Here is a 57,671-nt window from a genome sequence, read left to right on the forward strand (position 1 = left end):
GGCCGCCGGCTGACGCCGCTCCCCGGACCGGCGCGGTACCGCGCCGGTCCGGGGAGCCGCCGCCGGGTCAGCCGCCGGCCCGGTCGGCGCGGCTCTCGATCAGCCGCTCGACACCGTCGAGCAGCCGCTGGAGCCCGAAGTCGAACTGGTCGCCCGCGTACGGCCTGGCGCCCTGCGACAGAGCCCGCTGAAGAGCCGGATAGCGGTCGAAGTCGACCAGCCGGCCGAGGGCGCTGTCGCGCCGGCGGGTCTCCTCGGCCCCCGCCTCACCGGCGCCCCCGGGCGGCGCACCGCTGTCCAGCCGCAGCCGCGCGAGCCCCCGCACATAGGCGTCCACCGACTCCACGGCGGCCAGCTTCTCCGGTTCGCTCAGCCCCGTCCCGTCGAAGACCCGCAGCGCCGAGTCGAGCCAGCGCAGCATATTGGGGCCGGGCACCTGCTCGGACGCGCGCAGCCGCAGCACCCAGGGGCGGAGCTGGATCGCCCGCCAGTCGGCGTGCGCCCAGGACTCCAGCTTGGCGCGCCAGTCCCCCGGCCATTCGTGCGGCAGTACGGGCCCGGTGGCGACGGCGTCGAGCATCAGCGCCTCCAGTTCCGCCTTGCCCGGCAGATACGTGTAGAGGGAGGCGGTACCGATGCCGAGCCGGGCCGCCACCCGGCGCATCGACAGCGCGGCGGGCCCCTCGGCCTCCACCAGTTCGATCGCGATCTCGACGATCCGGGTCAGGGTGAGTCCCCGCTCGGGGCCGCGGGCCCCGCGCCGCCCGTCCCTCCAGAGCAGTTCCAGAGCGCGCTCCTGCGCGGTGGCCCCGGTGGGCGCCTGTGCCATGGATGTGCCCCTGCCCTGTCGCTCGGCCGTCTCTCCCGCGCGGCCGCTCCGGGGACGGCTCCTCGCACCGGCCTCCGGCATCGGCACTTTACCCGGCCGAATAACTCCGTATACCGTTCGGAGTAAGTCGAACGCCGTTCGGAGTTATGGGGTCTGCGCATGATCGGGGACATCCCGGTGCCGGTGACGAAGCGGGCGCGCGCCCGCCGCCGCGAGAAGAACACCCTCCTGGCCGCCACCCTGGCCAACGGGCCCACCGAGCTGACCGATTTCCTGCTCCCCCTCTGGGCCGGGGCCGCCATCGGCCTCGGCGCCACCGAGGTCGGCCTGCTGCTCGCCGTCGGCATGGCCGTGTCGGTGGTCATGCGGCCCGTCGCCGGCGTCCTCGCCGACGCCTGCGAGCGCCGCCGTGTGGCCGCGGCCGGTGCCGCGCTCCACGCGCTCTCCGCCCTGGGCTACGCGCTCGCGGAGAGCGCGCCCCCCGCCTACGCGGCGGCGGCGGCCGGCGGCGCGGGCGGCGCGCTGCTCTGGGTCGCCGTCCGGGCGATCATCAGCGAGCGGCTCGCGGAGGACTCCGGCGTCTTCCCCCGGCTGCTCGCCGCGCAGGAGAACGGCTCGTGGATCGCGTTCCTCGCCGGCATGACCCTGATCAGCGCGATCGACTACCGGGGGGTCTTCCTGGCCTGCGCCGCCGCCTGTGCCGCCGCCTCGGTCCTGCTGCTGGCCTCCCCCCGCCGGGCGGCTCCCGGGAGACGCGCCGACGCGGGCGCGGCGGCGGCCGGACTGGGCGCCGTGGGCCGGAGGCTGCGGCCGATGCTCGTCGCCGTGGCCTTCACCATGACGGCCGAGGCGGCGATCTCCCTGCTCCTGGTGCTCCATCTCCAGCGCGGCTTCGGCCTGGAGGTCCTGGAGGTCGCCCTCGTGTTCCTGCCCGGCGCCATCGCGAAGACCTGGGCAGCCGAGCGGCTGCACACCTTCGTGGTGCGCTTCGGCCGGGCCCGGGTGCTGAGGTGCGCCTCGCTCGCCGGCGCGGCGTTCGCCGCCGGCCTGGTGTGGGCACCGCATCCGGTGGTGATCGCGGCGCTCTGGATTCTCTGCGGACTCGCCTCGGCGGCCGTGATGCCGATCCAGCAGGCCGTGATCGCCGAGGCGTCCGGCGCACGGACCGGCCGCGGCATGGGGGTGTACGAGTCGGCGAGTCTGCTGGGCGCGCTGGCCGGCTCCCTGGCGGCGGGCGCGCTCTACGACGGCGCGGAGTGGGCCGTCGCGTGTCTGGCCGGGGCGGCGGCACTGCTGGCCGGTGCCGTGATCATGCCCCGCGCCGTACGGAGCCTCGGCGTCGCCGACCTGCCGCCCCCGCCCCCGCCGAAGGCGCCCCTGGCCGGGACAACCGGGCATCCCGCGACAACCGGGCATCCCGCGCGAACCGCTCCGGAGCCGGTCCCCGGTGCGCGCCCGAGGACACCGCGCCGGCGGGTCCGGGAGCTGGGGGCCCGGCTGGCCGTGTTCGCCGCCGCCCAGCTGGTGCTGCTGCTCCTCGGGCTGTCCTGGATCGAGGACCTGTTCACCGAGGGGTTCACCACCGCGCCGGCCGGCGGTGGCGGCCACGGGCCCGGCTTCGAGGGGCTGCTCCACGGCGCCGGCAGGATCTGGACCTTCGTCGTGCTCGTGGACGTGTGCTGGTCCTGCGGCCGGCTGCTCGTGGCGCGGACACGCCGCCCGGCGCCCGGGAGCGCGCCCCGCCGGCGCCGGGGAGCCGGGTGATCCGCCCGGCGCGCGGGGGCGGCGGGACTCAGTCCGCGTGGACGACCACCGAGACACAGCGGACCTCGTCGCCCGTCATGTTCCGGTACTGGTGCGGGGTGGCGGGATCGAAGGCGAGTGAGTCCCCGGCCTCCAGGACATAGGTCTCGAAGCCGACATCGGCGTGGAGGGTCCCCTGGAGGACGAGCTGGTACTCGCGGCCGTCGTGCCGGATCGGACAGCGGGTGTCGGTGGAGCGGCCGAAGGGCGCGTAGACGACCTCCAGGAAGTCGACCCGGGCGTCCTGCTGCGGGGTGAGCCGCTCCCAGCGGACTCCGCTGGCGAGGTCGATGGTGCGGCGCCGGTCCCCGCGCTGGACGATGGTCTCCGCCGCCGGCGCCAGCCCCGGGCCGGGCGCGGGCGCGGCTCCGTTGGCGGACGGCTCGCCGTCCGGCTCGCCGATCGTGTTCTCCGCCGCGGCGACGCGGACCGCGCGCCCGGCGGGCGCTCCCGCCGTCGCGCCGGGGAACCCCGGCCCGCCGGCCCGCGGCGGCGGGGCGACCTGCGGAGCCCTCGGCCCGCCGGCCGGAGCGGGAACGGGTTCCGCCGTCTCGCCCACCCCGAAGAGATAGTCCAGGGAGATCTCCAGCGCGTTCGCTATCCCGTAGATCACCCCCGCCGAAGGGGCCGTCTGGCCGCGTTCGACCTGCGAGATGAGACTCGCCGAGCAGCCCGCGAGCCTGCCCAGCTCCCGCAGTGACAGCCCTCGCTCGGTACGGACCCTCCTGAGTCGTCCACCGAGACCAGGGCTCTCCCCCTCGGACTTCATCGGGCCTCCCGATCGCTGTAATCCGGCATGTGCGCGCACTGGACAACTGTATATGACTGCACAGTACTGCACATCAACGCACAGGATATTGAACATCAGCAGATCGTCGCGGGGGGTGGCCCTGTACAGCCGTACAGAAGAAATGGGCGGCTTGTCTGCCTCGCCCCCTCCGGCAGTCCACTTCGGAGGAGTTTTCCTGACTTCCTGAACAACCCTTGACAAGGATGCTGCACAGTCGTCCACTATAACGCACATCACCTCAGCCGATCGGCTCCTCGGACAGCACTGGCGGCTCAGGCAGCCGCGTGGAGGTTCTCGCTGTGACAGACAACGGATTGCCCAACCCCGGAGGCCGGGCCCGCGGACCCCGCTCCGCAGTGGCCCGGCGGGCGGGCGGGATACTCCTCACCACCGCTCTGACCGTCACCCTCGCCGCGTGCAGCGGCACCGACAGCACCTCGTCCGCCACCGGTTCGTCCGGGAAGGGGGCCGGGAACGGCCGGGGCGGAACCATGAAGGTGGGCACCAACCAGCAGTTCGAGGACTGGGAGACCGTCACCAAGCAGAACAGCACCTTCACCTCGCTGGTGTACGAGTCGCTGCTCAGCGTCGCCCCGGACGGCTTCACCCTCCAGCCGCAGCTGGCCACGGAGTGGAAGGAGACCCCGTCGCGGATCGACTTCACCCTCCGCGAGGGCGTCCTCTTCCACGACGGCACCCGCTTCGACGCCGCCGCCGTGGTCAAGAACCTGGAGCGGATACGGAACACCCCGAGCCAGTACCGGAGCCAGCTGGCCGCCATCGACAAGATCACCGCGGTCGACGCCGCACACGTCCGGATCGACCTCAAGGAGCCGGCCCCCAGCCTGGTCACCAATCTCGCCCGGCTCGGGATGTACATGGTCTCCCCCAGAGCCCTGGACACCGGGAACTGGAAGACCACCGGGGTCGGCACCGGCCCCTGGAAGTACGACCCCAAGGCCTCCACCAAGGGACTGCGCACGGTCGTCACCGCCTTCGACCGGTACTACGACAAGAAGTCGGTCGGCCCGGACCGGGTCGAGATCACCCAGATCAACGACCCCGACAGCCTCTACAACGCGCTGCGCGCCGGCCAGCTCGACGTGGTGTGGTCCACTCCCCCGCTGGCGGAACGGGCGGAGAAGGAGGGGCTCAAGTCCACCTGGTTCCCCTCCGTCCTCTGGCACCTCCAGATGTACGACATCGAGGGCACCTTCAAGGACAAGAGGTTCCGGCAGGCCGTCTGCCACGCCATGAACCCGCAGGACTACATCGACGCGGCGCTCGGCGGCAAGGGCGAGGTGCCGCTCCAGCGCTTCCCCGAGGGCCAGCCCGGCCACAACCCGTCGCTGCGGGGCCACCCCTTCGACCTGGAGAAGGCCAGGGAGCTGATGAAGGAGGTGGGCGGCAAGCACCGGTTCACCCTCATCAGCTATGACACCCAGCGGACCATCGCCGAGCTGTTCCGCAGCCAGATGGCGGAGATCGGTGTGGACGTCACCCTCGAACTGCCCAACTTCCCGCAGTTCCTCAGCACCTACCAGAACGGTTCGTACCCGGCCGCGATCCTCTCCGACGGCTCACGCTCCGGCGCGCACGACTACTACAACCGGAAGTTCGCCCCCGACGCCCCGGGCAACCCGCTGAAGGTCGCGTATCCGGAGCTGGACGCCGCCGCCCGCGCGGGCCTGGCCGCCACAACGCCCGAGGCACGGGACGCGGCCTGGCAGAAGATGTCGAAGATCGTCAATGACGAGGCGCTGGACTGCGGCTACTTCGACTACAGCGGCTTCTGGGCCTACAACCCCAAGAAGGTCGACAACATCGTCTCGACCACCAACGACGTCGCGGTCTTCCGCTACAAGGACGCCAGGGTCAAGGGCTGATCGCCGGACCGGGCCCCCGCCCGCTTCCCGGCGCCCCGGCAGCCACCGGGGCCGGCGCCCGGCGCGCGCCCCTCGTCTTCCGTTCCGCACCCTCCGGATGGAGAACCCACCCATGAGCACTGTTCCGCCCCACCCCCCGGTCCCCGATCTGATCCTCCTCAACGGGCGTGTGACCACCATGGCCGCCCCCGGCCGCGACGCGGAGGTGGAAGCGGTCGCCATCACCGGCGAACGGATCGCCGCCACCGGCTCCAGCGGGGAGATACGGGACCTGGCCGGCCCCGGCACCACCGTGGTGGACCTGGCGGGGCGGCGGGTCGTCCCCGGCCTGATCGACTCCCATGTGCACATCGTGCGCGCCGGACGCACCTGGCGGGACGAGGTCCGCTGGGAGGACGAGCCGACCCTGGAGAGCGGGCTCACCGCCCTCACCCGCCGGGCCGCCGAGCGCCCGGCCGGGAGCTGGATCAGGGTGATCGGCGGCTGGCACCCCGCGCAGTTCCCGGAGAACCGCGGCCCGAGCCGTGCGGAGCTGGACCGCGCCGCCCCCGACAACCCCGTCTATGTGCAGTTCCTCTACGACTGGGCCGTGCTCAACAGCGCGGCGATGCGCGAACTGGGGGTCCATCACGCCCTGGTCCGCACGCTGGGCGAGGAGGGTTTCGACACCGCGTCCTTCGAGACCGACGCCCGGGGGGAGCTGACCGGCAAGGTCAACGGCACCGCGCTGATGGAGTGGTTCTACCGGCGGATGCCGGCGCCCACCCTGGAGGAGCAGATCGCCTCCACCGCCGAGATGTCCCGCGAGCTGAACCGGCTCGGCATCACCGGGGCCATCGACGGCGGCGGATTCAACAGCGGCCCCGACGCCTACCCGGCGATCCGGGAGACCTGGCGGCGCGGACAGCTCACCGTCCGCACCCGCCTCGCCGTCCACGCCGAACGCGCCGGGACCGAGCGGGAGGATCTCGCCGGGTACCAGCGCTACACGGCACTCGACGTCGGCGACACCATGCTGCGGGTGATCGGCGTCGGCGAGGTCATCCTCTACCGGACCGTCGACAAGATCGCCCATCCGGTCGAGATCGGCGACGAGATCCGCGACCAGTTCCGGGAGATCTTCGGCGAACTCGCCCGCAACCGCTGGACCGTGCACGCCCACGCGCATCAGCACGCCACCATCGACGCCGTCCTCACCGCCTGGGAGGAGGCGCACGCGGAGCACGGCGTCAGCGGACTCCGCTGGTCGCTGGTGCACGCCGAGCCGCTCACCCCGAGGGATGTGGACCGGATCGCCGCGCTCGGCGCGGGCGTGCTCGCCCAGGGGCTCTACCGCTTCCAGGGCGAGGAGGCCCTCGCCATCTGGGGCGCCGAGACCGTCGCCCAGGCGCCGCCGCTGCGCGAGCTGATCGAGCGCGGGATACCGCTCGGGCTCGGCTCGGACGCGATGCGTGTGGCCTCGTACAACCCCTTCGCCACCCTCGCCTGGTTCCTCAACGGGCGCACCGTGCAGGGCAACGAGACCCTCGCCGAGCGCCATCTGCTCTCCCGCGAGGAGGCGCTGCGCGGCTACACGGCCTCCGGTGCCTGGTTCAGCTTCGAGGAGAGCGAGCGCGGGAGGCTGGAGCCCGGGCTGCTCGCCGATCTCGCCGTCCTCAGCGAGGACTACTTCACCGTCGCCGAGGAGCGCGTCCCGCACATCGAGTCGGTGCTCACCCTCGTCGGCGGGCGGGTGGTCCACCGGGCCGGGCCGTTCGCCGCGCTGCCCCTCGCCGGCCCCAGGACCCAGGGAGTGACCCGTGTCTGAGACCCGCAAGCTGCTGATCAAGGGCGCCACCGTCCTCACCATGGACCCGGTGCTCGGCGATCTCACCCCCGGCGATGTGCTCATCGCCGGCGACCGGATAGCCGCGGTCGGCACCGGCCTCGACGACCCGGAGGCCGAGCTGATCGACGCCCGGGGCACGATCGCCATCCCGGGGCTGATCGACACCCATACGCACGCCTGGCAGACCCCGCTGAAGGGGCTGCACGCGGACGGCTGGACCTTCGACGACTACCAGTCCCGGGTCTTCCACCTGCGCGAGCACTTCGGGGTCGAGGACATCCACGACGCCACCCTGGCCGGCTCGGTGCAGATGCTCGACAGCGGGGTGACGGGAGTGCTGGACTTCTGCCACAACGTCATGTCGCCCGAGCACGCCGAGGCGGGGCTGCGGGCCCACCGCGGGACCGGTCAGCGGACCCTGTGGGCGTACGGCATGCTCGGCAGCTTCGACGCTCCGCCGGAGGACCATCTCTGGCGTCTCGAACACATCAGGGCGCTCGGCGAGCGGAGCGCGGACGACGCGCTGCTGCGGGTCGGCATGGCGCTCTCCTCCATCGAGTTCGGCAGCATGGAACGGACCGCGACCGAGATCGGTCTGGCGCGGGAGCTGGGGCTGCGGATGACCGTCCACCAGAATCCGGCCGGTCAGATCCGTGCCCTGCACGAGGCCGGGCTGCTCGGCGCCGACATCGTGCCGGCCCACGCCAACGCCGCCGACGACGGCGAGCTGGAGCTGCTCGCCGGCTGCGGGGGCGGTATCTCCTTCACTCCCGAGGGAGAGTTCGGCGGCGGCCGTTCCATGACCGTCCTCAACCGCGCCCACCGGGCCGGGGTCTCCTCCAGCCTCGGCATCGACACGGCGTCCCGGGTGCCCATCGACCTCTTCGCCGCGATGCGCCTCACCTTCCTGCTGATGCGCAACGTCGACGCCGCCGAGGAGCGCGAGGCCGGCCGCTATCCGCTGGAGCGCCGCCCGGGGACGCCGCTCGTCGCGCCGCGCCACATGCTGGAGTACGCCACGGTCAACGCCGCGCGCGCCATCGGGCTCGGCGACGACCTCGGCCGGCTCGCCCCCGGGCAGCTCGCCGACCTCGTGCTGATCGGCACCGAGCCGTACGGCATCTCGCTGGGCGACCCGGCGGCGCACGTGGTGCTCCAGGCGGGGCCGCGCGATGTGGACACCGTGGTGGTCGGCGGCACCGTCCGCAAGCGCCACGGGAAGCTCACGGATCTCGACCCCGCCGAGGCGGGGGCCGCCACCCGGCGGGTGCGCGAGCGGATCTTCGCGAGCGCCGGAGTGACACCGCAGGGCGCGGCGACATGACGAAGTTCGTCCTCCAGCGGCTCTTCTCGGCGCTGCCCACGCTGCTGCTGGTCTCGGTCTTCGTCTTCGCCCTGGTCCATCTGACGCCCACCGATCCGGTGGCCCAGATCCTCGGCGAGGGCGCGCCGGCCGCCGACAAGGACGCCCTGCGCGAGCAGTTGGGGCTCGGCCGGCCGGTGCTGGAGCAGTACACCGACTGGCTCGGCGGTGCCGTGACGGGGGATCTGGGCACCTCCCTCTACACGAGCGTGCCCGTCTCCGAGTCCATCTCCACCGGCATCGGCATCACCCTCTCGCTCGCCCTCGCCGGCATGGCGGTCGCCCTGCTGGCCGGGGTTCCGCTCGGAGTGCTGGGGGCGCTGCGCCCGGGCACGCCCGCCGACCGGCTGCTGACCGGCGTCGTCGCCCTCGGTCTCGCCGTCCCCAGCTTCTGGCTGGGACTGCTGCTGGTGCTGGTCTTCGCGGTCAACCTCGGCTGGCTGCCGGTGGTCGGCTACACCCCGTTCGCCGACGACCCGGGGGCCTGGGCGACCGGGATGATCCTCCCCGCGATCGCGCTGGGCTCCCACACGGCGGCGGTCATCGCCCGGCAGACCCGCAGCGCCATGATCGACGCGCTGGAGTCCCCGTACGTCCAGACGCTGCTGGCCCGGGGCATCCGCAGACGGCGGATCGTGCTGCGGTACGCCGTCAAGAACGCCATGGTCCCGGTGCTCGCGGTGATCGCCATTCAGATGTCGGTCCTGGTCGCCGCCAGCTTCGTCATCGAGCGGATCTTCGCGGTCCCGGGTCTCGGCACCCTGCTCATCGACAGCGTCGTACGCGCCGACTATCCGGTGCTCCAGGGCTCGATCGTCCTGGTGGCGGTGATCGTGCTGCTGGTCAATCTGGCCGCCGATCTGCTGTACGGCGTGATCAACCCCAAGGTGAGGCCCCAATGACCGACACTCCACGCGGTACGGCCGCCGCCCCGGGCGGCGCCCCCGCTTCCCCCGTGCTCGCCTCCGCCGCCGCCCTCACCGGACAGGCCGGTCCCGCCACCGGGGCCGAGGACAGCGGGGCGGGGCCCCGGGTCCGTGCCCGGACGCTGCGCCGGATGGTGCGGCAGCCCATCACCCTGATCTGTCTGGCCCTGCTGCTGCTCCAGATCGCCGTGGCGCTCGCCGCTCCGCTGATCGCCCCCTACGACCCCGCCGCCCCGGATGTCGCGAACAAGCTCCAGGGTCCGGGCGCCGAGCACTGGCTCGGCACCGACGACCTGGGCCGGGACACCCTCTCGCGGCTGCTGTACGGCACCCGGACGGCGCTGCTGGCCTCCGCCGAGAGCGTGGCGATCGGTCTGGTGCTGGGCGTCGGGCTCGGTGTCCTCGTCGGCTACCGGGGCGGCTGGTGGGACCGGATCGGGATGCGGATCGCCGATGTCATGCAGTCCATCCCGGCGCTGCTGCTGGCGCTCGCCCTGGTCGCGGTCCTCGGCAACGGTCTCGGCAACGCGATGCTCGCCGTCGGGCTGATCTTCGCCGTCAGCTTCATGCGGATCACCCGCGCCGTGGTGCTGGCGGAGCGCGAGAAGCTATACGTGGACGCGGCGCGGGTCCTCGGGCTGCGCTCGTCGGGCATCATGCTGCGGCAGGTGCTGCCCAATGTGTCGCCGCCGCTCATCGTCCAGGCGTCGATCGCGCTCGGTACGGCCCTGCTCATCGAGGCCACCCTGAGCTTCCTGGGCGTCGGGATCGACGCCAGTCAGGTGAGCTGGGGCGCCATGCTCGACGCCTCGCGCCAGCATGTCTCCGAGCATCCGCTGCTGGCGATCCTGCCGGGCGCGGCGATCACCCTGAGCGTGCTGGTCTTCAACCTCCTCGGGGACGGGCTGCGGGACGCGGGGTCGCCCCGCTCCAGCGGCGGGAAGCGGGCCCGCGGGGCGGTCGCCGCCGCGCCGGCGATGGTGCGGGCGGACCGCGCCCCGGCCCCGTCGGACGCGCTGCTGCGGGTCGACGGAGTGACCGTCACCGATGCCAACGGGGCCCAGCTGGTCTCCGGTGTCTCCTTCCACATCAACCCAGGAGAAACGTTTGGCCTGGTCGGTGAGTCCGGGTGCGGGAAGTCCATCACCGCCTCCGCGATCCTCGGACTGCTCCCCCGGGGCGTGGCCGTGGAGTCCGGCTCCATCCGGCTCGGGGAGACCGAACTCGCCGGGCTCGGCGGCGAGGCGCTGCGCCAGGTGCGCGGGCGGCGGATCGGCATGGTGTTCCAGGACCCGGGCTCCGCGCTCTCCCCGGTCCACACCGTGGGCCGGCAGCTCACCGACGCCGTCCGGGCGCACTCCGGGCTCTCCCGGGCAGCGGCCGGTGAACGCGCGGCCGAGCTGCTCGCGCTGGTCGGTGTGCCGAACCCGAGGGAGCGGCTGAAGGACTACCCCCACCAGTTCTCCGGCGGCATGGCCCAGCGGGTGGTGATCGCCGGGGCGCTGGCCTGCGACCCGGAGCTGCTGATCGCCGACGAGCCGACGACCGCGCTGGATGTCACCATCCAGGCCCAGGTGCTCGATCTGCTGGCCTCCCTGCGGGAGCGGCTCGGCATGTCGCTGCTGCTGATCACCCACGATCTGGGCGTGGTCGCCGACAGCTGCGACCGGATCGCGGTGATGTACGCGGGCCAGATCGTCGAGGAGCGCACCGTCGCGGACGCCTTCGCCGCCCCCCGGCACCCCTACACGGAGGCCCTGCTGGCCGCCGTTCCGCACGGCGGAACCGACGGTGAGCCGCTGGCCACCATCCCCGGCCGGGTGCCGCCGGCCTGGGCGTGGCCGCGGGGCTGCCGGTTCCATCCGCGCTGCCCGTACGCCACGGACGGCTGCCGCACCGGGACCGTACCGATGGACTCCGGCGGGGCGCGCTGTCTGCGGGCCTCCGAACTCGACCTGGCGGGTGCCCGATGAGCGAGCAGACCTCCACACCCCGGCCGGCGGTCACCGGGTCCGGGCCGCGGACCGCGCCGGCGCTGCTGTCGGTGGAGCATCTCACCGTCCGCTACCGGCTGGGACGCGGGATGACCGGACGGGCCAGAACGCTCACCGCCGTACGGGATGTCGGTTTCACCATCGGCGGCGGCCGGACCCTCGGCCTGGTCGGCGAGTCCGGCTCGGGCAAGAGCACCATCGGCCGGGCGATCCTGCGGCTGGCCCCCGTCTCCGAGGGCCGGATCGTCTTCGACGGGCAGGACACGGCGGCGTTCGGCCGCCGTACCCCGCTCTCCTTCAACCGGGATGTGCAGGTGGTCTTCCAGGACCCCATGTCCTCCCTCAACCCGCGCCAGACGATCGCGGCCACCATCGGTCAGGCGCTCACCCGGCACCGCCCGCTCTCCGGTCTCGAGCGGGACCGCGAGGTCACCCACGCGCTGGACCGGGTGGGGCTCTCCGGGTACCACTCCGACCGGTATCCGCACGAACTCTCCGGAGGCCAGCGCCAGCGCGTCGCGATCGCCCGCGCGCTGGCGCCCCGGCCCCGGCTGATCGTCTGCGACGAGCCCGTCAGCGCGCTCGATGTGAGCACCCAGAGCCAGGTGATCAATCTGCTGATGGAGCTCCAGCGCGAGCTGGGTGTCAGCTATCTGTTCATCGCGCACGACCTGGAGGTGGTGCGTCACATCAGTGACGAGATCGGGGTGCTCCACCACGGCCGGCTGGTCGAGTCGGGCCCGGCGGAGCGGGTGTACCGCACCCCCGAGCACCCCTACACCCAGACCCTGCTCGCCTCCACCCTGGTCGCCAATCCGGCCCGGCAGGCGGAGCGCACCGCCCGGCGGCGCCGGCTCGGCGCCGATGCCTAGGCCGTCTCCTCAGGGCCCGCGCACGCCCGTCCCACCCCTTCTTCCTCCCTCCACTCCCCAGCATCGGAGTTCCCCATGAGCGGTGTTCCTCCCACCCCCGCACTCCCCGTCGCCCCCGCCCACGGCCACGCGATGGTCGACTTCGAGGAGCGGGTCAACTTCGGCCGGCTCCGCTCCTACCGCCTCTCCCGCATCCAGCGGGCGCTGGAGGAGAGCGAGCTGGGCGCGGTCCTCGTCTTCGACAACAACAACATCCGCTATCTGACCGGTATCTCGATCGGCGAGTGGACCCGGGAGAAGCTCTCGCGGTACGCGGTCTACACCCGCACCGGTGAGCTGATCCTGTGGGACTTCGGCTCGGCGGCCGTGCACAACCGGATGTACGCGCCGTGGATGAAGCCCGAGAACTGTCTCTCCTCCTGGACCACCATGCGCGGCGCGGTCCCGCCGGACGCGGGGCTGATGGAGCGGGCGGTCACCGAGATCAAGGGACGGCTGGCCGACGCCGGGGTGGGCGGCATGCCCATCGGTGTGGACATCCTGGACCTCCCGCTGCACTCCGAGCTGACCCGCCAGGCCCTCGACGTGCGCGACGGCCAGCAGGTGATGCTGGACGCCCGGCAGATCAAGAACCGGGACGAGATCACCCTGCTGTCGATGGCCGCCGCCATGGTCGACGGTGTCTACCACGACATCACCGAGGCCCTGAAGCCGGGCGTCCGCGAGAACGAGATCGTGGCGCTGGCCAACAAGCGTCTGTACGAGATGGGTTCGGACGATGTCGAGTCCATCAACGCGGTGTCGGGCGAGCGGTGCAACCCGCATCCGCACAATTTCTCGGACCGTCTCATCCGCCCGGGTGACCAGGCGTTCTTCGACATCATGCACTCCTACAACGGCTACCGGACGTGCTACTACCGCACCTTCAACGTGGGCCGGGCCACCACCGCGCAACGCGATGCCTATGTCCGTGCCCGGGAGTGGATGGACACCGCGATCACGGCCATCAGGCCCGGGGTCTCCACCGCCGATGTGGCCCGGCTCTGGCCGACCGCCCAGGAGATCGGGGTCGAGGACGAGAAGACCGCCTTCGGTCTGCTCTTCGGCCACGGTCTGGGGCTCGCCCTGCACGAGCGGCCCATCATCAGCCGGCTGACCTCGCTGGAGAGCCCGATGCTCATCGAGGAGGGCATGGTCTTCGCGCTGGAGACCTACTGCCCGGCCGGCGACGGGGTCTCGGCCGCCCGGATCGAGGAGGAGGTCGTCGTCACCGCCACCGGGGTGGAGATCCTCACCCGCTTCCCGGCGGACGAACTGTTCATCGCCAACCAGTACTGACGGGGAGACACCCATGTCCGTCGAAGCGACCCTCCCCGGCGAGGTGTCCGAGCAGACCGCGCTCGGCCTCTACCGGACCATGAGCTGTGCCCGCAGGTTCGAGAAGCGGGCGTACGACCTCTTTCTGAAGAACCTGGTGAAGGGCACCACCCATCTCGGGATCGGACAGGAGGCCATCGCCGCCGGTGTGGCCGCCGCGATGCGCGAGGACGACTACTCCTACGTCACCTACCGGGGCCACAACCACCTGATCGCGCGCGGCACCCCGCTCGCCCCGCTGATGGCGGAGCTGCTCGGCCGGGACAACGGGCTGATGCACGGCAAGGGCGGCTCGATGCACCTCATCGACGCCGAGCGCGGCATTCTCGGCTCGTACGCGATCATCGGTGCCCAGCTCGTCATCGCCAACGGCGCCGCCTGGTCCGCGCAGTACCGGGGCAGCGGCCAGGTCACGGTCTGTTTCTTCGGGGACGGCGCGACCAACATCGGGGCGTTCCACGAGGCCCTGAACTTCGCCGTGATCTGGAATCTGCCGGTGGTGTTCGTCTGTGAGAACAACCTGTACATGGAGTACACCCGGATCGACAGTGTCACCGCCGTGGCGAACCCGGCCGCCGACCGGGCCGCGGCGTACGGGCTGCCGTCCCTCGTCATCGACGGCAACGACGCCGACGAGGTGTATCTCACCGCCGCCGGCGCGATCGCGCAGGCCCGCGCGGGCGGTGGGCCCTCGCTGATCGAGGCGGTCACCTACCGGCACGGGGGCCACTCCCGGGCCGATCCGGCGAAGTACCGCGACCCGGGCGAGGTCCGGGCCTGGCTGGAGAAGGACCCGCTGGTCACCTATCGGGCGCGGCTGCTCTCCCGGGGTGTCCCCGAGGCACTGCTGGACGGGATCGACGCCGAGATCGCGGTACGGATCGACGAGGCGACCGAGGAGGCCGTCGCGGGCGACTGGCCGGACGCGGCACGGCTCTACACCAATGTCTGGAGCGACGGTGGCCATGCCTGGCGCAACTGACACCGCCACCGGTGCCCCGCGCCCGGCCCCGTCCGGCGCCTCCGCCCGTCGCACCCTCCCCGGCGCCCCCGCGGGCGCCCTCATCGAACGGAAAGGGGGGCCCACCCCATGGGTGTGCTGACCTATCGCAGAGCAGTCGCGCACGGCATCGCCCAGGAGATGCGCCGCGATCCCCGGGTGGTCTTCCTCGGCGAGGACGTGGCCGCGGCCGGCGGGGTGTTCAAGACCACGGCCGGTCTGCTGGAGGAGTTCGGCCCCCGGCGGGTGCGGGACACCCCGATCAGTGAGCAGGCCATCCTCGGAGCGGCCATGGGGGCCGCCATGACCGGGCTGCGCCCGATCGCGGAGATCATGTACAGCGACTTCTTCGCGGTCTGCTGGGACCTGGTCGCCAACGAGATCTCCAAGAGCCGCTACATGTCCGACGGTCAGGTCTCCTTCCCGCTGGTCGTCCAGTGCGGCAACGGCGCGGGGCTGCGGTTCGGCGCCCAGCACTCCCAGTCGATCGAGAACTGGGCGATGGCGATCCCCGGACTGAAGGTGGTGGCCCCGGCGACGGCACGGGATGTCGTCGGGCTGATGGCGGCGGCGGTCCGCGACGACGACCCGGTGATCTTCTTCAACCACAAGGCGCTCTACTCCGCGAAGGAGGAGGTTCCCGATCTCGACGGGGAGATCGTGGAGGAGCTGGGCCGGGCCGTGGTGCGCCGGGAGGGCGAGGACGCCACCATCGTGGCGCTGGCGGCGATGGTGCCCCGGGCGCTCGCCGCCGCCGACCGGCTGAGCTTCGAGCGGGGCATCGAGTGCACGGTCGTCGATGTCCGCAGCCTGGTGCCGCTGGACACCGCGACGATCCTGGCGCACACCGCCCGTACCGGACGGCTCTTCACGGTCGAGGAGAATCCGCGGCTCTGCGGCTGGGGCGCGGAGATCGTCTCCATCGCCACCGAGGAGTGCTGGGGTGCGCTCACCGGCGCGCCGGTGCGGATCACCACGCCGCACATCCCGCTGCCGTCGGCGGACTCCCTGGAGGATCTGGCGATTCCCTCGGTGGACCGGATCACGGACACGATCCGCGTCGCGCTGGACTCCTGACCCGCACGGCCATGGAGTGGTCGCCCAGGGCGATTCCGGCCGTCAACGAAGAACGATCAACCACCGACGAGAGGTGCGTACGATGAGTGGAACCCACAGCGAGCGGCTCGGCTGGCTCGGTACCGGGCGGATGGGCACGGTCATGGCGCGGAGCCTGCTGGACGGCGGCGCCGAGGTGTCCGTGTGGAACCGCACGGCCGCCAAGACGGTGCCGCTGGTGGAGCAGGGCGCCAGAGCCGTCGGAACCATCGATGAACTGGCGGACGCGGACATCGTCTTCGTGATGGTCTCCGCCGGCGCGGATCTGATCGCCGTCACCACGGGCGAGGGCGGGCTGCTGCGCGCCGGGCGTCCCCCGCGGGTCGTCGTGGACTGCTCGACCGTCTCGGCCGAGGCGTCGGCGGAGGTCCGCGCGGCGGCCGAGGCCGCCGGGGTGGCCTTCCTGGCCGCTCCGATCAGCGGCAATCCGCAGATGGTCGCCGACGGAGCGGGGGCGATCGTGGCCTCGGGTCCGCGCGAGACCTACGATCTGGTGCTGCCGTATCTGCGTCTGATCGCGCCCACCGTGGTGCACGCGGGCCCGGGCGAGCAGAGCCGGCTGGTGAAGATCTGTCACAACCTGATGCTCGGCATGATCACTCAGGCGCTGGCGGAGGTCACCGCGCTGGCGGAGAAGGGCGGGGTGCCGCGCGCGGCCTTCGTCGACTTCATCAACGGCTCGGTGCTCGGCTCCACCTTCATCCGGCACAAGGGCCGGGCGCTGGTGGAGCGCGACTACACCCCCACCTTCAACAACAGGATGCTCCGCAAGGACTTCGATCTGGGGCTCGGCGCGTCACGGGCGCTGGAGGTGCCGATGCCGGTGAGCGCCCTGGTGCACCAGCTCATCCAGACGGCGATCGGCCATGGCTTCGCGGAGCAGGACTACGCGGCGCTGTACGAGGTGGAGGCCCGCGCGGCGGGTATGCGTCCCGAAGACTTCGCCGTCTGAGCCGTCTGAGGCGTCTGAGCCGTCCGCCCCCCGTGCGGCTGCCGCTGACCGCCGTGCGACAGCCGTACGACAGCCGTGCGGCCGATGCGCCATCGGCCGCCTCCCGAGACCCCGCCGTGTGTGTGCCACTGCTCCCCTGTCCTGCGATGGCGCGCGCACGGCGGTCCGCCCCGGGGCGGGCCCGTTCCCACCCGAACGGGCCCGCCCCGGGGTTCTGTTCACCAGTCCGTGGCGATGTACTTCGTCTCCGTGTACTCCAGGATGCCCTCGTGGCCGCCTTCCCGGCCGAGTCCGCTCTGCTTGACCCCGCCGAAGGGGGCGGCCGGGTCCGAGACGATGCCCCGGTTGAGGCCGACCATGCCGGTCTCCAGGGTGTCGGCGAGCGCGAGTCCGCGGCGCAGGTCGCGGGTGTAGAGATAGGAGACGAGGCCGTACTCGGTGGCGTTGGCGAGACGGACCGCCTCGGCCTCGTCCCGGAACCGGACCAGCGGCGCCACGGGTCCGAAGATCTCCTCGGCGAGGACGGCGGAGCCGGGGGCGACCCGGTCGAGCACGGTCGGCGGGTAGTAGTGGCCGGCCCGGTCCGGTATCCGGCCGCCGGTCAGCACCACCGCGCCGCGCGCCACGGCGTCCTGGACCAGCTCGTCCACCTTGGCCTGGGCGGCGGCGTTCACCAGGGGTCCGACCTCGGTGTCCTCGTCGAGTCCCGGTCCGACCCGCAGGGAGGCCATGGCCTCGGCGAGCCGGCCGGCGAACGCGTCGGCGACCGACTCGTGGACGTAGAAGCGGTTGGCGGCGGTGCACGCCTCGCCGCCGTTGCGCATCTTGGCGAGCATCGCGCCCCGGACGGCGGCGTCGAGGTCGGCGTCCTCCAGCACCAGGAAGGGGGCGTTCCCGCCGAGTTCCATGGAGGTGGACAGGACCCGGTCGGCGGCGCCGTGCAGCAGCCGGCGGCCGACCTCGGTGGAGCCGGTGAAGGAGAGCTTCCGCACGGCGGGCAGGCCGAGCATGGCGGTGACCACGGCTCCGGAGCGGTCGGCGGGGAGCACATTGACCACTCCGGCGGGTGCGCCCGCCTCCTCCATCAGCGCGCCGATGGCGAGGGCGGTGAGCGGGGTGTCGCTGGCGGGCTTGAGCACGACGGAGCAGCCCGCGGCGAGCGCGGGGCCGATCTTCCGGGTGGCCATGGCCGCGGGGTAGTTCCAGGGGGTGATCAGGACGGCGACCCCGATGGGCGCGTGATCCACCAGGATGCGGTAGCCGCCGGCGGGAGCGTGCTGGACGGTGCCGGACAGACGGACGGCCTCCTCGGAGTACCAGCGGAAGAACTCCGCCGCGTAGGCGACCTCGGCCCGTGCGTCGGGGAGTGCCTTGCCGTTCTCGGCGGTGATGAGGGTCGCGAGGAGATCGGCGCGCTCGGTCATCAGCTCGTACGCGCGGCGCAGGACGGCGGAGCGCTGCCGCGCGGGGGTGGCGGCCCAGCCGGGCAGGGCCCGCGAGGCGGCGGCCACCGCGTCGACGGCGTCGCGCTCGCTCGCGGACGCGACATCGGCGAGGTGGCCGGCGGTGGCGGGGTCGTGGACATCGATGCGGCGGCCATCGGAGGCCGGGCGCCAGGCGCCGTCGATGAGGAGTTCGGTGGGACAGCGGTCCAGGGCGTCGCGCAGCTTCATGGGTGCTCGCTTCTCGGTGATCTCGCTGAGGGTGGGTGAAATTGGCTTAGCCAATATGCCAATATACGGACGGGAGTCCCTCCGGTCCATGGTGGCGCCGGACCCGGCGAGGTGTGGCAAAGTGGCCTGGCCACTCGCTCGGGAGAAAAGAGGCGTGCCGATGACAGGAACCACGGGGCCGGGGCCGGAGCGCGGGAAGCCGCCCGTCCGCGCCGGGGGCCGGGACGCCGGGGCGGACCGCCCGCCGGCACCGGGGCGGCGGACGGCAGCTCCGGAGGTCGCCGGTCTCCGGCCCACCCGGCCGCTGGCCGTCAGCAGGCTCTCCGACCGGGTCGCCGACCGCATTCGTGAGTTCATCGTCGCCGAGGACCTCGCCGAGAACACCCGGCTGCCGGCCGAGCGCGAACTCGCCGTCCGTTTCGGCACCAGCCGCCCCACCGTCAGCCAGGCCCTGCGCACCCTCTCCCTCATGGGGCTGGTCGAGATCCGCCCCGGGTCGGGTGCCTATGTCGTCCACCGGCCGGACCGGGTGCTGACCGCCACCGTGGGGCTGATGCTGGATCTCGACAGGGATTCGGTGCGGCATCTGGCGCGGCTGCGGCTGTGGCTGGAGACCACGGGAGTCCAGGAGGCGGTGCGCGCGGTGGGGGCCGCCCCCCGGGACGAGGCCGCCGGCCTCCCCGATGTGCGCGCCGCGTTCGAGCGGCTGAGGGAGAGCGCGGGCAATGTCTCGGCGTGGATCGCCGCCGATACCGTCTTCCACGCCACGATCGTGCGCCGCTCCGGTAACCCCTTCCTCTCGTCGATCTACGAATCGGTGCACACGGCCGTCATCCGTTACGAGTACGAGCCCTGGATCAGGACCCAGAGCACGCCGCCGTGGCTGGCCCCGGGCGAGGCGGAGCGGCTGCTCGCCGTCCACGAGCCGATCCTGGAGGCGGTCGAGGCCGCCGATGAGACGGCGGCGCTGGAAGCGGTCCGCCGCCACCACGACACCGTGATGGCCAACCTGGGAACGCGCTGACCGGCGCGTCACCGGACACCGCGTACCGGATCGGGGGTCGCGGATCGGGGTCGCGTACGGGGCAGCGGCGCATATTCTTGCCGGATCGGCAATCTTGCCTTTCCGGCAAGTTCTGTGCACCATGGTCGCATGACCCAGGGAGACGAGGCCCCCGCCGGGCTGCGGGAGCGCAAGAAGCGGGAGACCCGCGTCGCGCTGAGCCGGGCCACGATCCGGCTCTGTGTCCAGCGGGGGTGGAGCAATGTCACGGTGGAGGACATCGCCGCCGAGGCGCATGTGTCCGTGCGGACCTTCCGCAACTACTTCTCCGGCAAGGCGGAGGCCATCGCCGCGAGCCATGTGGAGCGCATGCGCGGGATCGCCGGCGAACTGCGCTCCCGGCCGGCGGCCGAGCCCCTGTGGGACTCGATCGTCCACGCCGTGCTGACCCGCTTCGCACCGCCGGGCGGGACCGGCGCCCCTCACGACCGGCGCTGGACCGACGGGCTCCGGCTGATGCTGGCCGAGCCGGCGCTCCAGGGCGAGATCGTGAAGGCCAACGCCGTCGCGGAGGAGGAGCTGGCGCGGGCCGTCGCCGAGCGCACCGGCGCCGACGCCGCCCGCGACATCCACCCGCGGCTGGTCGCGGCGGTGGTCTGCTCCGGTACCGCCGTGGCCGTGGAGCACTGTCTGCGCGCGGAGCGGCCGGTGCCGCTCGAAGCGGTGCTGCGCGAGGTGTTCGACCGGGTCACCCGGGGCCTGCCCGCCCCGTAACGCACGAACCGATCCCGCCCCGGTCGCCGCCGGGGCGTTCCCGTCCACACACGAGGGGGAGACAATGCTGTCCACGGATGTCGTCATCGCCGGAGGCGGTCCGAACGGGCTGATGCTCGCGTGCGAACTCGCCCTGGCCGGGGTCCGGCCGGTCGTCCTGGAGAGCCTGCCCGCGCCCAGCGGGGAGCCGAAGGCGAACGGGCTCCTCGGCCAGGTCGTGCGCATGGTCGACCACCGGGGGCTGCACGAGCGGCTCGGCGGTGCGCCGGGGCCGCCGAGGCCGAACACCGCGTACTTCATGTTCGCCGCGCTGCCCCTGGACCTGAGCCTGCTGCGGGAGAGCCCGGTCCACACCCTGCCGGTGCCGCAGCAGCGCGTCGTCCGGGTTCTGGAGGAGCGCGCGGCGGAACTCGGTGTGGAGATCCGGCGCGGGCACCGGGTCACGGGGCTCGCGCAGGACGACCGGGCGGTCACCGTGGATGTGGCGGGGACGGAAGGCGTCCACCGGCTGCGGGCCCGCTACGTCGTCGGCGCCGACGGGGCGCACAGCACCATCCGCAAACAGTCCGGAATAGCCTTCCCCGGTGTCGGCTACGACCGCACGACCACCCGCACGGCGCATGTCACGGTGCCGGAGGAGTGGGTGGACGCGGCGACCGGCGCGCTGGACGTGCCCGGTCACGGCCCCGTCCTGCCGTTCCTGCCGCTGCGCACCGAGCACGGGGGCTTCTCCTGGGCACCGTTCCCCGGCCACCCGCCGCTCGTCAGCACCACCGAGTGGGACCAGGCCGGGTCCGGGGCGCCGGTGAGCCTCGACGAGATCCGGGCCAGCGTCCGCCGCGTGCTCGGCGCGGATCTGCCACTGGCCCCGCCCGCCGGGGAGGGGCCGCGTGTGCTGCGCCGGCTGACCGGCGGACACACCCGCGTGGCCGAGCGGTTCCGGGACCGCCGGGTGTTCCTCGTCGGGGACGCGGCCCATGTCTACGCCTCGGGCGGCGGCCCCGGGCTCAATCTCGGCCTCCAGGACGCGGTCAACCTCGGCTGGAAGCTCGCCGCCGAGATCCACGGCGGCGCCCCGCCCGGCCTGCTCGACAGTTACGGGACCGAGCGCCGGCAGGCCGCCGACCGCATGGTCGTCAACGCCCGGTCACAGAGCGCGCTCACCGCGCCCGGCGGTGATGTCACCGCGCTGCGCGCGCTGTTCACCGAGCTCCTCGGCGAGCCGGAGACCGTCCGGCTCCTCGCCGGCCTCACCGCGGGCACCGATATCCGCTACGCGATGGGCGGCCCCGAAACCCACCCCCTGACCGGCCGGTTCGCACCGGAGCTGGAGCTGATCACCCCCGCGGGGACCGTCCGGCTGGCGGAGCTGACCCACGCGGCACGGCCCCTGCTGCTCGACCTCACCGAGGACGGCTCGGCCGCCGGGGCGCTCGGGAGCGGCCAGGACCGGGTGGAGATCGTCACGGCCCGGCCCCACTCCCCCGCCCCCGTGGCCACCGCCCTGCTGCTGCGGCCCGACTGCCATGTCGCCTGGGCGTCGTCCTCACCGCGCCCCGAACCGGCCGAGCTGGACGCCCTCCGGGCGGCCGCCCGGCGGTGGTTCGGTGTCACGAGCCCCGCCCGTGACGAGCCGGATCGCCCCGGGGAGCGCGGAGCGGCGGCCCTGTCGCCATCACTCCCCGGGAGCGGCCGTCGAGAGCAGCGGGGATAGGAGGCGCCTTTCAGACGGTCTCCACGGCGGGGGACCCCGGCCCTCCGGGAAACAGGCCGGCGGTCACCCGTTCCCCTGTTCGGCGCGGAGTGGCCCGTACATCCCGTCCCGCTATACACGGTCTTCGCGGGGCGCAGTCGATGGGGCGGGAGGACAGCGTGCGGCGCTCCGGTGGCCGCCGGGGCAGCAGTGGCCCTTCTGTGGCGGGGCCGAGCGTGTGGTCACCGGGAGCGCGGGCCGTTGACGAACGCTTCACCGGACAGGCCCAGGTGGTCCCGGAGCGCGGTCCGGCCGGTACCGGTGAGGGCGACGGCGCGGCTGGTGCCGATCCGGGTGAACCAGCCGGAGCCGAAGCCGTGGGCGCACAGGGCGGCACCGGCCGTGCCGGCCAGATGCGGGCGGCGCTCCGTCCAGTCCAGACAGGAGCGGACCGGCGGGCGCCGGCCGGGCGGGAGCGTGATGCCGAGCTCGTCCAGCCACGCGATCCCGTCCCCGGTGAGCGTCAGTCCCCGCTCCCAGTCCAGCAGGCCCCGGTGCGTCATGGCCCTGGTGATCTCGACGCCGAGGGCGCCCGCGAGATGGTCGTAGCAGGTGCGGGCGCGGGCCAGCGCCCGGCTGCGGTTGACGCCCGGCAGCGAGCGGGGCGGCTCGGTGCGCGGAGGTGCCATGGCGGCGAGGTTCTCGATCAGTTCCGCCGTGGCGGCGTCGGCCAGCCGCACATAGCGGTGACGGCCCTGGCGCTCCTGCGTCAGCAGTCCCCCGGCGACCAGGCGGTTGAGGTGCTCGGTCGCGGTCGAGGCGGCCACCCCGGCGTGGCGGGCCAGCTCGGCCGCGGTCCAGGCCCGGCCGTCCAGCAGCGCGAGGCAGAATCCCGCCCGGGTGCTGTCGGCCAGCAGGCCCGCCAGGGCGGCCAGGTCCGGGCCCTCGGCATGCGTGTCTCGGCTGTTCATCATCGTCCACCCTCCCTCGGGGACACTTCGGCGGGCGCCGAAACGTCCCCGTTCTACCGTCCGGTCCCATGAACACCATGACACCCGGCGGCGCGTCCGCCGACACCTCCCCGCGTCATATGACCATCACACCGAGCGTTCTGTACTTCGGGACACCGGTGGTGCTGCTGTCCACCGAGAACGAGGACGGCTCCTTCAACCTGGCGCCGATGTCCTCGGCCTGGGCCCTGGGGCAGGTGGTCGTCCTGGGGCTGGGGGCCGACGGGCAGACCGCGCACAATCTCCGCAGCAGACCCGAGCTGGTGATCAACCTGCCCTCCCCGCATCAGTGGCCCGCCGTGGAACGGCTCGCGCCGCTCACCGGGCGCACGCCCGTGCCCGAGCGCAAGCGAGCGGGGTTCCGGTTCGAACGGGACAAGTTCGCCGCCGCGGGTCTGCGGCCCGACGACTCCGAGCTGGTCCGACCGCCCCGGGTCGCCTCGTGCCCCCTCCAGCTGGAGGCCCGGGCCGCCCGGGTCCAGCCCGATGTCTCCGGCGAGTTCCTCATCGCCGAGGCCCATGTGCTCACGGTCCACGCCGACGCACGCATCGTCGTTCCCGGCTCCCAGCACATCGACCCGGCGATGTGGAGTCCGCTGGTCTACAACTTCCGCCACTACTTCGGACTCGGCTCCGAACTCGGTCACAGCTTCCGTTCCACGACACCCCGCTGAAGCCGCCCGGCCCGGCGCTCCGTCAGGCCGCCGGGGTCGACCGCGGCGGATGCGGAGGCGATCCCTCCGTTCTGTCGGTGCCCGCTGCGATGATGACGGCCGTACCGACAGACGGGAGACACACCATGGTGGAGCGGGCCGTGCGACGGATCGCCGAGCGGATCGTCGCCAGTGCGCCGACGGGCTGGACACGGGCCGTACTGGGCAGCGAGGCGGGGCGGGGCGGTGTCTCGGTGTCGGGCCACTACACCGTTCCCGGTGCGGACCCGTCGCGCCGTCAGGTGCCCAGCCTCTTCGCCGAGCTGGGCGATGTCGCGGACGCCGTGCGCGAGGTCCGGGGGTGGGAGCGCACCTGCCTGGAGATGGTGTGCCGGCCGTCCGGGGAGTACCGGCTGGTCGCCACCGCGGACGCGATCACCGGCCTGCGCGGCCCGGGCGGCGGGTTCCAGGCCGTCCTGGACCCCGGATACCGGCCGCCCCAGCCCGGTTCGGCGCAGGAGGGGGGCACGGCAGCCCCGGCGGGCGACCCCCGGCTGGCGGTGGCGCGGTTCCACGCGTATCTGGAACGGCGTGCCGCGATCCTGGGGCGGCCCGAGCCACTGCCGCCGCCCGTCTCCGCCGCCGCGCTGAACGAGGCGGAGCGCCGCATCGGCCGGTCCCTGCCCGCAGATCTCCGGGCGCTGTATCTGATCTCCGACGGGGACGGCATCGACGACGACCACCGCTGTCTGCTCGGGGACAGCGCCTGGCTGCCGCTGGAGGATCTCGTCGCCGCCCACGCCGATCACCGCGAACCGGTCTGGTTCGGCTGGGACCTGGCGTGGGACGCGGTGGTCCTCGACGCCGACCCGCCCCGCACCGTGCGCCGCTGCGGCGGGCACCCGGCCTGGCTGCCCTTCGCCAGCAGCGAGGACGGCAACTATCTGGCGGTGGACCTGGCCCCGGCCCGGGACGGCCGCCCCGGCCAGATCATCCGCATCGGCCGGGACCACGACGGCGGGCCGAGCCGGGTCGCCGATTCGGTCACCTCGCTGCTCGGCCACCAGCTGCGGCTTCTGGAGCAGGGGGCCTACGAGCGGCGGGGCGACCACATCACCCTGCGCGAACCCGTCCGCCGGCACGGCTCCGGCTCCGGCTCCGGCCCCGGCCCCGGCCCCGGCCCCGGCCCCGGCCCCGAGAAGATCGTCGGGGAGATCCCCGACGAGCTACCCTCCGGCCTCCAGGCCATCCACGTCAACGATGCCTCCGGGCCGGTCGATCTCTCCCGGCTCGCCGTCTGCCCGGATCTGCGGCGCGTGCATCTCAACCGGTGTGCCACCACCGACTTGACGCCGATACGGGCGCTGCCGGTGGAGTCCCTCCGCGTCACCCTGGACGGTGGCGACCTGGCCCCGCTCGACGGCCACCGCGACCTCGTCTCGCTCGATCTGGGGACCACCGCGCCCGTCGATCTCGCACCCCTGCGCACCGTCCCCCAGCTGCGCGGGCTGGACCTCTCACGGGCCGGGGTCCACGATCTGAGCCTGCTGGCGGACCTGGGCGATCTGCGGTATCTCTCCCTCACCGCCCGGCAGTGGAGTGCCCTGCTGGACGAGGGCAAGGCGCCGCCCACCCTCGCCGCGGCCCGGCTGGCCGACGGGGACGCCTCCTTGGAGGAGGCCCTGACCTGGGCGGCCCGTCTCGGTCTGCGCACGGCGGACGCGGTGCGTGCCCATGGCACCCTCGGCGGCGGGTGAGCGTGCGGTGGTGTCAGCGCTCCCGGGGCCTCCTGAGCACCTCGGTCAGGGCGGCGACGCTGTGGTCGCCGTGGCCCGCGTCGGCAGCCCGCCGGAGCAGGTCGTTCAGCGGGGCGAGCCAGGCCGTGTCGACGCCCGTCTCCCCGGTCAGCTCCTGGTCGTGGGCGGCTCCCGCGAGAAAGAGATTCACCGAGGAGGCCCCGGCGGTGTAGTCCCCGGTGTCGATCTCCTCGGCGTAGACCGGCAGCAGGCCATTGATCATGTCCAGCCACTTGCCGGCGAACCGCACCAGGGAGCCGGCCTCCAGCCCGCGCGCCTGGACGGCTGCCGCCCCCTGGAAGAAGCCGACGAGGGCCGGCAGCAGCATGGCACCCACCGCCATCTCGTACAGGGCGGCGAGATCGATCTCGTCGCCGAGGTGGACCGTGTCGCCGCCGAGCACCCTCAGAACCGTGCCGTACTCGTCGAAGACGGTCCTGTCGCCGCTGTAGTACAGCAGGGTGTCGGGCGCTCCCACGGCCGATGGCACGTTCTTGACGGCCCCGGCGAGCAACCGGGCACCGTGGCCGCCGGCCCAGGAGCCCATCGCGCGGGCGCCTGCCGGGGAGCCGCTGTTCAGGGTGGCGAGTGCGCGCCCGGACAGCACGGCGGCGGCCGGTTCCAGGGCCTGGCGGGTGTCCTCGAAGGTGGTCAGACAGGTGATGACCAGCGGGCTCGCGGCGACCGCGTCCTCCACCCGCCCGGTGTGCACCGCTCCCTTGGCCACCAGCGGCGCGGCCTTCCCCGGTGTGCGGTTCCAGACCGTCGTCGGATGCCCGGCACCGAGGAACGCCCCGGCCAGCGCTCGGCCCATCGAACCCAGCCCGATGACGGTCACGGGTGTGCGGTCGTTCCCGGCCATGTGTCGCTCCAGTCCACAGTCCGCGCGCCGGAACGGCGGCGGACACCGAAAGAGGGGGAGTCGGCACCGGTCGTGGTGATCACGGCCCGACCCTCCTCATCGTGGCCTCTGACTGATGAACCCTCAAGTACCTACCTTTCGGTGCGGTACTCACCTTTTCGTCAGTGGCCGCGGAAGCCGGACCGCGAGAAGCACGGCGGGCATCGCGGAGTGACTGCCTCCACGGTCCCGGTCCGAGGGTGCCGGGCACGGGCCGGAGCGGGGTGCGCGGCCCGGAGCGCCCGGCTGCCGGGAGCCCCGCCCGGTCAGCCGGAGAGGAGGGAGTCGTCCTGGGGGCGGGCGCCGGGGAGTTGGTGGCGGGCGGCGATCAGCGCGGCGTCGATGTCCCGTGTACCGGTGGAGACGCAGAGCGTGTAGACGACATCGTCCATCCGCCGCCGCACATCGGAGCCGGCGCTGTCCTGCGCGCCGAGCGAACGCAGGGTCCGGTACTCCGCCACCAGCCGGGACAGCACCACGGGGTGAGCCATCAGCATGACAAACTCTCCTGTCGCCTACACAGATCTTCCTGGGGCCCGGCTACCCGCCCCGGCCCCCCGCACACCTCCTCCCCGGCCGGACTCAGGCCGCGGACTCCGCCGTTCCGGGCAGTCCCGCGAGCCGCCGCCGGTCGAGCGGGTAGGCGCGGCGGTCGAGGCGCCGCTCCAGCAGCCGCCGGGCTCCGTCGCAGTGGCCCGCCTCCACCAGGACGTACAGCAGGGTCTCCTCGACGATCTCGCGCTGGGCGGCGCTGCCGCCGACCCGGTACAGAACCGGCAGGACCTCGCGCAGAGTCCGGGCGGCGGCGGTCCAGCGTTCCTCCAGTACGGCGGCGAGCGCCTCGCAGAGGGGTGCGACGACCTCCCGTTGCACCGGATCGGCCCGCTGGGCGTGGGTACGCAGCCGGCGCAGAGCGGGAAGGTCGGCGCAGGCGGCGAGCGCGACCGCGCTGTGCAGCGCGGTGAACGGGGTTGCGGGGCTCTCCAGTTCCGCGCAGGCCACCGCGGAGCGCACGTCCGCGGCGGGCAGCGGGCCCGTCCAGCTGCGCGCCATCCGGGCGCGCCACAGCAGCGAGCCGGAGTCGACCAGGGCCCGTACGCCGTGCACCCGGTCCGGGGCGAGCTGGGCGAACCACCGTCTGCGCACGGCGCCGGGATCGTCGAGCGCCAGTTCGTGCAGGGCCGCGTGCCAGGAGAAGTGGGCCCGGTGCACGGCTCCGCGGCCCCGCCCCGCGATCCAGCCGTCGAGCCAGTCGCGGCCCGGGCCGTGCCGGCCGGACTCGTAGTGGACATGGGCGAGGGCGTGCGCGGCGTGACCGGAGTCCGGCTGGGCCGCCAGGGCCCGCCGGGCGAGTTCGCCGGCCTCCTCGTACCCGCCCTGCTCCTGGCGGATGAAGGCCCGCAGCGACAGGTGGAACCAGTGGTCCCCGTGGGCGGGCGCGGTGGTGTCGAGGAGCCGTCCGGCCAGCCCTTCCTCCAGGTCGCCGACGCCGGAGAAGGCGATGGTGGGGACGGCCATGCCGAGCGCCAGGGCGTCGCGGGGGAAGCGGCCGAGATGGGCGACGAGGGGCCGGTCGTCGGCGGCGCGGACCCGCCGGGTGAGCGCTTCGACGAACGAGCGCTCGCGCTCGTCGCCCCGTTCGCGGACACTGCGCCCCGCGAGGGCGAGGGCCTGGGGCACGTCGACGTCCGCGCCGCACTCCTGCCCGAGAAGGGCGAGGGCGGCGTGGGCCAGGGCGAACCCGGGGTCCAGTTCCACGGCGCGGTTCAGGGCGGCCTCGGCCCCGCCCCGTACGGTGACGATCCGGTGGAGGGCCTGACGGTACGCGGCCGCCGCGGCCTTGTGGGTGGAGAGCGCCAGCCCGAACTGATCGGAGGGACGGCGCCGGGGCGCTCGGGTACGGAGGGTGAGCGGGGCCAGCAGGGCGAGCGCGACCTCCTCGGCCTGGACCCGGATCTCGGGGATCGCCGTGGTCTCCCAGGCCTCACCGCGCCGGGCCGACCCCAGGGTGTACAGCGGCCGGTTGGTCCGGCCGCCGCTGTCGCGCAGCCGGCCGGCGTCGGTGACGACCCCCATGCCCAGGGGGCCGGGCACCGCCAGCCCGTCCGCGACGAGCCCGTGCCAGAGCGGGTCGGAGGGGTCGTCGGCGCGGAGCCCCGGGCCGGTGCAGTCCACGACCCGGCCGACCCGTACCGTACGCCCGTCGGTGAGGGAGACGGTGAGGCGGCCGTCGCCCGCGTCGCGCGCCGAGGCGACCCGGCCGGCGCTCACCCGGAGCCGGCGGGCGGCCAGGGCGCGGTCGATGGTCTCGGCGCCGGCGGGTGCCATCCGGTGCCGGTGGGTGTTCCACCAGGCGGCGTCCGAGCCGAGGAAAGCGGCCCGTTCCTCGTCGTCGAGACCCTGCCAGAGCAGGGAGGTGACCGGGCGCAGCCCGTCCAGGGCGGGGCGCCAGTCGCCGTGGGCGCGCTGCGAGGCGAGCAGATGGCGCCGGACCGCCGTGCGCAGCCGGCCGAGCGGCAGCCCGGCGAGACCTGTGGGCGGGGCGAGCGGCGGGAGCGGGGTCAGGGCGTGCCGCTGGGGCAGCAGCCCGTGGCGCGAGACGGCGAACACCACCCGGTGGGGCCGGTCCAGGAGCACGGCGAGGTCGACGGCGGTCAGCCCGGTGCCGACCAGCAGCACGTCCTCGTCGTCGCGGACGGCGTCGAGGGCGCCGGGCTCCCAGGGCCGGGCGATGAACCGTTCGGAGGCGCGCAGTCCGGCCGGCGCCCAGCCGCTGGTTCCCGCGGTCGGCCCCGTGGCGAGAACGACTCCGTCCGCGTTCAGGGTCCCGCCGTCCGAGAGCCGCACCTCGGCGGGGTGTCCGGCGGGCCAGGAGATCCCGGTGGCGGTGGTGCGCAGCCTGCGCACCGTGACGGTGCCGTGCGCCGACATGATCGCCTGGCCGAGGGTGTCGGCGAGGTAGGAGCCGTAGCGGTGCCGGGCGACGAAGTCGGCCGCCGTGACGGACGGGTCCCCGTGGCGGCAGAGCCAGCGGACGAAGTGGCCGGGATCGTCCGGGTAGCAGCTCATGTTCCCGGCCGGCACATTGAGCAGACAGCGCGGGTCCTGGACGGCGTACGCGGTCCCCCGGCCGGCCTCCCCCGCGGGGTCGACGAGCCAGAGATCGAGGGGGACACGCCGTCTGGCGGCGGTGGTACAGAGCTGAAGGGTGGTCAGCGCGCCCGCAGCTCCGGCTCCGACGACGGCGAGGGCGGGGCGGGCGGGGCGGGGCTCCGGGTGGGCTCGATCCGGGTGGGACGGGGACACACATACCTCCGACTGGGGTCTGCCAGGGAAGCGCTCGGAAGTACTCCACTATCCCGATGAACATTGCGCCGTACAACACCCACTCCGCCGAACGGCGCTGACACCGGGGCGAGTTCCGGCCATCCCGGTGGGGTTGTCCGGGTGCGCGCGAGCCGTGAGACATTGATCCCGTGAGGATTTCAGCGAGAACGGACTACGCCGTCAGGGCCATGGCGGAGCTGGCCGGCCGCCCGGACCGGCCGCTCACGTCGGAGGACATCGCGAGCGGTCAGGACATCCCCGTCCGCTTTCTCTTCACCGTGCTCAGGGATCTGCGGCAGGCCCGGCTCGTGCGCAGCATCCGGGGGCCGGAGGGGGGCTACGAACTGGCCCGGCCGGCCGGGGAGATCACCCTGGCCGACATCATCCGTGCCATGGACGGGCCGCTGGCGAGTGTGCGTGACCTGAAACTGACGGATCTGGAGTATCCCGGCGCGGCGGCGGTGCTGCCCGATGTGTGGCGCGCGGTGCGGACGAGTCTGCGGGAGGTGCTGGAGGGGACGACGCTGGCGGACCTGGCGGCGGGGGTGCTGCCTCCTCTGGTCCGGGAGCGGGCCCGGGTGTACCGGGAGGACACCCGGAGCTACCCGTCCTGACGGGTGGCTCCCGCGGCCCGGCCCGGGCGACGGCCCATCCGGCCCATCCGGCCCATGGCCCGGGCGACCTCGGCCAGTCCGGGGGCACCTGCCGGGGGGAGCTTGAGGTAGGCCCCCGCGCCACAGGCGACCCGCACCCGCCGGGCACAGGTCGGGGACCAGCCCCCGAACCCCCGCGCCTCAAACGCCGGCGAGGCTGAAATTACCCGGCACACCGGCAAGACCGAGCAAACCCAGCCCGTCCGGAGGCCCCCCAGAGGCAGCACCGAGGAAACTCGAGGACAGACCCGAGACCCTGCGTCACAGACCACCCGAGCAAACCCAGCCCGTCTGGGGACGCCCGCCAGGGGAAGCTTGAGGTCGGCCCCCGCGCCACAGGCCACCCGCACCCGCCGGACACACATCGGGGACCAGCCCCCGAACCCCCGCGCCTCAAACGCCGGCGAGGCTGGAATTGCGTGCCACCGGACCGCGCACAGCGCAGGCCACGGTCGGCAGGCGGGCCGGACACACACCACCCGGGAGCCGCATCGGGCTCAGCGGGGGCGGTCCAGGACATGGTGGATACGGCTGGCGACATGCAGGTTGAGCCGGGTGTCGACATCGCCGAGGTCGAGGCCCGTGACCTCCCGGATGCGCTGGAGCCGGTAACGCACCGTGCTCCGGTGGATGTGGAGCAGCCCGGCGGTGGTGTCGTAGCTGCCGCCGCTCTCCAGGTAGTGGGAGAGAGTGGCGGTCAGTTCGGTGCGGTGGCCGGCGTCGTAGTCGAGCAGCGGGCCGAGCCACTCCCGTACGAAGCGGTCGGCCTCCCGTTCGCCGTCGCCCGCGCCCATCATGCGGCAGAGGCCCAGCTCCTCGAAACCGGTGCCGCCGTGGGGCGCATGGGATCCGCGCCGTACGGTCAGCGCCCGGACCGCCTCCTCGTAGGAGTGCGGCAGCTCCGTGTGGGCCTCACGGGGACCGCCGACGCCGAGGGCGCCCGCGCCGGTGCCGAGTTCCGCCGAGACGGCCCGGTGGAGCGTGCCGGGCTCGATGTCCCGTCCGGTCAGCAGGGCGACGGTGCGCGCTCCCCGGGACCCGGTGAGCGGCTCCAGCCGCAGCCGGCCCGCCGCGCGTTCCACCGCGTCCCCCACCCGGGCCGGGCCGACCGTGGCGGGCCATTCGAGTACGGCCACCCGGTGCGGCCGGCGCAGATCGTGGCCCAGTCCGGCCGCGCGGACCAGTACATCGTCGTCGGCCGTGCCCGCGATCAGCTTCTCCACCAGTTCACGGCGGAGACCGGGTTCCAGCTCGGCGAGCCGCCGTTCGTGGGCGAGCTGCGGGGCGAGGACGAGCGCGGTCTGTTCGAGGGCGGCTGTGTCCGTCTCCGTGGCCCGGCGGTCCGGGTCGACCAGGGCGACGGCTCCGAGCCGGGCGCCGGCCATGGTGATCGGGGCGATCAGCAGGTCCCGGTCGCGGATCGCGCCGGGGCCGGGCCCCGCGCCACCCGGTGCTCCGTCCGCGTCCCCGCGCCGCCCCTCCGGCTCGGGGCGCGGTCCGCCGCCGGCGCGGGCCCGGGGGTTGCCGAACGGGTCCTCGGTGAGGACGGGGAATCCGGTGTGCTCGTGCAGGGTCCGGAGGATGCCCTCCTCTCCCCCGCCGGAGGCGGCGGCACGGGCGAGCGCCTCGTGCAGGGCGTTCCGGGCGGTGAGGCGCAGAAGGGCGAGGTCGGGAGCGGGACCGGAGCCGACAGCGGGATCGGCGGAGCCGGCCAGCGCCGCACCGGTGTCGCGGGCGAGCGCCTCGGCGGCGGCGCTCTGCCGGTCCGAGGGAGTGGCCAGCTCCCGGACGACGAGATAGCCAAGACAGCGGGTCCGGTGACGGAGCGCGATGGCCCGTATCGGAGCGCCGCCGGGGGTCTCCAGCTGTCGGCTGTGGCCGTCCAGGGCGCCGATCAGCCGGTCCAGATGCCCCTCGGCGGGACCCGCCGGGACAGCAGGGCCGAGGGGGCCGGGCGGCGGACAGCGGCGTGGTGTGCCCTGGTCGAGCAGATACGCGGCCTCGGCGGCGAACGGGCCGGTGGCGGCGGTGGCCGCCAGGGCGCTCCACAGCAGCTCGCGCTCGTCCGAGCGGTGGGGCGGCTCGGCGGCACGGCGCGGAGCGGGCCGCCGGACCGGGCCGGCGGGCGGGGCCGTTCCGAGGGGGGCGTCGTCCATCGGGTTCCATTCGGGGCTCGATACATGACTCCGCCTCCACGCTACGCCGCCCGGCACGGGCTCTCACCAGGAAGCTCCGCCGTCAGCCTGTCCTGGCGGACCGGCGGAGCCGTGCGGATTGGTCTCGCCGGGCCGAGGAACGGGGGCGGGGCCCGCGCGACCCTTGCCGGAGGTGTGGCCGCTCCCGGGCCGTGACGCCCGCCGCCGGTGGCCGCGCCCCGTACCCCGGCCGCGCAGCCCGTCCGGGCCGGGTCCGGCGGGTACCGCGAGGGAGGAGAGTCCCATGGCGAAGGCAGTCGGTATCGGCCTCGGCCTCGGCACCACCGGCTCGGTCATCGCGGCCCGGGAGGGCGGTGAGCCCGCCGTGATCCCGAACGCCGGGGGAGCCAGGACCGCCCCCTCGGTGGTCGCCTTCACCGGCAACGGGGAGCCGCTGGTCGGCCGGTTCGCGCGCCGGCAGCCGATCCTCAGCCCCCAGGGCACGATCGCCTCCGCCAAGCGGTTCATCGGCCGCCGCTGCGGCGAGGTCTCCGACGAGGCCGGGGCGGTCGTCTCCGATGTGGTGGAGGGGCCGGGCGGAGGTGCCACGGGACCCGGGGGCCCGTCGGGTACGGCAGCGGGCGCGGCGGCCGGGACGCCCGGTGGGGCCCGGCCGGGGGACGCGCGGGGCGGCTCCCCGGACGGGGACGATGTCATCGACGCCGACTTCGACCGGAGCTGAGGTGGGGTCATGCCGGAGCAGGGTCAGCAGAGTCAGGACCGGAGCGGGGGCCGGGACCGCCCCGCCGAGGGCACCCCGCCCGAGCCGCCGCCCACCGGATCACCCGGCGGATCACCGCCCGACCAGGCGCCCACCGGACCACCGCCCGGCGCATCCTCCGACGGGCCACCACCCGAACCCGAACCCGGCGCATCCCCCAGCGGGCCACCACCCGAGTCGCCGCCCGAGCTGTGGCGGGACGACGCCCCGCAGCCCCGGGAGGCGCCCGGCCGAGCGGCGCCGGCCGCCGGGCAGGACCCCGACGAGCTGACCGACCGGTGGAAGCGGGCCCTCGCCGATCTCGACAACCTCCGCAAGCGGTACGCCCGCGACCGGCCCCGGGAGCTGGAGGCCGAACGGGCCCGGGTGGCCGCCGCCTGGCTCCCGGTCCTCGACCACCTCGAACTCGCCCTCGCCCACGCCGACGCCGACGCCGACGCCGACGCAAACGCGGACGCAGACGCAGACGCGATCGTGCGCGGGGTCCGGGCCGTGCGCGACCAGGCGGTGGAGGTGCTGAGGGGGCTCGGCTATCCGCGCCACGACGAGACCGGTGTCCCCTTCGACCCCCAGCGGCACGATGTGGTGTCCGTGGTGGACACCACCGGCACGGAGACCGCTCCGGGCACCGTCGTCCAGGTGCTGCGCCCCGGCTACGGCGACCCGGGCCGCCAACTGCGCCCGGCGGCGGTGACCGTCAGCCGAGAGCCCGAGTGAGACCGCCGTGGCCGTCCGGATCGCCCCGCTCCCCCGCTGCCGGCTCACCGGCCGCGACGTCCACGTCGCTCTGCCGGCCACCCCCTGGGAGGCGGCCCCGGGCACGGCGGTGCCGGTCACCGGGCCCGGGGGAACCCTCACGGTGCGGGTGCCACCGGGCACCTCCACGGGCCGGCGGCTGCGGCCGCGGCCGCGCGGCGAGGGGATGCCTCACCCCAGGGGGGCGACCGGCGACCTCCACGCGGAGATCCGGGTGATGGTGCCGCCCGCGCCGGGCGCGCGTGAGCGCGGGCTGTTCGGGGAACCGGCCGCCGTCTCGGCCTCCGACCCGAGGGAGCGGACATGAGAGCCCATGAGCCTCCGGGGCCCCGGGAGCGCGCCGGGGCGCGACCGGCCGACCGTGTCCATCCCCTGCGGGAGGCGAGGCGGCTCCAGGACGGGTACGTCTCGACCGAGCACCTGGTCCTGGCGATGCCGGACGAGAGCCCGGCCGGCGCCTCGGGCCTGCGCCTCGCCAAGCAGCGCGCCGGCCCGGTGCTGACGGAACCGGCCCGGCCGCTCGTCGCGAGCGAGGGGTACGACCCGGTCCACGGTGCCCGCCCGCCGCGGCGCTTCATCGCGCACGAGGTGGAGCCCCGGATCGGGCGGGCCCTGCTCAGCGGCGAGGCGCGCGAGGACGTGACCGCCGTGCTCGGCACCGCCGGCGGTGAACTGACCGTCGCCTTCCAGGACGGGCCGCCGGAGCCGGTGCCCGTCGACACCCCGCACCCCGGGAGCCCGTGATGACCAGTGAACCCGATCCGCATCTCTCCATGGTCCGGCCCGTCGCCCCCCGGACCCCCGACGGCTGTGAGGACTGTCTGCGCGAAGGCACCGTCTGGGTCCATCTGCGGCTCTGTCTCACCTGTGGCCGGGTCGGCTGCTGCGACTCGTCACCGGGACGGCACGCCCGGGCCCATGCCGCGTCCGCCGGGCACCCCATCGTCCAGTCCTTCGAGCCCGGCGAGGACTGGCGCTGGTGCTTCGTCCACGAGGCCATGGTCTGAGCCCCTCGGCGGCCGTGGCCGCGCGGTGGTACGGGAGGTCAGCCGGCGGCCGGCCGGTGGGTGCGGATGGGGCCGTTGAGGACGAGTTCGTCGACCGAGCCGATGAGTTCCACGGCGGGGACGCCGGGGCCGTGGACGGTGATGCCGCCGTCGACGCGGATACGCCGGGCGTGGGCGCCGGGCTTCAGGCTCAGCGCGGTGGCGGTCAGCTTCCGGAGTTCGCCCTCGACGAGGCTCTCGCCCTCCGCGCCGCGGGTCTCGATGCCCCGGTGGACGGTCAGGGTCCCGAAGGACTTGCTGATCTGGATGCCGACGGCCGCGTCGGCGTGGGTGACGATCCGGTCGAACTCGGCGCTCTCGACGGTGCCGTCGTAGATGTTGAAGCCCCGGGCGCCGAGGCCGAAGGTCTCCACGGGCGCGGTGAGGGTGAGCCGCCGGATGGTGCCGAAGTTGACGAACCCGATGGCGCTGGGGCCGTGGGAGGTGACCGGGGCGCGGGCCGTCCAGCTCTCCACCTCGCCCCACAGGTCGAGCACCATGTCGTTGACCCCGTAGGTGGTCACCGGCCCGTGGTTGACCACCTCGCGCACGGAGGCGCGGACGACGAAGACCCCGCCGGTGATCTGCCCGGGCGTTCCGGCGGGGATGCCGCCGTCGCTGAAGACGGCGTCCGTGTGGAGGCGTTCGCCCGTCACCCGGCCGCCCCGTTCGGTGCCGGAGACGAAGATCCCGCCGCCGCGCACCGGGGCGCCCTCCCGTCCGGCGGACAGGCCGACGAGATCGCAGGTGAGCAGGGTCCGGGGGTCGGACTGCTGGTTGTAGAGGGTGAACGCGCCCTGGAGGACCTCGACGTGGTACCCCCGGGGGCGCGGGGTGCGCTCCCGGGCGTCCGCCGCCTCGATGTCGAGCCCGTCGACGCGGATGTGCCCGGCGCCGACCCGGTCCCTGGCCAGCAGCTCCACCCGGCCGACGGTCGAGACCCGTTCCAGGACCAGCGTTCCCAGGTCGGGTACGGAGGTGTCGTTGTACACCGCTCTGGCGGCCGGCCGGGTCTCCAGCCGCAGCCCCGTCACCCGGTTGTCGCGGGTGAGGCACACCCCGTCCCCGCGGAACGCCAGGGCCGCGTCCGGGCCGCCGCCCGCCAGCACCGTTCCCGGTGGCAGCACCAGCGTGGGTACGTCCTCCAGCCGCCCCGCGACCAGTACCTCGGCGGGACCACCGGGGTCGTGGAGCGCCGAGACCAGCTCCTCGGCCGTGCCGACCTCGTGTCGTGCGATCACCATGCCCCGACGGTAGAGGCCGCCGCCATCCGGCGCCCGCGGGCAGGGCCGCCGCTACGCCGTACGGGCAGCGCTCTCCCGGGCCGGAGAGGGAAGGCGCGTACCGGCCACGGCAGCGCGGCTCCAGGATCGGACCGGGTCAGGGGGCGCCGGTGGCGGCGACCGTCACCCGGGTCTGTTCCCGCAGTCTGCCGACCAGCTCCGGCTCCACACCGTCGTCCACGACGAGGTGGCCGACCTCGCCCACCGGTGCCAGGCGGTGCAGCGCGGTGCGCGCGAGTTTGCTGTGGTCCATGAGCATGACGCGCGCGGCGGACGACTTCAGCATCGCCCGCTTGACCAGCACCACGTCCTGCTCCTGGTGGTACGCCATCCTGGAGTCCAGCGCGGAGGTCGACACCGCGACGAGGTCGACGGAGAGCGCCTCGATGGCCTCGACACAGGGCACACCGAGGAAGGAGTCATGCGTGCGGGAGTACTCACCGCCCAGGGCGATCAGCCGGATGCCCTCCCGTTCGGTGAAGACATCGACCACCCGCCGGGCGTTGGTGACCACCGTGAGGGGCGCCTTGTCGACGAGGAGCAGCGCCATGGCCAGGACGGAGGTGGAGTCGTCCAGCATCACCGACATACCGGGCTCCACCAGCGCGGCGGCGGTGCGGGCTATCGCGCTCTTCTCCGCGGTGTTGACCCCGAGCCGGTAGTCGAGGCTGGACTCGAACACCGTGGACGGCAGCGCCGACGCACCGCCGCGGAAGCGCCGCAGCACTCCTCGGCGCTCCAGGTCGTCCAGGTCGCGGTGGACGGTCATCAGGCTGACGCCCGTGAGCTGTGCCAGATCCGCTCCGGTGACCGTGCCGTGCTCGACCACGTGGTCGGCGATGCGCCGTCGGCGCGCGTCGCCGGATGTTCTCTTCATGGGCCTCAGCCTCACGCATCGCGGGTTGACGGTGGGGTGGACGCGGGCGGAACGGGCCGGATCACCGGCCGGGCGCGTTCAGGGGAGCGCCCGGGAAGCGCCACTTCACGTTCGCGCCGTTGAATCTAACAAACTTTCCACAGCCCGAACCCCTGCCGTCCGGCCCGAACCGGCCCCCGCCGCCCGGCACATGGCCCGCCGCGCGAGGCGTCCATCATGAAGTCGGACAGACGCATTGACAGTATTAAAGAAATCGATGTTAAGTGTATCGCGCGGAATCAGGCCGAAGGTCTACCGAGCGGTATCCGGGCATCTCGACTGGTGGCAGCCACTCCACCGGCCAACTGCCGGGTGTCGCGGGCGGAATTCCAAGGAGATCCCAGTGAAGCACTCCTCTCTCAGAACGCTTGCTGCGGCGTTATCCGTCACAGCCGTACTCGCGTCCACCGCGGCCTGCTCGGCGGACAACTCGACCAGGGGTTCGGGAAACGACACCGCGAAGATCGCATTCCTGATGCCCGATCTCGCGTCGACCCGGTACGAGCTGTACGACGCCCCGCTTTTCAAGGCCAGGATGAAAGAACTCTGCGGCGGCTGCGCCGTCCTCTACCAGAACGCCGGCGGTGACGCCGCCAAGCAGCAGCAACAGGCGAACTCGGCCCTGGCCCAGGGGGCCAAGGTGATCGTGATCGACCCGGTGGACTCCGCGGCGGCGGCCACCACGGTCCGTACCGCCCAGGCGCGCGACGTTCCGGTGATCGCCTACGACCGTCCGATACCCGCGGCCAGGGCCGACTTCTATGTCTCCTTCGACAACGAGAAGATCGGCGCCATGATCGGCCAGTCCCTGGTCGATCATCTGAGGAAGACCTCAGCCAAGGGCGGCATTCTCCAGGTCAACGGCTCTCCCACCGACGCGGCCGCCGGTCTGATCAAGAAAGGCATTCACCGGGCCGTCGACCCCAGCGGATTCGATCTCCTCGCCGAGTACGACACCCCGGCGTGGGAACCGAGCAAGGCACAGGACTGGGTCAGCGGGCAGATCAGGAAATTCCCCGGGCGGATCGCCGGTGTGGTCGCGGCCAATGACGGCACCGGCGGCGGCTCCATCGCCGCTTTCCGCGCCGCCGGCGCGAAAGTGCCGCCCGTGACCGGAAACGACGCGGAAGCCGCCGCCGCGCAGCGGATCGTGAGCGGCGATCAGTACAACACCATCTCCAAACCCATCAGAACCGTCGCCCGGTCGGCGGCGAACGCGGCGTTCGCCCTCCTGGAGGGCGAGAAGCCGAAGGCGAACGCCACCCTCTTCGATACCCCGTCGGAGCTGTTCACCCCGACGGTGGTCACCCGGGAGAACATCGCCGATGTGCTGGTGGGCTCCGGAAAGCCGCTCACCGTCGCCGATGTCTGCACCCGGACCTACGCGGCCGACTGCGCCGAACTCGGCATCGAGTAACCCGGCCGGGCGGGCGGCCCGCCCCTGCGCTCCGCGCGGTACGAGACTCCCTTCCCTGCCTCGGAGGTTCGCCTTGCCCTCCCCTCCGCCGTTCCCGCCGCCCCAGCAGGGGCGGGGTTCCCCCCTGCTCTCCCTGCGCGGCATCAGCAAGTCCTTCGGAGCGGTCGCCGCGCTCACCGATGTCTCTCTCGATGTCGCGGCCGGACAGGTCGTCGCCCTCGTCGGGGACAACGGCGCGGGGAAGTCCACGCTGGTGAAGGTGCTCTCCGGCGTCCACCCGCCGGATTCCGGCACCATCGGGTTCGGCGCGCGGACCGTGGCCATCCCCTCGCCGGCCGCGGCCCAGCAGCTCGGCATCGCGACGGTCTTCCAGGACCTCGCCCTCTGCGAGAACCTGAATGTGGTGGAGAACCTCTACCTCGGCCGGGAACTGCGCGCGCTGCGCCTCGACGACGTGGCGATGGAGGTCAACGCGCGGGCGCTGCTCCAGGAGCTGTCGGCGAGAATCCCCTCCGTGCGGGTGCCGGTGGCGGCCCTGTCCGGGGGCCAGCGCCAGACGGTGGCGATCGCGCGGTCGCTGCTCGGCGACCCCAAGGTGATCATTCTCGACGAGCCCACGGCGGCGCTGGGAGTGGCGCAGACCGCCGAGGTGCTCAATCTGATCGAGCGGCTCAGGGAGCGGGGGCTCGGCGTCATCATGGTCAGTCACAGCATGGCCGATGTGAAGGCCGTCGCCGACACCGTGACCGTGCTCCGGCTCGGCCGCAACAACGGCGTGTTCGACGGCTCCGACGCGACGGCCTCGGATCTGGTGGCCGCGATCACCGGCGCGTCGGACAACGTCGTCAGCCGGCGCGCCGGCCGGGACACCCGCCCCGGCACGACCGGTCCACCGCACGGCGGCGGTGCGGTGCCCGGCGGAACCGGGCACGCCGAAGCGGCGGCCGATCCGGACGGGAGCCCCCGGTCATGACGCGTACGGCCGGGGACAGGGAGCGGGACCGCAGGAGGGCCGGGGCGGCGGGGCCCGGGGAGCCGGTGCGGGAGTCGGTGCTCCCCCCGGGGCCGCGGGGCGCGCTCAGCGCGGTCACGGACCGGCTGCGCGGCGGCGATCTGGGGATCGCCCCCGTGCTCGCGGGGCTGATCGTGATCTGGACCGTGATGCAGATCCTCAACCCGATCTTCCTGTCGAGCGCCAACCTCACCAATCTGGCCCTGGAGAGCGTTCCGGTCGGAGTGATCGCCCTCGGCGTGGTCTGTGTGCTCCTCGTCGGGCAGATCGATCTCTCCGTGGGTTCGATCAGCGGGCTCAGCGCCGCGGTCCTCGCCGTGCTCCTGGTCGACCGGGGGCTCCCGGCCTGGGTCGCGGTCCTGGCGGCGGTGCTCATCGCCGTGGCGATCGGCTGGTTCTACGCCCAGGTCCACAACCGGCTGGGGGTGCCCAGCTTTGTGACCACCCTCGCCGGGCTCCTCGGCTTCCTCGGGCTCCAGTTGTGGGTCCTCGGGGCCAAGGGCTCGATCAACCTCCCCTTCGACTCGGGCCTGGTGACCTTCGCCCAGCTCTCCTTCGTCCCGCCCTGGCTGGCCTACACCCTGGTCGCCCTGGGGGCGCTCGCGCTGTACGCGACGGGCCACACGCGGGCGGGCGAGCGGCGGCGCGCCGGGCTGCCCGCCGTGTCGCGGCGCATGCTGGTGCTGCGGAGTCTGGGGCTGCTCGCGGGCCTCGGCACGGCGGTCTGGTATCTCAACCGCGACCGGGGCGTGGGATGGATATTCGTGCTCTTCCTGGCCCTGGTGCTCACGCTGCACTACGTCCTGGCGCGGACCCGGTTCGGCAAGGCGATGTACGCGGTGGGGGGCAACGCCGAGGCGGCCCGGCGGGCGGGCATCGACGTCACAGCGGTGCTGACGGCCGCGTTCGTGCTGTGCGCCACCCTCGCCGCCCTCGGCGGAATCCTGGCCGCCGCACGGCTCGCCGCCGCCAATCAGAGCAGTGGCGGCGGCGATGTGAACCTCAACGCCATCGCGGCGGCGGTCATCGGCGGTACGAGCCTCTTCGGCGGCCGGGGCAGCGCGTTCGCGGCGCTCCTCGGTGTCCTGGTGATTCAGTCGATCTCCAGCGGGCTCACCCTGCTGAACCTGGACTCCGCCTACCGTTTCATGGTGACCGGAGCGGTGCTGCTGCTGGCGGTGGCCCTGGACTCGGTGGCTCGGCGCTCGCGGGTCGCCCATGGACGGGCCTGACCCCTTCCGCCCGGCCTCCGGGTACGAACGGCGCGGACCGTGCTGAAAACGCGGGCCGTGCCGTGGCCGGCGAGGGGAGGCCGGGGCGGAGTGGCCGGCGCGGGCGTACGCGGCGCCGGCCGGCCGGAGCGGCCGGCCCCCCGCCCCGGTCGCGGTCGCCCCCCCCCGCCCGGGGCGGGGGGTGTGCGCGCACCCGGGCCCCCGGGGGGGGGGGGGGGCCGGGGGGGGGGGGGGGGGGGGGGGGGGGGGGGGGGGGGGCGCGGGTCCTCACATTTGGTAGTTTTTGGGGGGGGGGGGTGGGGGGGGGGGCGGGGGCCCCCCCCCCCACGACCGGAGGCCGGCCCGTGTCTCACGGGCCGGCCTCCTTCTGGTACGCACACGGGCGCATCGCGCGGCTACTCGCCGGCCGCCACGGTGGCCTCGGCCCGGTTCACCATCCAGCTCGCCACCTGCACCCGGGAGGAGCAGGCCAGCTTGCGCATGATCTTCCGGAGATGGTTGACGGCGGTCCACTCGGCGATGCCGAGCCTGCGGGCGATCTCGCGGTTGGTGAGTCCGCCGGCCACCAGCTCGGCGACCTCCTGCTCGCGCTGGGTGAGCGGGTTGTTCCGGCCGACTCCGTCACGGGAGACCTTGTCGCAGCTCAGTGGGGTGAGAGCTGCGGCGATCGCCGCGTCGGGGCCCATCCGCGCGCCGGCGGCGGCCAGTTCCAGGGCCTCCTGGTCGCCGAGGCGCACCCGGGTGTTGGCGACGACGGACTCGACCTCCATCTTGGTCGCGGCGGGTGCCACGCACCCCGCGCCGGCCCGGATTCCGGCCGCGGCGCCGAAGGAGCCCGCGGCGCGCCGCCAGCTCTCGGTGGCCCGGCCCCGGCAGCGGGTGAGCAGAATGGCGAACTTCTCCAGTCCGATGGCGCTGGCCGACAGATGCTTCAGATCGGCGACCTGGAGCAGGGCCTCCTGGTAGAGCTCGATGGCGCTGTCCTGGTCGCCCATGGCGAAGGCGACATCGGCGCGGACGAAGTTGGTCAGGGCGATGTTGCGGAGGTCCTGGGTGCGCTGGAAGAGCACCAGGGACTCCTCGGCGACCGTCTTGGCGGTCTGGAGGTCCCCCGCGAACCGCCGGCAGTCGGCGAGGTTGCGCAGCGCCTCGGCGTGTTCGCCCGCGTCGTCGAGCCAGGCGATGGAGACGCACTCGTCGAGCCGGCGCTCCGCCTCGGCGAGGTCGCCCCGGTAGTAGGCGACGAGCCCGGAGCGCCGCATGCAGCCGGCGATTCCGGCGCTGTCCCCCAGTTCCTCGTACTTGGCCCGGGCGCGCGCCAGCCAGTCCTCGGCCGCGGACAGCTCGCCGGCGCAGAGCAGGAGTTCGGCGAGGGTCAGCTCGCCCTTGGCGGTGACGTCCAGCGGGATGCCCTGGCCTCCGACGCTCCGTTCGAGCCAGCCGATGCCGTCCCGGACGACCCCGCGGGCCTGCCAGTACAGCCGCAGCGCGGAGGCGATCCGGACGATGCTCTCCCGGTCGCCGGAGGCCCCGAGATGGCGGAGCGCGGTGGAGATGTCGGGGAGCCAGTGGTCGATCTGCTGGAGCCAGCGCCCCTGGCTCGGTCCGCGCAGCGCGATCTCCGCGGTCTCCACCAGGCGCAGGCAGTGGGCCGCGTGGTCGGCGTAGACGACGGCGGCGTCGCCCTCCTCCCGGAGCCGCTCCAGCAGGTACTGGCGGGTGAGGCTGAGCATGGTGATCAGCAGATCGCCGTCGGAGCACTCCCGGGTGCGCAGCAGGCTCTTGTCGACGAGGGACTCCAGGAGCTGCTGGGTCTCGCCGGGGTGGGTGGTGGATATACCATGCGCGGCGGAGAATTCGAACTCTCCGTGGTACATGGCGAGCCGGCCGAGGAATGAACGTTCCTGCTGTGTCAGCCCGCGGAGGCTCGACTCGATCGCGGCCCGCATTCCGCGGTGCCGGGAAAGCGTGTCGAACTCCGCGCCGGAGAGGCTGTCCAGGTCCTCGTCCAGCTCGGCCAGCAGTCGGTGCGGTGAGAGCAGCTTCATCCGGGCCGCGGCGAATTCGATGGCCATGGGCAGCCCGTCGGTGCGAACACAGAGTCGGGCGACGACATCGAGATTCTCCTCGGTGAGGACGAATTTCGGCCGGACCATACGGGTCCGCTGGACGAACAGCCGTACGGACGGAACGCGTTGCAGTGTGGCGATGGAACCGGAGTCGCCGGGCTGGGGCACCCCGAGCGGGTCCAGCCGCAGGAGTACCTCCCCGTACACTCCGAGCCGTTCGGGGCCGGTCACCAGAACGGTGAGACCGGGGCATTCCTTGACCAGCCGGGTGACAAGGGGCGCCAGTACGGCCCGGTGGTCGCAGCCGTCGAGGGCGAGCAGGAAGTGGCGGCCGCGCAGATGGTCGACGAGCCGCTCGCGCGCGGGCCGCGGGTCGACCGCGGCACCGAGCCCGAGCATGGCGGCGAGTATCTCCTCCATGTCCGTGCGGGAACAGACCTCGTTGACATTGAGATAGCGACCGCCGTGTGCGAACTTTCCAAAAGCGTCGTCGAAAACGGCCGCCGCCAGCCGGCTCTTGCCGACGCCGACCGGTCCGGTGACCGTCAGGATGCTGATGTCGGGTCTGGATATCCGGTGACGCAGTTCGGCGAACTCTGACTCGCGTCCCACAAGTCCGGGGGTGGAGACGGAAACAATGCCGCTGCGCTCGATTTCCAGTCCCCTGTCCACGATGCCTTGATGGGCTGCATTCATGAGCAATCCCTTCCGATGCCTATCGAGATAAACGCGCTCCACCGTGTTATTTCGTAAAAGCGATCTTCAGGCCATTAGGACTTCATCACGACTCATCAACCGGCAACCCCCGTCATGCTGAGCCCCCCCTCGACATGGCGCCAACACGTTACCCCGACACCGAAGTTGGCCGCATCCCTCACCAATGGGGCACACAACACCCCTGTTACGCCTCCGTGGTGGCTGAAAACAACCGCCACCCGAAGCCCTCACGACTCGTGTCAGCATTGGCACAGGGTAGTAAAACGCAGCTCAGCACCACAGGCCACAAATGGCTGAATCCCACGGGAGAACTCTGGCCAAGGAGTTTTGGATGTACTATGCATCGGACGTGCTGATCATGCAAGTATGCACGGGATGCGTAATTCCGCTTGTGTGAATTCTCCCGCAACTTTCTGAACAAGGTTCCATATATGCGACAACGGCCCGCCAGAAGATCTGGCGGGCCGTCGTGGACGGTCCTGGAGTCACCGGCAATACGGAATGCCTCAGTCCGCTGAGCCGGGCACCACCACCACCGCGCCCGGCGCTCCGCCGGCCTCGGCCTCCCGCCCCTCCGCGATCCGCATGGCCTCTTCCACCAGCGTCTCCACGATCCTCGACTCGGGCACGGTCTTGATGACCTCGCCCTTGACGAAGATCTGGCCCTTGCCATTGCCGGACGCCACGCCGAGGTCCGCCTCACGGGCCTCACCCGGCCCATTGACCACACAGCCCATCACGGCGACGCGCAGGGCGACCGGGAAGCCCTCCAGGGCCGCGGCCACCTTCTCCGCCAGGGTGTGGACATCGACCTGGGCCCGTCCACAGGAGGGGCAGGAGACAATGTCCAGCCCGCGTTCGCGCAGGTTGAGGGCTTCCAGGATCTGATTTCCGACCTTGACCTCCTCCACCGGCGGCGCCGAGAGCGACACCCGCAGGGTGTCCCCGATGCCCTCCGCCAGCAGCGCCCCGAAGGCGACCGAGGACTTGATCGTGCCCTGGAAGGAGGGGCCGGCCTCGGTGACCCCGAGATGCAGCGGATAGTCGCACTGCGCCGCGAGCTGCCGGTACGCCTCGATCATGACCACCGGGTCGTTGTGCTTCACCGAGATCTTGATGTCCCGGAAGCCGTGCTCCTCGAAGAGCGAGCACTCCCACAGCGCCGATTCGACCAGCGCCTCGGGGGAGACCCGGCCGTACTTCTTCAGCAGCCGCGGGTCCAGCGAACCGGCATTGACACCGATCCGGATGGGAACGCCCGCGTTCGCCGCTTCCTTGGCGATGTCGCCGACCTTGTCATCGAACTTCCTGATATTGCCAGGATTGACCCGGACCGCCGCACAGCCCGCCTCGATGGCGGCGAAGACATACTTGGGCTGGAAATGGATGTCCGCGATCACCGGGATCTGCGACTTCCTCGCGATGACCGCCAGCGCGTCCGCGTCGTCCTGGGAGGGCACCGCCACCCGGACGATCTGACATCCGGACGCGGTCAGCTCGGCGATCTGCTGGAGCGTGGCGTTGATGTCGGAGGTCAGCGTCGTCGTCATCGACTGCACCGAGACCGGCGCGTCCCCGCCCACCGGCACCGAACCGACCATGATCTGCCGGGAGACCCGGCGCCTGGCGACCGGCGGCAGCGGCGGCGGATCGTTTCTGAGGATCGGTATGCCCAGATCAACACCGGTCATCGCGCGTCCCCCCAGTTTCCCTGTTCCATCAGCCGGGCCATCTCGTCGTGCAGGCCGCCCGGCGCCACCGGGCGGTCCGTTCCCTCCGTACCGCTGATCTCCTCGACCACCGCGCGCGAGACGCTCTGCGCGGTGAGCCCGCAGTCCGACAGCACATCGGCGCGGCTGCCGTGGTCGAGGAAGCGGCGCGGAATGCCGAACTCGCGCAGCGGGACGTGCACCCCCCGGTCCCGGAGGAACTGCGCGATGGTGGAACCGACGCCACCGGTGCGGCTGTTGTCCTCGATGGTGACGACCAGCCGGTGGCGGCGGGCCATGTCCGCGAGCGCCGGGTTGACCGGGGTCACCCAGCGCGGGTCGACCACGGTGGCGCCCAGGCCCTGGGCCCAGACCAGCTCGGCGACCCGCAGCGCCATCGGGGCCAGCGCGCCGACCGAGACGATCAGCACATCGAGCGGGCCCGCCCGGTGCAGGACGTCGATCCCGGAGAAGGTGGCCCGGGTCGGCAGGTCCTCACCGGTCGGCCCCTTGGGGAAGCGCACCAGCGTGGGGCCCTCCTCCCAGCTCACCGCCTCCTCCAGCAGCTCGGCCAGCCGGGTGCCGTCCCGGGGGGCGGCGATCCGCAGACCGGGCACCACCTGGAGGATCGACATGTCCCACATGCCGTTGTGGCTGGGGCCGTCGTCACCGGTGACCCCGGAGCGGTCCAGCACGAAGGTGACGGCGCGGCGGTGGAGCGCCACATCCATCAGCAACTGGTCGAAGGCGCGGTTGACGAAGGTCGAGTAGATGGCGACGACCGGGTGGACACCGCCGATGGAGAGCCCGGCGGCCATGGTGACCGCGTGCTGCTCGGCGATGCCCACATCGACCACCCGCTCCGGGAAGCTCTTCTGCATCGGCAGCAGACCGGTGGGCTCCAGCATCGCCGCGGTGATCGCGACGACCTCGGGACGCTCCTCGGCGATCCGGACGATCTCCCGGCCGAAGACCGAGGTGAAGGAGGGGCCCGAGGACTGCCCGAGCGCCCGGCCGGTGACCGGGTCCATGGGCCTGATGGCATGGCCCTTGTCCAGCTCGTTGTTCTCGGTGTGGGCGAAGCCCCGGCCCTTCTCGGTGACCACGTGGACCACCACGGGCCGGCGCAGCTCCCGGGCGTCGCGCAGCACCCGCTGGAGCGCCGCCGTGTCGTGTCCGTCGACCGGGCCGAGATAGGCGAGCCCGAGCTGCTCGAAGAGACCGGGGCCCGGCTTGCCCGCGCGCAGCTCGCCGAGGTGGTCGGCGAAGCCGCCCCGGGTGGGGGCGTAGGAGCGGCCGTTGTCGTTGAGCACGACGACCAGGGGGCGGTCGGGGCCGCCGGAGATGTTGTTGAGCGCCTCCCAGGCCATGCCGCCGGTCATCGCTCCGTCGCCGATCACCGCGACGGTCGCCCGGTCGGTGACGCCCCGGTGCGCGTCCGCGCGGGCCAGGCCGTCGGCGTACGAGAGGGCGGTGGAGGCGTGCGAGTTCTCCACCAGGTCGTGTTCGGACTCGGCGGCACTCGGATAGCCGGAGAGCCCGTCGCCCTTGCGCAGCCGGTCGAAGCCGCCGGCCCGGCCGGTAAGGATCTTGTGTACGTAGGACTGGTGGCCGGTGTCCCAGAGCAGCCGGTCCTTCGGCGAGTCGAACACGCTGTGCAGCGCGATCGTCAGCTCCACCACGCCCAGATTGGGGCCGAGGTGGCCGCCGGAGCCGGACACGCGGTCGATCAGGAACGCGCGGATCTCCGCCGCGAGTTCGTCGAGTTGTGCGGGGTCGAGTTCACGCAGCCCGGCCGGGCTGTGCACGGTCTCCAGCAGCGACATTTCCCTCACCGGTTACGGTAGGCGACTTCGTAGGCCATCTCGGTCAGTTCCGTGCGCCAGGCCGCGTCCAGCCGCGCCTGGTCGATCGCCCGGACGGCCTGGTCGACCAGGCCGGTGATGCGCTCCTCGATCCGCTCGCGGCTCTCGCCGAGCCGGTCGAGGATCTCCGCGGTGTCCCACTCCTTCCGGGAGATCAGCTTGCGGACCCGCTCGTCGCGCTGGGCCGCCTCGGCGAGCAGCAGCGTCATCTTGTGCTGCTCCAGGTCGAGTCCGACCGGTTTGCCGGCGGCCCCGCTGTCACCGAAGGTGCCGATGAGGTCGTCGCGGAGCTGGAACGCCTCGCCGAGGGTCTCGCCGTACTCCTCGAACGCCGGGGCCAGGTCGTCCCGGCCGGCCAGCGCCGCGCCGAGGACCAGGGGGCGGTGGATGCTGTAGCGGCCGGACTTGCAGATCGCGACCCAGCGGGAGAGCTCCGGCTCGATCACGCCCTCGGCCGCCACGGCCATGTCGAGGTACTGACCGATCTGGATCTCGGTGAGCATCTCGCCCCAGATGTCGCGGGCCGCCGGGGGCAGATCGCGGGTGAGGCGGTCGGCGAAGATATTGGCCAGCACCCCGGAGATGATCGCGACGCCCTCGCCGTACCGGCGCGGTTCGCCCAGCCAGTTCCGCTCCCGGTGGCCCCGGGTGTGGTGGGTGTGGACGGCCGGGGTGCCGCGCCGCAGTTCGGAGGCGTCCAGCACATCGTCGTGGATGAGGGCGCCGGTGTGGATCAGCTCCACACCGGCCGCGCTGTCCACGACCGAGGTCTCGGCCGGGTCGCCGCCCGCGGAGAGGAATCCCGCGACGCAGAACGCGGGCCGCAGCCGTTTGCCGCCCGCGGCCACCAGCGAGGTCACCGCGTCGACCGGTACGGCTCCCCGGTCGTCCACCGCGGCCCAGCGCAGCCGCTCGGCCGCCAGAAACGCGGTGAGCCGGTCGTCGACCCGCCGCATGATGTCGAACCGGGTCCGCCGGGCCTCGGAGAGGACCGGTTCACCGGATGTGCCCGGGGTGCCGGTTCCCGGGACCTGAGGAGCACTGCCCACCGTGGGACTCACCATCTCGACCTTCCTTGTCTCGCGGTCGCTGTCAGCCGGCCGGTGCGGGATCGACCAGCCTCGCCGGGGGATGGAACACGATGTCCTCCTGGGCGACCTGCTCCAGTTCGACATCGGAATAGCCGCACTCCGCCAGTTTTTCGAGGAGTTCCTCGACCAGGATCTCGGGAGCGCTCGCCCCGGCGCTGACCCCGACCGTCTCCACGCCTTCGAGCCAGCTCTCGTCGAATTCGGTGACATCGGGCACAAGATAGGCGGGGGTGCCCAGCCGGGCCGCCACCTCGACCATCCGGATCGAATTGCTGGAGTTGCGCGAACCCACCACCAGAACCAGATCGCTGCGCGGTACGACAGCCTTGATCGCGTCCTGGCGATTCTGACTCGCATAGCAGATGTCGTCGGTTCCGGGACCGCTCAGATCCGTGAAGCGCCGGCGCAGCACATCGATGATGCCCCGGGTCTCGTCGACGGACAGAGTGGTCTGGGTCAGAAAGGCCACCGGGGTGTCGGCGGGCAGGTCCAGGCGCTCCGCGTCCTCGGCGGTCTCCACGATGAGGGTCTGGTCCGGGGCGTGCCCATAGGTCCCCTCGACCTCCTCGTGCCCCTCGTGGCCGATCAGCAGCAGCGTCCTGTCCTCCCGGGCGAACCGCTTGGCCTGCTGGTGCACCTTGGAGACCAGCGGGCAGGTCGCGTCGATGACATCGAGGCTGCGGAAGGCGGCGTTCTCCCGCACCTGCGGCGACACGCCGTGGGCGGAGAACACACAGACCGCGCCCTCCGGCACCTCGTCCTCGGACTCCACGAAAATGGCGCCGCGCTGCTGGAGCAGGCGCACGACATAGTGGTTGTGGACGATTTCCTTGCGCACATAAATGGGTGCGCCATAACGCTCAAGCGCAAGCTCAATAATGGAAATCGCCCGGCGCACTCCGGCACAGAAACTACGAGGTTCCGCGAGGAGCACCTTCTTATTGAGCCCCATCTCAGCTCCGCTTCCTACGCATAGATTCGGTGCCGCCCAGGGGGCGACACCACTGCCAACTTCCCCTTGATCACCGGCCTCTAGACTCTGACGTTCGGGTCACCGCCCGGTCAACTGCCGAATTGCCGCGAACACGAAGTAGTCATGCGCACGGGCAGGCCCAACCGCTGAACCTTGTCATCCCATTGTCATTCAACTGGTCAACGGTCGATTCCTAATGTGGAGCGCGAGCCGAAGATCGCAGCGACTCACTCGCCACGCAAGATCACAGCGCTGCGGCGCCGGGTCGCCGCGCGGGGCGACGGCGCCCGATCGCAGCGCACCGACCGGAGGAGTCGCATGAGGACTGTCAGCCCGCAGTTGACCGCTGACGTGCCGCCCCTGTGGAGTTTGCCGCCGGTCTCCCGGGGCCCCGAGGCGGGGCCGGCCGGCGGTGACCCGGAGGCGGTGCTCCGAGACCTCTGCGCTCCGCTGTTCCAGTCGCTGCGCCGCAGCGACCAGCGCAGACGGGGAGCCGAGTACATCCGGGGCCTGCTCTCCACCCGGGGCCGCAAGTCGATACGGAACATGGCCGCGCTGATCGGCGGCAGCGGCACCGGGCAGAGCCTGCACCACTTCATCTGCAGCTCCACCTGGGACTGGACGCTGGTGCGCCGGGCGATGGCGGAGTATGTGATCCGGACCTCTCCCCCGAGGGCCTGGGTCGCCCGCCCCATGACGATCCCCAAGGTCGGCCAGCACTCGGTGGGGGTCAGCCGGTACTTCTCGCCCGACGAGGGCCAGGCGCTCAACGCCCAGCGGGCGATCGGCGTCTGGGCGGTCTCGGACCGGATGAGCGTGCCGCTGAACTGGCGGCTGCATCTGCCGGGTACCTGGATCAAGGACGGGCTGCGCCGCAACCAGGCGTCGATCCCCTGTGAGATCCAGCCCGAGACGCTCAGCGACTGCGCGCTGATGGCCTGCCGGGAGATGCTGGCCGGCGGCTGGGGTCTGCCGGCCCGCCCGGTGGTCGTCGACATCGGCGAGGCGGACCCGCTGGCCACCGTGGCCGGGCTGCACGCCGACGGCATCCCCTCGCTCGTCAGGGTCACCGGCGAGCTGCCGCTCTCCGTCACCGACGCGGCGCTGACCGGGCACGGCAGCCATCCGCTCCCCGCCGCCGACATCATGCGGGCCGCGCGCAACATGCGCCGCCCGGTGGTCTGGCGCGAGGAGGGGCCGCGCCCCCGGCGGCGCACCAGCCTGGTCACCGCGGTACGGGTCGCCGCACCCGGCACCGCCCGCCCGGGCTCGGGCGCCGCGGGCACCGACCGGGACGGCGGGCTGCTGCTCGTCGGGGTCGGCGAGACCAGCCGGCAGTGGCCCGCCGAGCTGTGGCTCACCGATCTGCCGGCCTCCCAGGCCGCCGCCGTGCCGCAGCTGGGCAGCCTCTCCCACCGCGTCGAGCAGGTCTTCGACGAGGTCACCGCCCAGGTCGGCATCCGGGACTACGTCGGCCGCTCCTACAGCGGCTGGCACCGGCACGTCACCCTGGCGTCGGCCGCGCACGCCGTCGCCGTGCTCTCCGCCGCCGGCGGCGCGCGACCGCCGGTGCGGGCGGCCCGCGCGGTCCGGGCCTCCTGATCCCCCGCGGCACCGTTTCTCCCGCTCCTCCCGCTCATCTCCCTCGCCCTCATCCCCCTGCTCGCTCATTACGGACGTGGAGGAGTCAGTGGACAACGATCTGCTGGACATCCGGTCGAGAACGGCCCTTCAGCAGCCCGACTGGGATCACGACCCGCGGCTCCCGGCGGTCCGCGGCGAACTGGCCCGCAGGCCCCCGCTGGTGCGGAGCGCCGATGTGCACCGGCTGCGGTCGGCGCTCGCCCGGGTCGCCGAAGGCTCCGCCCATCTGGTCCTGGCCGGCGACTGCGCCGAGGACCCGGCCGAGTGCACCACCGGTGATGTGGCCCGCAAGGCGGGCCTGCTCCATGTGCTGGCGGGCACCCTGATGATGGCCACCCACACCCCGGTCGTCCGGGTCGGGCGGATCGCGGGCCAGTACGCCAAGCCGCGCTCCCGCCCCACCGAGCGGGTCGGCGGGGTGGAACTCCCGGTGTTCCGGGGGCATATGGTCAACGGCCCGGAGCCCGACGCCGCCTGCCGCCGCCCGGACCCCACCCGGATTCTGGACGGCTACCGCGCCGCCGCCGCCTCGATGCGCCGGCTCGGCTGGCGCGAGTCCACCGCCCCGCACGAGGCGGACACCCCGGTATGGACCAGCCACGAGGCCCTGCTGCTGGACTACGAGATCCCGATGCTCCGCCGGGAGCCCTCCGGGGAGCTGCTGCTGGGCTCCACCCACTGGCCCTGGATCGGCGAGCGCACCCGGCAGCTCGACGGCGCCCACACGGCACTGCTCGCCCATGTGGTGAACCCGGTCGCCTGCAAGGTCGGCCCCGGGATGACCGCCGATGAGCTGGTGGCCCTCTGCGGGCGGCTCGACCCGCGCCGGGAGCCGGGGAGGCTGACCCTGATCGCCCGGATGGGCGCCGAAACCGTGGGGCGGGTACTGCCCCCGCTGGTCGCCGCGGTGCGCGCCGCCGGGCACCCGGTGATCTGGCTCACCGACCCGATGCACGGCAACACGGTCACCACCCCGACCGGGCTGAAGACCCGGTACGTGGAGACCGTCGTCCAGGAGATCCAGCGGTTCCGGACCGCCGTGCGGCAGTCGGGCGGGGTGGCCGGCGGGCTGCATCTGGAGACCACCCCGGACCAGGTCACCGAGTGCGTGACCAATGAGTCCCACGTCCATGAGGTGGCCGAGAAGTACACCAGCTTCTGCGACCCCCGGCTCAACCCCGGGCAGGCGACGGCCGTGGTGGCCGCCTGGCTCGGCTGAGCCCCGCCCGGCGCACCCCGCTCCCGTCCGCCGGGGGCCGCTCCACTCCGTTCGATCCGACGACGATGTGAGGGAGATCCGATCGATGAAGGGAAAGACAGCCCTGGTGACCGGGGCCGCGGGCGGTATCGGAGCCGCGGTGGCCGGAGCGCTGGGCGCGCTGGGCGTGCGGGTGGCGGCGGTCGACCGGGACGCGGAGCGGCTGCGCGAGACGGCGGAGAAGCTCACCGCGGAGGGGTTCACCGTCGTGCCCTTCCCGGCCGATGTCAGCTCAGCCGGCGAGGTGGAGGCCGTGGTCGCCGCCGTCGAACGGGAGCTGGGCCCACTGGACTTCCTGGTCAACGCGGCCGGGGTGCTGCGCCTGGCCACCGTCGACACGCTGACCGACGAGGACTGGTCCACCACCTTCGGTGTCAACGCGCTCGGGGTGTTCCTGATGTCCCGGGCGGTGACGCGCCGGATGAAGGAGCGCTCCCGGGGGGCGGTGGTCACCGTGGCCTCCAACGCGGCGGGCACCGCCCGGATGGAGATGGCGGCCTACTCCGCCTCCAAGGCCGCGGCGACGATGTTCACCAAGTGTCTGGGACTTGAGGTGGCCGAGCACGGCATCCGCTGCAATGTGGTGGCGCCCGGCTCCACCGACACCCCGATGCTCCGGTCGATGTGGCACGACGAGAGCGGCCCCCGCAAGACCGTGGAGGGCTCCCCGGCCGCCTACCGGGTCGGCATCCCGCTGAAGAAGGTGGGCGAGTCGGCCGATGTCGCCGACGCCGTGGTCTTCCTGCTCTCCGACCGGGCCGCGCAGATCACCCTGCACACCCTCACGGTCGACGGCGGCGCGACCCTCGGCACCTGACCGGGCCGCACCCGACCGGCCCGTACCCGACCGGCCCGTACCCGACCGGATCGCACCCGACCGGCCCGTACCCGACCGGATCGCACCCGACCGGCCCGTACCCGACCGGTCCGCCGCGGCAGACCGTCGCGGCGGACCGTCCGCAGCGAGCACTCCCAGCGAACGAGCAGAGGTTCACCAGATGCCCGGCATCCCCGAGATCACGTCCTACCCGCTGCCGACCGAGGGCGATCTGCCCGGCAACACCGCCCGGTGGGTCCCCGACCCCGCCCGTGCCGTGCTGCTCATCCATGACATGCAGCGGTACTTCCTGCGTCCCCTCGCCACCGCCGGGACCCTGCGCGACGAGCTGATCGAGAACGCCGTCGCGCTGCGGGAGCGGTGCGAGGCCCTGGGCATCCCCATCGGCTACACCGCGCAGCCCGGCGGGATGACCCCCGGCGAGCGCGGTCTGCTGGCGGACTTCTGGGGTCCCGGCATGCGGGTCGACCCCGCCGACCGGCAGATCGTGGAACCGCTGGCGCCCGCCCCGCACAACTGGCGCTTCACCAAGTGGCGCTACAGCGCTTTCCACCGCTCCGACCTCCTGGAGCGGATGCGGGAGCGGGGCCGCGACCAACTGATCATCTGCGGGGTCTACGCGCACGTCGGCATCCTGATGACGGCGGTGGAGGCCTTCACCCAGGACATCCAGCCCTTCCTGGCCGCCGACGCGGTCGCCGACTTCTCGGCCGCGGACCACGCGATGGCGCTGGACTACGCGGCCCGGCGCTGTGCGGTGGTCGGGCTGACGAGAACGCTGCTCGACGGGCTCGGCACCCCCGCACCGGACGCCGGGCCGCGGGGCGCCGGGCGGGCGACCTCCCGCCCGGGCGCCGGCCGGGAACTGGACCGGTCCGCCGGCAGAGCCGCCGTATGACCACCGAGAAGGAGACTTTCATGGCCCCCGGCCGCCCGCTGGAGTCGGTACTGGCCGCCGACCGGCCCCCCGCCTTCGCCCTGCTGCACCGCCCCGAGGCCACCGGACCCGGCTTCCTGGAGGTGCTGCTCGGCGAGGTGTCCACGCCCGCGACCCTGGCCGAACTGCCGCTCCCCGACGCGTCCGACGACCCGGACGGCGGCGCGCGCCACGACGTCCTCGCGGTCGTCCCGTACCGCCAGCTCAGCGAGCGCGGCTTCACCTGCGTCGACGACGGCTGCCCGCTGATCGCGATGTCCGTGACCGACCAGGAGACGGTGCCGCTCGCGGCGGCCCTGGAGAGCCTTCCGCAGCTCGCCGTGCGGCTCACCGATGAGCGGTTCGACGTCGACGACGAGAGCTACGCCGAGATGGTGCGCACGGTGGTGCGCGACGAGATCGGCCAGGGCGAGGGCGCCAACTTCGTCCTCAAGCGCTCCTTCACGGCCGAGATCACCGGGTACAGCCTGCACAGCGCGCTCTCCTTCTTCCGCAGGCTGGTGGAGCGGGAGTCGGGCGCGTACTGGACGTTCATCCTGCACACCGGGGACCGCACCTTCGTCGGCGCGACCCCCGAGCGGCACATCAGCCTGCGCGACGGCACCGCCGTGATGAACCCCATCAGCGGCACCTACCGCTATCCCGCGTCCGGCCCGAACCTCCCCGAGATGCTGGAGTTCCTCGCGGACCGCAAGGAGACCGACGAGCTGTACATGGTCGTCGACGAAGAGCTGAAGATGATGACCCGGGTCTGCGACGCGGATGTGCGGGTCGTCGGACCGCATCTCAAGGAGATGGCCCGGCTCGCCCACACCGGCTACTTCATCGAGGGCCGCAGCGACCGCGACCCGCGCGAGATCCTGCGGGAGACGCTGTTCGCGCCGACGGTCACCGGCAGTCCGCTGGAGAACGCCTGCCGGGTCATCAACAAGTACGAGACCCGGGGCCGGGGTTACTACAGCGGGGTGATCGCGCTGATCGGCCGGGACGGGGCCCGCCGGCCCACCCTGGACTCGGCGATCCTCATCCGCACCGCCGACATCGACAGCGGCGGCACGCTGCGGATCGGCGTCGGCGCGACCCTGGTGCGCCACTCCGACCCGGAGTCGGAGGTCGCCGAGACCTGGGCGAAGGTGGCGGGGCTGCGGGCGGCGCTGGAGAGCGACACACCGCTGACCCTCGGCACGCACCCCAGCGTCCGCTCCGCGCTGGAGTCGCGGAACGCGACGGTCGCCGGGTTCTGGCGGGCCGGCGGGGCGGCGGTCGGCTGGTCGGATCTGTCGCTGCCGGGCCGCCGGGTGCTGATCGTGGACGCCGAGGACACCTTCACCTCCATGCTGGAGCACCAGCTCCGCTCGCTGGGGCTCGATGTGACGGTCCGCCGGTACGACGAGCCGTACCGCTTCGACGAGTACGACCTGGTGGTGCTCGGGCCGGGTCCCGGCAATCCGAACGACGCCGCGCACCCCAAGATCGCGCATCTCGGCGCGGCGGCCCGCACCCTGCTGGCCGAGCGGCGGCCGTTCCTCGCGGTCTGTCTGAGCCATCAGGTGCTGAGCCTGGAGCTGGGGCTCCCGGTGGTCCGGCGGGACCGGCCCAACCAGGGCGTGCAGCGGCACATCGATCTCTTCGGCAGGCGGGAGAGCGTCGGGTTCTACAACTCCTTCGCCGCGCGCAGCGTGGTGGACCGGATTCAGCACCGGGCCCACGGCACGGTGCGGATCAGCCGGGACTCGCGGACGGGCGAGGTGCACGCCCTGCTGGGGGCGGGGTTCGCCTCGCTCCAGTTCCACGCGGAGTCGCTGCTCACCCGCAACGGTGTGCGGATCGTGGGCGAGCTGCTGAGCCGGATCGCGCAGACCGCGCAGACCGCCCCGGGCGCGCCGGCCGGGAGCAGAGCGGCGGTCCCGGTCGGGATGTGAGCGGACGGCCGGCTCCGGGTGCGCCCACCGCGCGGCGCGGAGCCGGCCCGCCCACCGGAGAGCCGCCTCCGGGAGCCCGCCGGGCCCTTCCGGGCGCGGCCCGGGGCCCTTCCGGGCACGGTTCCGGATGCGTCCGGGCGCGGTTCGGGGCCCGCCGGTCACGGGCCCGGAGCATTACCCGGGTATTACCGACGGGTTGGCCCGGGGCACGGACCGGCGGCAATCGCGGCTAAAGGGATGGCTGCCGGGGGCAATGGCCCGCGCGGTACCGACCCGGTGCATGACGAATGATTTCCCGAAATAGGGGACCCGATTCAACGAGTCGGATATCCCTCGCGTGTCACCCAGAACGACCACCGACTGTTTCGCGTCACCCCGCGCCCCCGGGCGTCCGCGGGACACCGGGGCGGACGGCCCCGCGCGGCGCGGCGGCGGGCTCCCCGGGGCCCGCGCCGAACGGTCGTACGGAAGCCGCCGAACGGGCGGTCGGGGGAGCCCGGGAGAGTCCGGGCAGGCCGGGGCCCCGCGCGCGGAGTGCACCGGAGCCCCAGCCCATCACGGGCCGGGGGGCTTGTCGATCAAGGTGGTTGAGATACGGCCAGGTTGCCCGGGACCGGGCACGGCCGCACCCCACCGCAAGGGCGCAGGCCCAGCGCCGTCACAGCGCGCCAGGGGCCGTGTCAACCCTCCAAATGATGGCTGGATCGTGCCATACCTCATTTGGCCAACTGCCAGGAAATTTGTCATTGTGTCGGCCGTTGGCGACTCGTAGCTTGTGGCTCGGCCAGACGTTATTCGGCGGACCGAGAGAGCGGCATCGCGGATTGGTGCCGCATTGCGACGAACTCAACTGGTGAGCTCCACACCCCGTCGGCCGTGCGTCTCGGAGCACTGGAACTTAACAGAGGAGTGCAAGTGAGGAAAGCCGACACACAACGGTTCGGAATAGGCGCGCTGTTCGATGTCTACGCTGATCTGGGGCGCACCACGGTCTTCCACCTCAGCCGCCCCTTCGACATCGCGCCCCTGAGCGGCACCCGGTACGACGTCCCGGGCATCGCCGCTCTGGTCGTCGAGGCCGCGGGCTGGCTCGCGGCGGCGGGCGCCAAACCGGGTGATCGGATCGCCATCGTCAAGGACAACCACTGGGACTGCACCCTGCTGGCCGCCGCCTCGGCCAGGCTGGGCGCCGTCCCGGTGATGATCTCGTCGACGCTGGCCCCCGAGTACCTCCGGGAGCTGCTGGTCCGCGCCGAGCCCTCGGTGACCGTGACCGCCTCCGGAGTGCTCTCCCGCTGCGAGAGCGCGGGCGTGGACCTGACGAAGTCGTCGGGTGCCACGGTCTGTCTCGACGCGAAGGCGCCCGGCACGGTGGCGCTGGACGACGTGCGGGGCGCCGACGGGCCGCCGCCGTTCCGGAGCCGCCGCCCGGACGAGCCGATGATCGTCACCCACACCTCGGGGACGACCGGTGTGCCGAAGCTGGTGGTGCACTCCGCCGACACCATCCTGGGCACGCTGGGCAAGATCGAGTCGATCCGCTGGCCGGTGGTGGCCACCCGGCGCGGCGACACGGTGGCGAGCGCCATCTCCTTCGTCCACGGGCGGAGCATCCCGTGGACGGTCGGCACCCTGCTGCTGGAGCCCCGCAAGGCCGTGGTGGTCGCGGACGACGATCCGGCCGTCGCCGAGCGGGTGTTCGCCGCCCACCGGCCCACCACGTGCGAGGCGCTGCCCAGCACCTTCACCCGCTGGGAGCGTCTGACCCGGACCCAGCACAATGTCTTCTCCGACGTGCGGCTGTACGTCAGCACCTTCGACGCCATGCACCCGCCGACCATCCGCCGCTTC

The 57,671-nt window shown here is 72.8% G+C and carries 44 protein-coding genes and 2 pseudogenes (1 of these 46 running past the window's edge); 31 read left to right on the forward strand and 15 right to left on the reverse strand.

Annotation, left to right across the window (positions count from 1 at the left end):
* Positions 1-67: 67 nt before the first annotated feature.
* Positions 68-829: a TetR/AcrR family transcriptional regulator gene (locus tag ABT122_RS17105; protein WP_351552000.1), complete on the reverse strand. Its 762-nt coding sequence runs from the start codon at positions 827-829 to the stop codon at positions 68-70.
* Positions 830-988: 159 nt separating this feature from the next.
* On the opposite strand from ABT122_RS17105, the gene ABT122_RS17110 reads away from it, so the two are divergent.
* Positions 989-2,593, forward strand: a complete 1,605-nt coding sequence (locus ABT122_RS17110) for an MFS transporter (protein WP_351552003.1) — start codon at positions 989-991, stop codon at positions 2,591-2,593.
* A gap of 28 nt (positions 2,594-2,621) precedes the next feature.
* Here ABT122_RS17110 and ABT122_RS17115 read toward each other — a convergent pair whose 3' ends face one another.
* Positions 2,622-3,401 carry a helix-turn-helix domain-containing protein gene (locus tag ABT122_RS17115; protein ID WP_351552006.1) on the reverse strand — a complete coding sequence of 260 codons (780 nt, stop codon included), beginning with the start codon at positions 3,399-3,401 and terminating at the stop codon, positions 2,622-2,624.
* Between the two features lie 320 nt (positions 3,402-3,721).
* Here ABT122_RS17115 and ABT122_RS17120 point away from each other — a divergent pair, with 320 nt between their 5' ends.
* From ABT122_RS17120 to ABT122_RS17165, 10 genes are all read left to right on the forward strand, one after another.
* Positions 3,722-5,308: an ABC transporter substrate-binding protein gene (locus ABT122_RS17120; RefSeq protein ID WP_351552009.1), complete on the forward strand. Its 1,587-nt coding sequence runs from the start codon at positions 3,722-3,724 to the stop codon at positions 5,306-5,308.
* Positions 5,309-5,420: 112 nt separating this feature from the next.
* A complete protein-coding gene (locus ABT122_RS17125; RefSeq protein ID WP_351552012.1) occupies positions 5,421-7,115 on the forward strand; it encodes an amidohydrolase in 1,695 nt (564 codons plus the stop codon).
* A complete protein-coding gene (locus ABT122_RS17130) occupies positions 7,108-8,460 on the forward strand; it encodes an amidohydrolase family protein (protein WP_351552015.1) in 1,353 nt (450 codons plus the stop codon). Before ABT122_RS17125 ends, ABT122_RS17130 begins: the two co-directional genes overlap by 8 nt.
* Positions 8,457-9,401: an ABC transporter permease gene (locus ABT122_RS17135; RefSeq protein WP_351552018.1), complete on the forward strand. Its 945-nt coding sequence runs from the start codon at positions 8,457-8,459 to the stop codon at positions 9,399-9,401. The genes ABT122_RS17130 and ABT122_RS17135 overlap by 4 nt, the downstream gene beginning before the upstream one ends.
* Positions 9,398-11,398 carry a dipeptide/oligopeptide/nickel ABC transporter permease/ATP-binding protein gene (locus ABT122_RS17140; RefSeq protein WP_351552021.1) on the forward strand — a complete coding sequence of 667 codons (2,001 nt, stop codon included), beginning with the start codon at positions 9,398-9,400 and terminating at the stop codon, positions 11,396-11,398. The genes ABT122_RS17135 and ABT122_RS17140 overlap by 4 nt, the downstream gene beginning before the upstream one ends.
* The gene (locus ABT122_RS17145; protein ID WP_351552024.1) at positions 11,395-12,291 is read left to right on the forward strand and encodes an ATP-binding cassette domain-containing protein; all 897 of its coding nucleotides are present in this window, start codon (positions 11,395-11,397) and stop codon (positions 12,289-12,291) included. Before ABT122_RS17140 ends, ABT122_RS17145 begins: the two co-directional genes overlap by 4 nt.
* A 75-nt stretch (positions 12,292-12,366) precedes the next feature.
* Positions 12,367-13,629 carry a M24 family metallopeptidase gene (locus ABT122_RS17150; protein WP_351552027.1) on the forward strand — a complete coding sequence of 421 codons (1,263 nt, stop codon included), beginning with the start codon at positions 12,367-12,369 and terminating at the stop codon, positions 13,627-13,629.
* 13 nt (positions 13,630-13,642) lie between these two features.
* Positions 13,643-14,650, forward strand: coding sequence for a thiamine pyrophosphate-dependent dehydrogenase E1 component subunit alpha (locus tag ABT122_RS17155; RefSeq protein WP_351552030.1), 1,008 nt, complete (start codon positions 13,643-13,645; stop codon positions 14,648-14,650).
* 108 nt (positions 14,651-14,758) lie between these two features.
* Positions 14,759-15,745 carry an alpha-ketoacid dehydrogenase subunit beta gene (locus ABT122_RS17160; RefSeq protein ID WP_351552033.1) on the forward strand — a complete coding sequence of 329 codons (987 nt, stop codon included), beginning with the start codon at positions 14,759-14,761 and terminating at the stop codon, positions 15,743-15,745.
* Between the two features lie 73 nt (positions 15,746-15,818).
* Positions 15,819-16,736 (forward strand): NAD(P)-dependent oxidoreductase, encoded by a 918-nt coding sequence (locus tag ABT122_RS17165; RefSeq protein ID WP_351552035.1) that lies wholly within the window; start codon positions 15,819-15,821, stop codon positions 16,734-16,736.
* Between the two features lie 218 nt (positions 16,737-16,954).
* Here the strand turns inward: ABT122_RS17165 and ABT122_RS17170 are convergent, their stop codons facing one another.
* Positions 16,955-18,409 carry an NAD-dependent succinate-semialdehyde dehydrogenase gene (locus ABT122_RS17170; protein ID WP_351552174.1) on the reverse strand — a complete coding sequence of 485 codons (1,455 nt, stop codon included), beginning with the start codon at positions 18,407-18,409 and terminating at the stop codon, positions 16,955-16,957.
* 160 nt (positions 18,410-18,569) lie between these two features.
* Here ABT122_RS17170 and ABT122_RS17175 point away from each other — a divergent pair, with 160 nt between their 5' ends.
* The 3 genes from ABT122_RS17175 (at position 18,570) to ABT122_RS17185 (ending at position 21,900) form a co-directional block, all read left to right on the forward strand.
* On the forward strand, positions 18,570-19,433 hold the full coding sequence (locus ABT122_RS17175; RefSeq protein WP_351552037.1) for a FadR/GntR family transcriptional regulator: 864 nt from the start codon (positions 18,570-18,572) through the stop codon (positions 19,431-19,433).
* Positions 19,434-19,562: 129 nt separating this feature from the next.
* On the forward strand, positions 19,563-20,186 hold the full coding sequence (locus ABT122_RS17180; RefSeq protein WP_351552040.1) for an acyl-CoA-like ligand-binding transcription factor: 624 nt from the start codon (positions 19,563-19,565) through the stop codon (positions 20,184-20,186).
* A 64-nt stretch (positions 20,187-20,250) separates the two neighbouring features.
* Complete coding sequence (locus ABT122_RS17185) at positions 20,251-21,900, forward strand: FAD-dependent monooxygenase (RefSeq protein ID WP_351552043.1); 1,650 nt, start codon at positions 20,251-20,253, stop codon at positions 21,898-21,900.
* 221 nt (positions 21,901-22,121) lie between these two features.
* Here ABT122_RS17185 and ABT122_RS17190 read toward each other — a convergent pair whose 3' ends face one another.
* Positions 22,122-22,850: an ArsR/SmtB family transcription factor gene (locus ABT122_RS17190; RefSeq protein ID WP_351552176.1), complete on the reverse strand. Its 729-nt coding sequence runs from the start codon at positions 22,848-22,850 to the stop codon at positions 22,122-22,124.
* A 68-nt stretch (positions 22,851-22,918) separates the two neighbouring features.
* On the opposite strand from ABT122_RS17190, the gene ABT122_RS17195 reads away from it, so the two are divergent.
* The gene (locus tag ABT122_RS17195) at positions 22,919-23,563 is read left to right on the forward strand and encodes a flavin reductase family protein (RefSeq protein WP_351552046.1); all 645 of its coding nucleotides are present in this window, start codon (positions 22,919-22,921) and stop codon (positions 23,561-23,563) included.
* A 125-nt stretch (positions 23,564-23,688) separates the two neighbouring features.
* Positions 23,689-25,299: an SMI1/KNR4 family protein gene (locus ABT122_RS17200; RefSeq protein WP_351552049.1), complete on the forward strand. Its 1,611-nt coding sequence runs from the start codon at positions 23,689-23,691 to the stop codon at positions 25,297-25,299.
* Between the two features lie 13 nt (positions 25,300-25,312).
* Here the strand turns inward: ABT122_RS17200 and ABT122_RS17205 are convergent, their stop codons facing one another.
* From ABT122_RS17205 to ABT122_RS17215, 3 genes are all read right to left on the reverse strand, one after another.
* Positions 25,313-26,200, reverse strand: a complete 888-nt coding sequence (locus ABT122_RS17205) for an NAD(P)-dependent oxidoreductase (protein ID WP_351552052.1) — start codon at positions 26,198-26,200, stop codon at positions 25,313-25,315.
* Positions 26,201-26,505: 305 nt separating this feature from the next.
* Positions 26,506-26,736: a DUF5133 domain-containing protein gene (locus tag ABT122_RS17210; RefSeq protein ID WP_351552055.1), complete on the reverse strand. Its 231-nt coding sequence runs from the start codon at positions 26,734-26,736 to the stop codon at positions 26,506-26,508.
* Between the two features lie 85 nt (positions 26,737-26,821).
* The gene (locus ABT122_RS17215; protein ID WP_351552058.1) at positions 26,822-29,545 is read right to left on the reverse strand and encodes an FAD/NAD(P)-binding protein; all 2,724 of its coding nucleotides are present in this window, start codon (positions 29,543-29,545) and stop codon (positions 26,822-26,824) included.
* A 170-nt stretch (positions 29,546-29,715) separates the two neighbouring features.
* Here ABT122_RS17215 and ABT122_RS17220 point away from each other — a divergent pair, with 170 nt between their 5' ends.
* Positions 29,716-30,180 carry an RrF2 family transcriptional regulator gene (locus tag ABT122_RS17220; RefSeq protein WP_351552061.1) on the forward strand — a complete coding sequence of 155 codons (465 nt, stop codon included), beginning with the start codon at positions 29,716-29,718 and terminating at the stop codon, positions 30,178-30,180.
* A gap of 536 nt (positions 30,181-30,716) precedes the next feature.
* Here the strand turns inward: ABT122_RS17220 and ABT122_RS17225 are convergent.
* Positions 30,717-32,375 (reverse strand): helix-turn-helix domain-containing protein, encoded by a 1,659-nt coding sequence (locus ABT122_RS17225; protein ID WP_351552063.1) that lies wholly within the window; start codon positions 32,373-32,375, stop codon positions 30,717-30,719.
* Positions 32,376-32,658: 283 nt separating this feature from the next.
* Between ABT122_RS17225 and ABT122_RS17230 the strand changes: the two are divergent.
* From ABT122_RS17230 to ABT122_RS17250, 5 genes and pseudogenes are all read left to right on the forward strand, one after another.
* Positions 32,659-32,961: pseudogene (locus ABT122_RS17230) on the forward strand (Hsp70 family protein); the annotation flags it as partial.
* 144 nt (positions 32,962-33,105) lie between these two features.
* Positions 33,106-33,852, forward strand: a complete 747-nt coding sequence (locus ABT122_RS17235; protein WP_351552066.1) for a nucleotide exchange factor GrpE — start codon at positions 33,106-33,108, stop codon at positions 33,850-33,852.
* A 10-nt stretch (positions 33,853-33,862) separates the two neighbouring features.
* Positions 33,863-34,198, forward strand: a pseudogene (locus tag ABT122_RS17240) (DnaJ C-terminal domain-containing protein); the annotation flags it as partial.
* On the forward strand, positions 34,195-34,635 hold the full coding sequence (locus ABT122_RS17245) for a Clp protease N-terminal domain-containing protein (protein WP_351552069.1): 441 nt from the start codon (positions 34,195-34,197) through the stop codon (positions 34,633-34,635). The pseudogene ABT122_RS17240 and the gene ABT122_RS17245, both read left to right, overlap by 4 nt.
* The gene (locus ABT122_RS17250) at positions 34,635-34,898 is read left to right on the forward strand and encodes a UBP-type zinc finger domain-containing protein (RefSeq protein ID WP_351552071.1); all 264 of its coding nucleotides are present in this window, start codon (positions 34,635-34,637) and stop codon (positions 34,896-34,898) included. The genes ABT122_RS17245 and ABT122_RS17250 overlap by 1 nt, the downstream gene beginning before the upstream one ends.
* Before the next feature lie 38 nt (positions 34,899-34,936).
* Here the strand turns inward: ABT122_RS17250 and ABT122_RS17255 are convergent, their stop codons facing one another.
* Together ABT122_RS17255 and ABT122_RS17260 are read right to left on the reverse strand one after the other, a co-directional pair.
* Complete coding sequence (locus ABT122_RS17255) at positions 34,937-36,181, reverse strand: hypothetical protein (RefSeq protein ID WP_351552074.1); 1,245 nt, start codon at positions 36,179-36,181, stop codon at positions 34,937-34,939.
* 136 nt (positions 36,182-36,317) lie between these two features.
* On the reverse strand, positions 36,318-37,097 hold the full coding sequence (locus ABT122_RS17260) for a DeoR/GlpR family DNA-binding transcription regulator (RefSeq protein WP_351552075.1): 780 nt from the start codon (positions 37,095-37,097) through the stop codon (positions 36,318-36,320).
* Positions 37,098-37,479: 382 nt separating this feature from the next.
* On the opposite strand from ABT122_RS17260, the gene ABT122_RS17265 reads away from it, so the two are divergent.
* From ABT122_RS17265 to ABT122_RS17275, 3 genes are all read left to right on the forward strand, one after another.
* Positions 37,480-38,553 (forward strand): substrate-binding domain-containing protein, encoded by a 1,074-nt coding sequence (locus tag ABT122_RS17265; RefSeq protein WP_351552078.1) that lies wholly within the window; start codon positions 37,480-37,482, stop codon positions 38,551-38,553.
* 73 nt (positions 38,554-38,626) lie between these two features.
* Positions 38,627-39,526 carry an ATP-binding cassette domain-containing protein gene (locus ABT122_RS17270; RefSeq protein ID WP_351552080.1) on the forward strand — a complete coding sequence of 300 codons (900 nt, stop codon included), beginning with the start codon at positions 38,627-38,629 and terminating at the stop codon, positions 39,524-39,526.
* Positions 39,523-40,797 (forward strand): sugar ABC transporter permease, encoded by a 1,275-nt coding sequence (locus ABT122_RS17275; RefSeq protein WP_351552083.1) that lies wholly within the window; start codon positions 39,523-39,525, stop codon positions 40,795-40,797. Before ABT122_RS17270 ends, ABT122_RS17275 begins: the two co-directional genes overlap by 4 nt.
* A gap of 395 nt (positions 40,798-41,192) precedes the next feature.
* Here ABT122_RS17275 and ABT122_RS17280 read toward each other — a convergent pair whose 3' ends face one another.
* The 5 genes from ABT122_RS17280 to ABT122_RS17300 all read right to left on the reverse strand — a co-directional run bounded on the left by ABT122_RS17280 (position 41,193) and on the right by ABT122_RS17300 (position 49,200).
* Entirely contained in the window at positions 41,193-43,478 is a 2,286-nt protein-coding gene (locus ABT122_RS17280; RefSeq protein ID WP_351552086.1) for an ATP-binding protein, read from the reverse strand.
* Between the two features lie 611 nt (positions 43,479-44,089).
* On the reverse strand, positions 44,090-45,274 hold the full coding sequence (ispG, locus tag ABT122_RS17285; RefSeq protein ID WP_351552089.1) for a flavodoxin-dependent (E)-4-hydroxy-3-methylbut-2-enyl-diphosphate synthase: 1,185 nt from the start codon (positions 45,272-45,274) through the stop codon (positions 44,090-44,092).
* Positions 45,271-47,118: a 1-deoxy-D-xylulose-5-phosphate synthase gene (locus ABT122_RS17290; protein WP_351552092.1), complete on the reverse strand. Its 1,848-nt coding sequence runs from the start codon at positions 47,116-47,118 to the stop codon at positions 45,271-45,273. Before ABT122_RS17290 ends, ispG begins: the two co-directional genes overlap by 4 nt.
* 5 nt (positions 47,119-47,123) lie before the next feature.
* On the reverse strand, positions 47,124-48,221 hold the full coding sequence (locus tag ABT122_RS17295; RefSeq protein ID WP_351552095.1) for a polyprenyl synthetase family protein: 1,098 nt from the start codon (positions 48,219-48,221) through the stop codon (positions 47,124-47,126).
* A gap of 28 nt (positions 48,222-48,249) precedes the next feature.
* On the reverse strand, positions 48,250-49,200 hold the full coding sequence (locus ABT122_RS17300; protein WP_351552098.1) for a 4-hydroxy-3-methylbut-2-enyl diphosphate reductase: 951 nt from the start codon (positions 49,198-49,200) through the stop codon (positions 48,250-48,252).
* Between the two features lie 339 nt (positions 49,201-49,539).
* Here ABT122_RS17300 and ABT122_RS17305 point away from each other — a divergent pair, with 339 nt between their 5' ends.
* The 6 genes from ABT122_RS17305 to ABT122_RS17330 form a co-directional block, all read left to right on the forward strand.
* The gene (locus tag ABT122_RS17305) at positions 49,540-50,823 is read left to right on the forward strand and encodes an IS701 family transposase (RefSeq protein WP_351552101.1); all 1,284 of its coding nucleotides are present in this window, start codon (positions 49,540-49,542) and stop codon (positions 50,821-50,823) included.
* Between the two features lie 88 nt (positions 50,824-50,911).
* Positions 50,912-52,084, forward strand: coding sequence for a 3-deoxy-7-phosphoheptulonate synthase (locus tag ABT122_RS17310; RefSeq protein WP_351552179.1), 1,173 nt, complete (start codon positions 50,912-50,914; stop codon positions 52,082-52,084).
* Positions 52,085-52,169: 85 nt separating this feature from the next.
* Positions 52,170-52,940 (forward strand): 2,3-dihydro-2,3-dihydroxybenzoate dehydrogenase, encoded by a 771-nt coding sequence (locus ABT122_RS17315; RefSeq protein WP_351552103.1) that lies wholly within the window; start codon positions 52,170-52,172, stop codon positions 52,938-52,940.
* Positions 52,941-53,121: 181 nt separating this feature from the next.
* The gene (locus ABT122_RS17320) at positions 53,122-53,859 is read left to right on the forward strand and encodes an isochorismatase family protein (RefSeq protein ID WP_351552106.1); all 738 of its coding nucleotides are present in this window, start codon (positions 53,122-53,124) and stop codon (positions 53,857-53,859) included.
* The gene (locus tag ABT122_RS17325) at positions 53,856-55,820 is read left to right on the forward strand and encodes an anthranilate synthase family protein (protein ID WP_351552109.1); all 1,965 of its coding nucleotides are present in this window, start codon (positions 53,856-53,858) and stop codon (positions 55,818-55,820) included. The genes ABT122_RS17320 and ABT122_RS17325 overlap by 4 nt, the downstream gene beginning before the upstream one ends.
* 915 nt (positions 55,821-56,735) lie before the next feature.
* Positions 56,736-57,671, forward strand: the 5' portion of a protein-coding gene (locus ABT122_RS17330; protein ID WP_351552112.1) for a class I adenylate-forming enzyme family protein. Its footprint extends 681 nt past the window's final position; 936 of the gene's 1,617 nt are visible here — the first part of the coding sequence; the start codon lies at positions 56,736-56,738; the stop codon falls past the right edge of the window.

The sequence above is a fragment of the Streptomyces sp. NPDC001985 genome (assembly GCF_040296845.1).
Lineage (GTDB): Bacteria > Actinomycetota > Actinomycetes > Streptomycetales > Streptomycetaceae > Streptomyces.

Coding starts and splice junctions, on each gene's coding strand:
- ABT122_RS17110 (WP_351552003.1), top strand. CDS start 989: ATGATCGGGGACATCCCGGTGCCGGTGACGAAGCGGGCGCGCGCCCGC.
- ABT122_RS17245 (WP_351552069.1), top strand. CDS start 34,195: ATGAGAGCCCATGAGCCTCCGGGGCCCCGGGAGCGCGCCGGGGCGCGA.
- ABT122_RS17190 (WP_351552176.1), bottom strand. CDS start 22,850: ATGAACAGCCGAGACACGCATGCCGAGGGCCCGGACCTGGCCGCCCTG.
- ABT122_RS17145 (WP_351552024.1), top strand. CDS start 11,395: ATGAGCGAGCAGACCTCCACACCCCGGCCGGCGGTCACCGGGTCCGGG.
- ABT122_RS17160 (WP_351552033.1), top strand. CDS start 14,759: ATGGGTGTGCTGACCTATCGCAGAGCAGTCGCGCACGGCATCGCCCAG.
- ABT122_RS17210 (WP_351552055.1), bottom strand. CDS start 26,736: ATGCTGATGGCTCACCCCGTGGTGCTGTCCCGGCTGGTGGCGGAGTAC.
- ABT122_RS17185 (WP_351552043.1), top strand. CDS start 20,251: ATGCTGTCCACGGATGTCGTCATCGCCGGAGGCGGTCCGAACGGGCTG.
- ABT122_RS17260 (WP_351552075.1), bottom strand. CDS start 37,097: ATGAAGAGAACATCCGGCGACGCGCGCCGACGGCGCATCGCCGACCAC.
- ABT122_RS17255 (WP_351552074.1), bottom strand. CDS start 36,181: ATGGTGATCGCACGACACGAGGTCGGCACGGCCGAGGAGCTGGTCTCG.
- ABT122_RS17135 (WP_351552018.1), top strand. CDS start 8,457: ATGACGAAGTTCGTCCTCCAGCGGCTCTTCTCGGCGCTGCCCACGCTG.
- ABT122_RS17275 (WP_351552083.1), top strand. CDS start 39,523: ATGACGCGTACGGCCGGGGACAGGGAGCGGGACCGCAGGAGGGCCGGG.
- ABT122_RS17325 (WP_351552109.1), top strand. CDS start 53,856: ATGACCACCGAGAAGGAGACTTTCATGGCCCCCGGCCGCCCGCTGGAG.
- ABT122_RS17200 (WP_351552049.1), top strand. CDS start 23,689: ATGGTGGAGCGGGCCGTGCGACGGATCGCCGAGCGGATCGTCGCCAGT.
- ABT122_RS17180 (WP_351552040.1), top strand. CDS start 19,563: ATGACCCAGGGAGACGAGGCCCCCGCCGGGCTGCGGGAGCGCAAGAAG.
- ABT122_RS17235 (WP_351552066.1), top strand. CDS start 33,106: ATGCCGGAGCAGGGTCAGCAGAGTCAGGACCGGAGCGGGGGCCGGGAC.
- ABT122_RS17195 (WP_351552046.1), top strand. CDS start 22,919: ATGAACACCATGACACCCGGCGGCGCGTCCGCCGACACCTCCCCGCGT.
- ABT122_RS17305 (WP_351552101.1), top strand. CDS start 49,540: ATGAGGACTGTCAGCCCGCAGTTGACCGCTGACGTGCCGCCCCTGTGG.
- ABT122_RS17170 (WP_351552174.1), bottom strand. CDS start 18,409: ATGAAGCTGCGCGACGCCCTGGACCGCTGTCCCACCGAACTCCTCATC.
- ABT122_RS17295 (WP_351552095.1), bottom strand. CDS start 48,221: ATGGTGAGTCCCACGGTGGGCAGTGCTCCTCAGGTCCCGGGAACCGGC.
- ABT122_RS17300 (WP_351552098.1), bottom strand. CDS start 49,200: ATGGGGCTCAATAAGAAGGTGCTCCTCGCGGAACCTCGTAGTTTCTGT.
- ABT122_RS17250 (WP_351552071.1), top strand. CDS start 34,635: ATGACCAGTGAACCCGATCCGCATCTCTCCATGGTCCGGCCCGTCGCC.
- ABT122_RS17155 (WP_351552030.1), top strand. CDS start 13,643: ATGTCCGTCGAAGCGACCCTCCCCGGCGAGGTGTCCGAGCAGACCGCG.
- ispG (WP_351552089.1), bottom strand. CDS start 45,274: ATGACCGGTGTTGATCTGGGCATACCGATCCTCAGAAACGATCCGCCG.
- ABT122_RS17290 (WP_351552092.1), bottom strand. CDS start 47,118: ATGTCGCTGCTGGAGACCGTGCACAGCCCGGCCGGGCTGCGTGAACTC.
- ABT122_RS17140 (WP_351552021.1), top strand. CDS start 9,398: ATGACCGACACTCCACGCGGTACGGCCGCCGCCCCGGGCGGCGCCCCC.
- ABT122_RS17175 (WP_351552037.1), top strand. CDS start 18,570: ATGACAGGAACCACGGGGCCGGGGCCGGAGCGCGGGAAGCCGCCCGTC.
- ABT122_RS17115 (WP_351552006.1), bottom strand. CDS start 3,401: ATGAAGTCCGAGGGGGAGAGCCCTGGTCTCGGTGGACGACTCAGGAGG.
- ABT122_RS17315 (WP_351552103.1), top strand. CDS start 52,170: ATGAAGGGAAAGACAGCCCTGGTGACCGGGGCCGCGGGCGGTATCGGA.
- ABT122_RS17125 (WP_351552012.1), top strand. CDS start 5,421: ATGAGCACTGTTCCGCCCCACCCCCCGGTCCCCGATCTGATCCTCCTC.
- ABT122_RS17105 (WP_351552000.1), bottom strand. CDS start 829: ATGGCACAGGCGCCCACCGGGGCCACCGCGCAGGAGCGCGCTCTGGAA.
- ABT122_RS17320 (WP_351552106.1), top strand. CDS start 53,122: ATGCCCGGCATCCCCGAGATCACGTCCTACCCGCTGCCGACCGAGGGC.
- ABT122_RS17225 (WP_351552063.1), bottom strand. CDS start 32,375: ATGGACGACGCCCCCCTCGGAACGGCCCCGCCCGCCGGCCCGGTCCGG.
- ABT122_RS17150 (WP_351552027.1), top strand. CDS start 12,367: ATGAGCGGTGTTCCTCCCACCCCCGCACTCCCCGTCGCCCCCGCCCAC.
- ABT122_RS17205 (WP_351552052.1), bottom strand. CDS start 26,200: ATGGCCGGGAACGACCGCACACCCGTGACCGTCATCGGGCTGGGTTCG.